The 54124-nt window shown below is 73.2% G+C and carries 55 protein-coding genes (2 of these 55 running past the window's edge); 23 read left to right on the top strand and 32 right to left on the bottom strand.

All coding sequences use genetic code 11. The features are described from left to right. Window positions 1-338: the 3' portion of a hypothetical protein gene (locus OIE69_RS34855; protein ID WP_326578607.1), read on the top strand. It extends 157 nt beyond the left edge of the window; the window shows 338 of its 495 coding nt (coding positions 158-495); its start codon lies beyond the left edge, outside the window; its stop codon occupies window positions 336-338. Window positions 339-429: 91 nt separating this feature from the next. Here OIE69_RS34855 and OIE69_RS34850 read toward each other — a convergent pair whose 3' ends face one another. From OIE69_RS34850 to OIE69_RS34825, 6 genes are all read right to left on the bottom strand, one after another. After that, window positions 430-2178 carry a glycoside hydrolase family 35 protein gene (locus OIE69_RS34850; RefSeq protein WP_326578606.1) on the bottom strand — a complete coding sequence of 583 codons (1749 nt, stop codon included), beginning with the start codon at window positions 2176-2178 and terminating at the stop codon, window positions 430-432. Between the two features lie 151 nt (window positions 2179-2329). After that, on the bottom strand, window positions 2330-3403 hold the full coding sequence (locus tag OIE69_RS34845) for a LacI family DNA-binding transcriptional regulator (protein ID WP_392567694.1): 1074 nt from the start codon (window positions 3401-3403) through the stop codon (window positions 2330-2332). 137 nt (window positions 3404-3540) lie between these two features. Further along, window positions 3541-4884, bottom strand: coding sequence for an ABC transporter substrate-binding protein (locus OIE69_RS34840; protein ID WP_326578604.1), 1344 nt, complete (start codon window positions 4882-4884; stop codon window positions 3541-3543). Between the two features lie 116 nt (window positions 4885-5000). Further along, a complete protein-coding gene (locus OIE69_RS34835; RefSeq protein WP_326578603.1) occupies window positions 5001-5981 on the bottom strand; it encodes a carbohydrate ABC transporter permease in 981 nt (326 codons plus the stop codon). A 2-nt stretch (window positions 5982-5983) separates the two neighbouring features. Next, window positions 5984-6904, bottom strand: coding sequence for a carbohydrate ABC transporter permease (locus OIE69_RS34830; RefSeq protein ID WP_326578602.1), 921 nt, complete (start codon window positions 6902-6904; stop codon window positions 5984-5986). Window positions 6905-7173: 269 nt separating this feature from the next. Next, window positions 7174-9594, bottom strand: coding sequence for an FtsX-like permease family protein (locus OIE69_RS34825; RefSeq protein ID WP_326578601.1), 2421 nt, complete (start codon window positions 9592-9594; stop codon window positions 7174-7176). Window positions 9595-10313: 719 nt separating this feature from the next. Between OIE69_RS34825 and OIE69_RS34820 the strand changes: the two genes are divergently transcribed. After that, entirely contained in the window at window positions 10314-11066 is a 753-nt protein-coding gene (locus OIE69_RS34820; protein ID WP_326578600.1) for a DUF4328 domain-containing protein, read from the top strand. Between the two features lie 492 nt (window positions 11067-11558). Here OIE69_RS34820 and opcA read toward each other — a convergent pair whose 3' ends face one another. The 3 genes from opcA to OIE69_RS34800 are packed head-to-tail and all read right to left on the bottom strand — an operon-like array spanning window position 11559 to window position 14549. Next, on the bottom strand, window positions 11559-12554 hold the full coding sequence (opcA, locus tag OIE69_RS34810; RefSeq protein ID WP_326578599.1) for a glucose-6-phosphate dehydrogenase assembly protein OpcA: 996 nt from the start codon (window positions 12552-12554) through the stop codon (window positions 11559-11561). Further along, a complete protein-coding gene (gene zwf, locus OIE69_RS34805; protein ID WP_326578598.1) occupies window positions 12551-14086 on the bottom strand; it encodes a glucose-6-phosphate dehydrogenase in 1536 nt (511 codons plus the stop codon). The genes opcA and zwf overlap by 4 nt, the downstream gene beginning before the upstream one ends. Before the next feature lie 49 nt (window positions 14087-14135). Further along, window positions 14136-14549 (bottom strand): ankyrin repeat domain-containing protein, encoded by a 414-nt coding sequence (locus OIE69_RS34800; RefSeq protein WP_326578597.1) that lies wholly within the window; start codon window positions 14547-14549, stop codon window positions 14136-14138. A gap of 381 nt (window positions 14550-14930) precedes the next feature. Here OIE69_RS34800 and OIE69_RS34795 point away from each other — a divergent pair, with 381 nt between their 5' ends. Then, entirely contained in the window at window positions 14931-15125 is a 195-nt protein-coding gene (locus tag OIE69_RS34795; RefSeq protein ID WP_018534760.1) for a hypothetical protein, read from the top strand. Between the two features lie 175 nt (window positions 15126-15300). Beyond that, a complete protein-coding gene (locus OIE69_RS34790) occupies window positions 15301-16923 on the top strand; it encodes an ATP-binding protein (protein WP_326578596.1) in 1623 nt (540 codons plus the stop codon). A gap of 39 nt (window positions 16924-16962) precedes the next feature. On the opposite strand, the gene OIE69_RS34785 is transcribed toward OIE69_RS34790, so the two are convergent. Beyond that, window positions 16963-17463: a metallophosphoesterase family protein gene (locus tag OIE69_RS34785; protein ID WP_326578595.1), complete on the bottom strand. Its 501-nt coding sequence runs from the start codon at window positions 17461-17463 to the stop codon at window positions 16963-16965. 156 nt (window positions 17464-17619) lie between these two features. On the opposite strand from OIE69_RS34785, the gene OIE69_RS34780 reads away from it, so the two are divergent. Both OIE69_RS34780 and OIE69_RS34775 read left to right on the top strand, forming a co-directional pair. Beyond that, the gene (locus OIE69_RS34780; RefSeq protein ID WP_326578594.1) at window positions 17620-18066 is read left to right on the top strand and encodes an ATP-binding protein; all 447 of its coding nucleotides are present in this window, start codon (window positions 17620-17622) and stop codon (window positions 18064-18066) included. Between the two features lie 126 nt (window positions 18067-18192). Beyond that, complete coding sequence (locus OIE69_RS34775) at window positions 18193-19221, top strand: GlxA family transcriptional regulator (protein WP_326578593.1); 1029 nt, start codon at window positions 18193-18195, stop codon at window positions 19219-19221. A gap of 31 nt (window positions 19222-19252) precedes the next feature. On the opposite strand, the gene OIE69_RS34770 is transcribed toward OIE69_RS34775, so the two are convergent. Together OIE69_RS34770 and OIE69_RS34765 are read right to left on the bottom strand one after the other, a co-directional pair. Next, window positions 19253-19891 (bottom strand): HD domain-containing protein, encoded by a 639-nt coding sequence (locus OIE69_RS34770; RefSeq protein ID WP_326578592.1) that lies wholly within the window; start codon window positions 19889-19891, stop codon window positions 19253-19255. A gap of 188 nt (window positions 19892-20079) precedes the next feature. Continuing rightward, a complete protein-coding gene (locus OIE69_RS34765) occupies window positions 20080-21129 on the bottom strand; it encodes a CobW family GTP-binding protein (protein WP_326578591.1) in 1050 nt (349 codons plus the stop codon). Between the two features lie 161 nt (window positions 21130-21290). On the opposite strand from OIE69_RS34765, the gene OIE69_RS34760 reads away from it, so the two are divergent. Beyond that, the gene (locus tag OIE69_RS34760) at window positions 21291-21485 is read left to right on the top strand and encodes a hypothetical protein (protein WP_018561578.1); all 195 of its coding nucleotides are present in this window, start codon (window positions 21291-21293) and stop codon (window positions 21483-21485) included. 55 nt (window positions 21486-21540) lie between these two features. Here the strand turns inward: OIE69_RS34760 and OIE69_RS34755 are convergent, their stop codons facing one another. Continuing rightward, a complete protein-coding gene (locus OIE69_RS34755) occupies window positions 21541-21765 on the bottom strand; it encodes a DUF397 domain-containing protein (protein ID WP_326578590.1) in 225 nt (74 codons plus the stop codon). 225 nt (window positions 21766-21990) lie between these two features. After that, window positions 21991-22215: a DUF397 domain-containing protein gene (locus tag OIE69_RS34750; RefSeq protein WP_326578589.1), complete on the bottom strand. Its 225-nt coding sequence runs from the start codon at window positions 22213-22215 to the stop codon at window positions 21991-21993. Between the two features lie 203 nt (window positions 22216-22418). On the opposite strand from OIE69_RS34750, the gene OIE69_RS34745 reads away from it, so the two are divergent. Beyond that, complete coding sequence (locus OIE69_RS34745; RefSeq protein ID WP_326578588.1) at window positions 22419-22631, top strand: hypothetical protein; 213 nt, start codon at window positions 22419-22421, stop codon at window positions 22629-22631. Here the strand turns inward: OIE69_RS34745 and OIE69_RS34740 are convergent. Beyond that, window positions 22604-23608, bottom strand: coding sequence for a DNA polymerase Y family protein (locus tag OIE69_RS34740; protein WP_326578587.1), 1005 nt, complete (start codon window positions 23606-23608; stop codon window positions 22604-22606). The two genes, OIE69_RS34745 and OIE69_RS34740, sit on opposite strands and share 28 nt — an antisense overlap. Before the next feature lie 91 nt (window positions 23609-23699). Between OIE69_RS34740 and OIE69_RS34735 the strand changes: the two genes are divergently transcribed. Beyond that, window positions 23700-24395 carry a hypothetical protein gene (locus OIE69_RS34735; protein WP_326578585.1) on the top strand — a complete coding sequence of 232 codons (696 nt, stop codon included), beginning with the start codon at window positions 23700-23702 and terminating at the stop codon, window positions 24393-24395. A 38-nt stretch (window positions 24396-24433) separates the two neighbouring features. Beyond that, window positions 24434-24613 carry a hypothetical protein gene (locus OIE69_RS34730; protein WP_326578583.1) on the top strand — a complete coding sequence of 60 codons (180 nt, stop codon included), beginning with the start codon at window positions 24434-24436 and terminating at the stop codon, window positions 24611-24613. 51 nt (window positions 24614-24664) lie between these two features. Here OIE69_RS34730 and OIE69_RS34725 read toward each other — a convergent pair whose 3' ends face one another. After that, entirely contained in the window at window positions 24665-25630 is a 966-nt protein-coding gene (locus OIE69_RS34725) for a DMT family transporter (protein ID WP_326578581.1), read from the bottom strand. 187 nt (window positions 25631-25817) lie between these two features. Between OIE69_RS34725 and ltaE the strand changes: the two genes are divergently transcribed. From ltaE to OIE69_RS34705, 4 genes are all read left to right on the top strand, one after another. After that, entirely contained in the window at window positions 25818-26891 is a 1074-nt protein-coding gene (gene ltaE, locus OIE69_RS34720) for a low-specificity L-threonine aldolase (RefSeq protein WP_326578580.1), read from the top strand. 168 nt (window positions 26892-27059) lie between these two features. After that, entirely contained in the window at window positions 27060-27704 is a 645-nt protein-coding gene (locus OIE69_RS34715; protein ID WP_326578579.1) for a L,D-transpeptidase family protein, read from the top strand. Window positions 27705-27961: 257 nt separating this feature from the next. Then, on the top strand, window positions 27962-29257 hold the full coding sequence (locus tag OIE69_RS34710; RefSeq protein ID WP_326578577.1) for a ricin-type beta-trefoil lectin domain protein: 1296 nt from the start codon (window positions 27962-27964) through the stop codon (window positions 29255-29257). A gap of 96 nt (window positions 29258-29353) precedes the next feature. Then, on the top strand, window positions 29354-30250 hold the full coding sequence (locus OIE69_RS34705; RefSeq protein WP_326578575.1) for an SDR family oxidoreductase: 897 nt from the start codon (window positions 29354-29356) through the stop codon (window positions 30248-30250). A gap of 11 nt (window positions 30251-30261) precedes the next feature. Here the strand turns inward: OIE69_RS34705 and OIE69_RS34700 are convergent, their stop codons facing one another. The 5 genes from OIE69_RS34700 to OIE69_RS34680 form a co-directional block, all read right to left on the bottom strand. After that, window positions 30262-30852 (bottom strand): lytic polysaccharide monooxygenase auxiliary activity family 9 protein, encoded by a 591-nt coding sequence (locus OIE69_RS34700; RefSeq protein WP_326578573.1) that lies wholly within the window; start codon window positions 30850-30852, stop codon window positions 30262-30264. A gap of 252 nt (window positions 30853-31104) precedes the next feature. Beyond that, window positions 31105-32124 carry a GNAT family N-acetyltransferase gene (locus OIE69_RS34695; protein ID WP_326578571.1) on the bottom strand — a complete coding sequence of 340 codons (1020 nt, stop codon included), beginning with the start codon at window positions 32122-32124 and terminating at the stop codon, window positions 31105-31107. 52 nt (window positions 32125-32176) lie between these two features. Then, window positions 32177-32818 carry a nucleoside/nucleotide kinase family protein gene (locus OIE69_RS34690; RefSeq protein WP_392567605.1) on the bottom strand — a complete coding sequence of 214 codons (642 nt, stop codon included), beginning with the start codon at window positions 32816-32818 and terminating at the stop codon, window positions 32177-32179. Between the two features lie 40 nt (window positions 32819-32858). Next, window positions 32859-33944, bottom strand: a complete 1086-nt coding sequence (locus OIE69_RS34685; protein WP_326578567.1) for a sensor histidine kinase — start codon at window positions 33942-33944, stop codon at window positions 32859-32861. Next, on the bottom strand, window positions 33941-34615 hold the full coding sequence (locus OIE69_RS34680; protein WP_089224697.1) for a response regulator: 675 nt from the start codon (window positions 34613-34615) through the stop codon (window positions 33941-33943). The genes OIE69_RS34685 and OIE69_RS34680 overlap by 4 nt, the downstream gene beginning before the upstream one ends. Window positions 34616-34819: 204 nt before the next feature. Here OIE69_RS34680 and OIE69_RS34675 point away from each other — a divergent pair, with 204 nt between their 5' ends. Then, window positions 34820-36436: an ATP-binding SpoIIE family protein phosphatase gene (locus OIE69_RS34675; protein ID WP_326578564.1), complete on the top strand. Its 1617-nt coding sequence runs from the start codon at window positions 34820-34822 to the stop codon at window positions 36434-36436. Window positions 36437-36470: 34 nt separating this feature from the next. Here OIE69_RS34675 and gndA read toward each other — a convergent pair whose 3' ends face one another. The 6 genes from gndA to OIE69_RS34645 form a co-directional block, all read right to left on the bottom strand. After that, entirely contained in the window at window positions 36471-37910 is a 1440-nt protein-coding gene (gene gndA, locus OIE69_RS34670; protein ID WP_326578562.1) for an NADP-dependent phosphogluconate dehydrogenase, read from the bottom strand. A gap of 94 nt (window positions 37911-38004) precedes the next feature. Further along, window positions 38005-38637 (bottom strand): SRPBCC family protein, encoded by a 633-nt coding sequence (locus tag OIE69_RS34665; protein WP_326578560.1) that lies wholly within the window; start codon window positions 38635-38637, stop codon window positions 38005-38007. 166 nt (window positions 38638-38803) lie between these two features. Continuing rightward, window positions 38804-40921 (bottom strand): ATP-binding SpoIIE family protein phosphatase, encoded by a 2118-nt coding sequence (locus OIE69_RS34660; protein WP_326578558.1) that lies wholly within the window; start codon window positions 40919-40921, stop codon window positions 38804-38806. A gap of 173 nt (window positions 40922-41094) precedes the next feature. Beyond that, the gene (locus OIE69_RS34655) at window positions 41095-41640 is read right to left on the bottom strand and encodes a winged helix-turn-helix domain-containing protein (RefSeq protein ID WP_326578557.1); all 546 of its coding nucleotides are present in this window, start codon (window positions 41638-41640) and stop codon (window positions 41095-41097) included. A 94-nt stretch (window positions 41641-41734) separates the two neighbouring features. Beyond that, window positions 41735-41863 (bottom strand): hypothetical protein, encoded by a 129-nt coding sequence (locus OIE69_RS34650; RefSeq protein WP_326581585.1) that lies wholly within the window; start codon window positions 41861-41863, stop codon window positions 41735-41737. 69 nt (window positions 41864-41932) lie between these two features. Continuing rightward, a complete protein-coding gene (locus OIE69_RS34645) occupies window positions 41933-42094 on the bottom strand; it encodes a hypothetical protein (protein WP_326578555.1) in 162 nt (53 codons plus the stop codon). A gap of 88 nt (window positions 42095-42182) precedes the next feature. On the opposite strand from OIE69_RS34645, the gene OIE69_RS34640 reads away from it, so the two are divergent. After that, window positions 42183-44261: an FUSC family protein gene (locus OIE69_RS34640; protein ID WP_326578553.1), complete on the top strand. Its 2079-nt coding sequence runs from the start codon at window positions 42183-42185 to the stop codon at window positions 44259-44261. 69 nt (window positions 44262-44330) lie between these two features. Here the strand turns inward: OIE69_RS34640 and OIE69_RS34635 are convergent, their stop codons facing one another. After that, window positions 44331-45554: an acyl-CoA dehydrogenase family protein gene (locus OIE69_RS34635; protein ID WP_326578551.1), complete on the bottom strand. Its 1224-nt coding sequence runs from the start codon at window positions 45552-45554 to the stop codon at window positions 44331-44333. Window positions 45555-45682: 128 nt separating this feature from the next. Here OIE69_RS34635 and OIE69_RS34630 point away from each other — a divergent pair, with 128 nt between their 5' ends. After that, window positions 45683-46333: a TetR family transcriptional regulator gene (locus tag OIE69_RS34630; RefSeq protein ID WP_326578549.1), complete on the top strand. Its 651-nt coding sequence runs from the start codon at window positions 45683-45685 to the stop codon at window positions 46331-46333. Here OIE69_RS34630 and def read toward each other — a convergent pair. Beyond that, entirely contained in the window at window positions 46330-46887 is a 558-nt protein-coding gene (gene def, locus OIE69_RS34625) for a peptide deformylase (RefSeq protein ID WP_326578547.1), read from the bottom strand. The genes OIE69_RS34630 and def overlap by 4 nt on opposite strands. Before the next feature lie 162 nt (window positions 46888-47049). Between def and OIE69_RS34620 the strand changes: the two genes are divergently transcribed. The 6 genes from OIE69_RS34620 to OIE69_RS34595 all read left to right on the top strand — a co-directional run bounded on the left by OIE69_RS34620 (window position 47050) and on the right by OIE69_RS34595 (window position 52681). After that, complete coding sequence (locus OIE69_RS34620; RefSeq protein WP_326578545.1) at window positions 47050-48288, top strand: MurT ligase domain-containing protein; 1239 nt, start codon at window positions 47050-47052, stop codon at window positions 48286-48288. 32 nt (window positions 48289-48320) lie between these two features. Next, window positions 48321-49049 (top strand): type 1 glutamine amidotransferase, encoded by a 729-nt coding sequence (locus OIE69_RS34615; protein WP_018561605.1) that lies wholly within the window; start codon window positions 48321-48323, stop codon window positions 49047-49049. 188 nt (window positions 49050-49237) lie between these two features. Then, the gene (locus OIE69_RS34610) at window positions 49238-50263 is read left to right on the top strand and encodes a 6-phosphofructokinase (RefSeq protein ID WP_326578543.1); all 1026 of its coding nucleotides are present in this window, start codon (window positions 49238-49240) and stop codon (window positions 50261-50263) included. 147 nt (window positions 50264-50410) lie between these two features. Further along, window positions 50411-51364: a cytochrome c oxidase assembly protein gene (locus OIE69_RS34605; RefSeq protein WP_326578541.1), complete on the top strand. Its 954-nt coding sequence runs from the start codon at window positions 50411-50413 to the stop codon at window positions 51362-51364. Between the two features lie 31 nt (window positions 51365-51395). Then, a complete protein-coding gene (locus OIE69_RS34600) occupies window positions 51396-52448 on the top strand; it encodes a hypothetical protein (RefSeq protein ID WP_326578539.1) in 1053 nt (350 codons plus the stop codon). Window positions 52449-52519: 71 nt separating this feature from the next. Then, entirely contained in the window at window positions 52520-52681 is a 162-nt protein-coding gene (locus tag OIE69_RS34595) for a hypothetical protein (RefSeq protein WP_018561609.1), read from the top strand. Window positions 52682-52804: 123 nt separating this feature from the next. On the opposite strand, the gene OIE69_RS34590 is transcribed toward OIE69_RS34595, so the two are convergent. The 3 genes in view from OIE69_RS34590 to OIE69_RS34580 are tightly spaced (at most 34 nt apart) and all read right to left on the bottom strand, a layout consistent with a single transcriptional unit that may run on beyond the window. Then, complete coding sequence (locus tag OIE69_RS34590; RefSeq protein ID WP_326578536.1) at window positions 52805-53341, bottom strand: SRPBCC family protein; 537 nt, start codon at window positions 53339-53341, stop codon at window positions 52805-52807. 34 nt (window positions 53342-53375) lie between these two features. Then, window positions 53376-54008, bottom strand: coding sequence for a TetR/AcrR family transcriptional regulator (locus OIE69_RS34585; RefSeq protein ID WP_326578534.1), 633 nt, complete (start codon window positions 54006-54008; stop codon window positions 53376-53378). Next, window positions 54008-54124, bottom strand: the 3' portion of a protein-coding gene (locus OIE69_RS34580; RefSeq protein WP_326578532.1) for a hemerythrin domain-containing protein. The gene runs 573 nt beyond the window's last position; only the last 117 of its 690 coding nucleotides appear in the window; its start codon lies off the right edge, out of view; it ends in the stop codon at window positions 54008-54010. The genes OIE69_RS34585 and OIE69_RS34580 overlap by 1 nt, the downstream gene beginning before the upstream one ends.

Here is a 54124-nt window from a genome sequence, read left to right as displayed (position 1 = left end):
TGTGGATCGTGACCGTCCACGTCGTCGTGCAGATCCCGGTCGGGGCGATGGCCTCGCGCTGGGCGGCCCGAGGCCGTGCGCGCTGCGCGGGCATCGTCGCCGCCGCCGCCGCGGGAGCACTCACCTGGGTGCTCAGCCTGCTCGCCGGCTCCGGCTCCGGGATCGCGCCGCCGTTCCTGTGGTGGCAGACCTGGGCGGGTCTGTGCGTGTCCCTGGGTGCCTACGTCTGGCTCTGCACCCTGCGCCGTTCCACCGTCCGCCGCTTCGCCGGCCGCATCAGGTCGTGTGCCGAGTCCGCCGATCTGTGGATCGCGCTGCGTCTGCACCGCGGCAGATGAACACCGCCGCACCGCACCGCCGCCCGGGGTGCCGGGTCGGCGGGGCGGTGCCCGCGTTCAGGCCCTGGTCACCGCCTGGTCATCCGCCCGGTCATTCCTCGGTGGGCCCCAGGTCGGCGGTGTCGCGCAGGTCGACCGTCGCGCGGGCGGTCGCGTGGAGTTCGAGGACGACGAGTTCGTTCGTGCCGGGCCGCAGGACCGGGCCGGGGACGTAGAGGCGGCGCTGGGGGCCGCGCGACCAGTGGCGGCCGAGAGCGAAGCCGTTGATCCAGGCGTTGCCCTTGGTCCAGCCGGTCAGGTCCAGGTACGTGTCGGCGGGCCGCTCGACCTGGAACTCCCCGCGGTGGAACGTGGGCCCCACGGGCTGCGGGCCGCCGGTGGTGAAGGTGAGGCCCGACAGGTCGTCCAGGGGCAGGGGCGTGCTGCTCCAGCCGGTCAGTTCGGTGCCGCCCGCGGTGACGGCGCCGGTGAGGCCCTTGCGGTCGTGGATGCCCTGCCCGTAGTTGACGCGGCCCTGGTTCTCGACGAGGACGGCCAGGGTCGCCCCGCCGTCGGGCACGGTGACGGCCAGGGCGGCCTCGTGCTGTTCGCGTTCGAGGACTCCGGCGGCGGCGCCGTCGAGGAAGACCTGCGCCCGGTCCGCGATCCCGGCGAAGTGCAGCAGGGTGGGGCCGGGTTCGCTCAGCGCGGTCTCGTACAGCACAAAGCCGAAGTCCTGGCCGAGTTCCTCCATGGTCAGCGGGCGCGGCCCGGTGACCGCCTCGCCGAGACGGCCGGCGGAGCCGAGCAGCGGGGTGTTCCCGGTGAGCCGGACGCCGAGCAGGTTGAGCTTCTTGGACGGCTCGGGCAGGGGTTCGTCGGGGACGGTGGTGTGCCGGGCGAGGACGTCGCGGAAGGCGAGGTACTTGGGGGTGATGTCGCCGGCCTCGTCCAGGGGCGCGTCGTAGTCGTAGGAGGTGATGGTGGGGCGGTAGGTGTGCTTGTCGTTGGCGCCGTTGGTGAAGCCGAAGTTGGTCCCGCCGTGGAACATGTAGAGGTTGACGCCGGCGCCGGCCGACAGCATCTCGTCGAGGTCGGCGGCGGCCGACCCCGCGTCGCGGACGACGTGCACACCGCCCCAGCGGTCGAACCAGCCGTTCCAGAACTCGGTGCACATCAGCGGCCCGTCGCCCTGGTGCTCGCGCAGCGCGGCCAGGCCCTGCGCGGGGCGGCTGCCGAAGTTGACGGTGGAGAGGACGCCGGGGATGCTGCCGCGGGCCAGGTCGGCGGGCTGGTCGCAGGTGAACAGGGGGACGTCCACGCCGCCCTGCCGCAGCCGGTCCTGAAGGTGCGTCAGATAGACGGGGTCCTCGCCGTAGGCGCCGTACTCGTTCTCGACCTGCACCGCCAGGACGGGGCCTCCGTTGGTGGCCAGGTAGGGGACGACCAGCGGCAGCAGCCGGTCCAGGTAGTCGTCGACCGCCTCCAGGTAGCGGGGGTCTGCGGTGCGCAGCCGGATTCCGGGCGTCGCGAGCAGCCAGGACGGCAGTCCGCCGCCCTCCCACTCGGCGCAGATGTAGGGGCCGGGGCGCAGCAGTACGTGCAGGCCCTCCTCCTGCGCCAGTTCCAGGAAGGCGGGCAGGTCCAGGCCTTCGTCGCCGCGGAAGGTCCGCGGCCGCGGCTGGTGGAGGTTCCACGGCACGTAGGTGTCGACGGTGTTGAGTCCGAGCAGTCGTGCCTTGCGCAGCCGGTCGCGCCACTGGCCGGGGTGGACGCGGAAGTAGTGCAGACCACCGGAGATGATGCGGAACGGCTCGCCGCCGAGGCGGAATTCGTTCCCTTCGATCCGCAGTGCGGGCATGGGCCGTGCTCCTCCAGTGGAGTTGGTTTCTGGTGCGTGCGGTGCGGTCACGGGGCGAGCGCCGGGTGTGGGGCGGGGCATCCCGTGACGGGATGTTTGCGTTGCCATGGCGGGGTGCGCGATGGCGGGAGGTCGGGCCGGGGGGGTGCCGTCAGCGGCTCCGCGGCGGAGGGGCCGCGGTGCTGCCGCGCACGACCAGACTGGTGGGCACCAGCGTGGTGCCCTGCTCCGCCTCGTCGTTGCGGATCTGCCGCAGCACCCCGTCGACGCAGCGCCGGCCGACCTCGGCGAAGTCCTGGTGGATCGTCGTCAGCGGCGGCATGTACGAGGCGGCCTCGGGGATGTCGTCGAAGCCCACGACGCTGACGTCCTCCGGCACCCGCCGGCCGTGCTCGCTCAGCGCGCGCAGCAACCCGAGGGCCATCTGGTCGTTGGCGACGAACACCGCCGTGCAGCCGGGGTCCGCGGCGATCCGCAGCCCGGCCGCGTAGCCGGACTCCGCGGACCAGTCGCCGCGCAGCAGAGGCGGCACCTCACGCCCGGCCGCCTCCAGCGCCGCCCGCCACGCACCCACCCGGCGCTCGGCGGCGAACGACTCCTTCGGCCCCGCGATGTGCCGCACCGTGCCGTGACCGAGGCCCAGCAGGTGCTCCACGGCCGCCCCGGCACCGCTGGCCTGGTCGGTGTCGACCACGCAGTACCGGTCGCCGGCGTCGGAGTCCACCACGACCACGGGCGCGGTCGGCGGCAGGGCCACCGTCATCGCGTCCAGCAGATGGACCTCCATGATCATGACGACGCCGTCCACGGCCAGCTCACCGAGCCGGGTGAACGCCCCCTGGACGCCGTCCCGCGTGGGCGCGGTCACCGGCAGCAGCGTCGTGGCGTAGCCCTCGCGGGCCGCGGAGGAGGCCACGGCTTCCAGGGTGCGCATGTTGCCGGTGCTGGAGAGGCTGAACAGGATGACGCCGATGGTACGGAACTCGCCCCGCTTGAGGGCGCGGGCCGCGCTGTTGGGCCGGTAGCCGAGTTCCTTCATCGCGACCAGCACCTGCTGCCGGGTCTCCTCCAGCACCCCGGGGAAACCGTTGGAGACCCGGGAGACGGTCTGCGCCGAGACGCCCGCCAGCTTGGCCACGTCGGCCATCGACGCACCGCGCCGCCGCCGCTGCGCGCCCGCCGCCGAGCTCTGTCCGGTCCCGTCCACGTGCGTCGTACACCTCATACGTTTCACAGCCGTTGATGGTCAGAAGTCTAGGGGGCCAAGCCTCGCGGACCGGCGGTCCGCGGGCCCCCCGGGCCGGCGCCGCCGCCCCCACCGAGGGGGACCCGCGGGCGCCGGCCTAAGGTCGCGACGGGCCGTCAGCCGCCGACGCTGAAGCCCTGGTCCTTGCCGTACTTGACCGAGGCGTCCCGCCAGGTGCCGAGGGCGTCGGACAGCGGCGTGGAGGACACGTAGGCCTTGCCCACGGTGTCGTTGAAGACCGAGTTGGCGTACACCTGGTACGGCAGGTACGACCAGCCCTTGACGACGTTCCCGGCCGACTTCGCGAAGATCTCGTTGGCCTTCTGACCGCCGAAGTAGGGGAACTCGGTGTCCAGGAACGCCTGGGAGTTCAGGTCCGCGGTCGTGGCCGGGAAGGCGCCGCCCTTGATGCGGGCCTGCACACCGGCGTCCTTGTTCGCGTACTTCACGAAGGCGTAGGCCAGCGGCTTGTCCTTGGCCGCCTCCATCACCGCCAGCGAGCTGCCGCCGTTCTCCGCGCTGGCGCTCTGGCCCGCCTGCCACTGCGGCAGCGCCGCCGCACGCCAGTCACCGGACGCCGAGGGGACGCCGGAGACGAAGTTGGCGGGCATCCAGGCACCCGTCGACAGGGTGGCGATCGTGCCGTCGGCGAGGCCCTTGTACCACTGGTCGCTCCAGGACGCGATCGGCGCGAGGAGCTTCTCGGAGATCAGCTTCTGCCAGACCTCGGTGAACTTCTTCGTGCCCGCGTCGCCGAAGTCGACGTTCACCTTCGTGCCGTCCACCGTGTACGGGTGTCCGCCGGCCTGCCAGATCAAGCTGGTGACGAAGCCGGCGTCACCGGTGTCGTTGGTGATGTACGCCTTCGGGTCGGCCTTGTGCAGCGCGCGGGCCGCGGTCAGGTACTCGTCCCAGGTCGTGGGAACCGCGATCTTGTGCTTGTCGAGGACCTTCTTGTTGAAGAACATCGCCATCGGCCCCGAGTCCATCGGCAGCGCGTACACCCCGCCGTTGACGGCGACGGAGTTCCACGGGCCCGGCGAGTACGCCTTGGACAGGTCCTTGGCACCGTACGCGCTCAGATCCGTGACGGACTTGCCGAGCGCGAACTGGCTCAGCGCGTAGTACTCGATCTGCGCCACGTCCGGCGCCCCGGAACCGGCCTGCACCGCGTTCTGCAACGCCGTGTACTGGTCGTTGCCCGTGCCCGCGTTGACCAGCTTCACCTTGACCTTGGGGTACTTCGCCTGGAAGTCGGTCACCACCTGCTTCAGCGTCGGCTCCCACGCCCACACCGTCACCGTGCCGCCCTTCTTCAGCGCCGCCTCGACGCTGCCCGCGTCCGCGGCCTTGGCGCCCGAGCCGGAGTCGTCGGAGGAACCGCAGGCGGTCAGGGACAGCGCCGCCGCGCAGAGCACGGCGATCGCCTGCGCCGAACGGCGCAGTGGCTTGTTCGTCATCGCATCTCACTTCGTTGTGGTGATGGTCTGCGGCACCGCCCGTCGCCGCGGCACTGCTGTGCCGGGCGGCGGACCGCAGGGGGAGGATGGGTACGGCACCGCGGCGGCGCCGGTGATCATTCCTTGACGCTGCCCGCGGCGAGCCCGGTCTGCCAGAAGCGCTGCAGGAGGAGGAAGGCCGCGACCAGCGGCACGATGGTCAGCAGGGAGCCGGTGACCACCAGGTTGAACACCGGCTGCCCGCCCGCGGTGGCGGCCTGGGCGTTCCAGGCGTTGAGGCCCAGGGTGAGGGGGTACCAGTCCGGGTCCTTGATCATGATCAGTGGCAGGAAGTAGTTGTTCCACGTCGCGACCACGGTGAAGAGCAGCACGGTGACGATGCCGGGTCCCAGCAGCGGCAGGCCGATCCTGAAGAAGGTGCGGATCTCCCCCGAGCCGTCGACCCGGGCGGCCTCCAGCAGCTCGTCGGGGATCGCCTCGGAGGCGAAGACCCACATCAGGTAGAGGCCGAACGGCGAGATCAGCGAGGGCACGATCACCGCCCACGGGGTGTTCGTCAGGCCCATCTTGCTGAACATCAGGAACGTCGGCACGGCCAGCGCGGCACCCGGAACGGCGACCGCGCCGATCACCACCGCGAAGACCGCCCGCCTGCCCGGGAAGTCGAACTTCGCCAGGCCGTAGCCGCCCAGCACCGCGAGGAAGGTCGCGCCGCCCGCGCCCAGCGCCACGTACAGCAGGGTGTTGAGCAGCCAGCGGACGAAGATGTGGTCGTCGTAGGTGAGGGTCTGCTGGATGTTGTCCCACAGCGCGAAGTCACCGCTGAACCACAGCCCGAAGGAGTCCAGCAGGCTGTTCTGGGTCTTGGTCGCGCTGATCAGCAGCCAGGCCAGCGGGACCAGGGTGTAGACCGCGACCAGGGCGGTCAGGACGGTGAGCAGGACACTGCGCCGGGGCCGGTCGGAGGAGTGCCGCCGGCCCGCGGGGCGCTCGGACGGTGCGGCGCCGCGACGCCCGCGCCACGGGCCGGCGGTGCCCGCCCGGCCCTCCGCGCCGGTGCCCGCCCCGGTGTCTGCCTGCGTGCTCGCCTGGGCCATCGTCAGGCCTCCTTGCGCATGCCGCGCAGCTGCACGACGTAGGCGATGATCATCGTGACGACCCCCATGACGATCGCGACGGTCGCCGCGTAGTTGTGCTGCTGGCCGGAGAAGGACAGCGAGTAGGTGTAGAGGTTCGGTGTGAAGTACGTCGTGATGGCGTTGGGCGCCAACGGCTTGAGGATGCTCGGCTCGTTGAACAGCTGGAAGCTGCCGATGATCGAGAAGATCGTCGCGATGACCAGGGCCCCGCGGATCGCCGGGATCTTGATGGAGGTGACGATCCGCAGCTGGCTCGCGCCGTCGATCTCCGCCGCCTCGTACAGGGAGCGCGGCACGACGTGCAGCGCCGAGTAGAAGATCAGCATGTTGTAGCCGACGAACTCCCAGGTCACGATGTTGCCGATGCTCGCCAGCACCAGGCCGGGCGAGAGGGGGTTCGGCAGCGAGGCGCCGAAGGCGTCGTTGATGTCGGCGACCAGACCGAAGCGGTCCCCGTACATGAAGCCCCACATCAGCGTCGCCACGACGGCCGGGACCGCGTACGGCAGGAAGATCGTGATCCGGAAGAACTTCCGGCCGTGCAGCCGCCCGCTGTCCAGCGCGAGCGCGACCAGCAGCGCGATGCACAGCATGATCGGGACCTGCACGGCGAGGAACAGCGCGACGCGCCCCAGGCCGGACCAGAACTGGCCGTCCTGGAAGGCCTGGACGTAGTTGTCCAGCCCGACGAAGGAGGTCCCGCCGATCAGGCGGTCACGGAACAGGCTCAGGTAGATCGAGTAGCCGATCGGCGCCAGGAAGACCAGCGCGAAGACGATCATGAACGGCGCCACGAAGCCCCAGCCCAGCCAGCGCCGGCCCCGGCGTCCTCGGGGAGGAGCGGCCCGGCCGGTACCCGGTGGCGGCGGTATGGCAGCCATGTTCCCATCCTTCACATCGTCGTGCGGGATCCCGCCACAGAGGGTGGGGTCGGGATGGTTGCGTAAACATCTACGAACGCAGTCGGCGCACGTTTACGCAAACATTTGATGGACGCGATGGTGACACCGGCCATCGCGACACGTCAAGGGCCCTCACGCGGTTCCTCCCCGACACGGCCCCGCGAGACCGTTCCCGCACGTCAACAGCCCTTTGTCCACGGCGAGTCGGCCGCCGCCGGCCCGCGCAACGGACCGGCGGCAGCCGGCAGTCACTCCGTACGCAGCCCGTCCGCCCGCATCATCCGCCACAACGCCGGAAGACTCAGCAACGTCACCACCAGCACCGCCGCCGCACCGATCCCCGCGTACGGCAGGAACACCCACCAGTCCCGCACCGGCTTCACCACGATGCCCAGCATCACCCTGCCCAGCACCAGCCCACCCGCGATCGCCACGACCGTACCCGCCAGCACCGGCACCGCCGTCTGCCACAGCACCGACCACGCCAGCGTCCTGCGCCGCGTACCGAAGGCCACCAGCACCGACAGCAGCCGCCGGCGCTCCCTCAACTGCTCGATCAACGCCACCAGCATCCCCGCCGCGATCAGCACCACCGTCAGCGTCCCGCCGATCCGCAGACCGGTCTGCACACTCGAGTACTGCCGGTCACGCTCCACGTTCACCAGCCCGTACACCCGCAACGCCGGATCCAGCCGCGCCGCGGCATTGCGCAGACGCTCCGCAGCGTCCGCGACACCGTGGTCGATCGCCACGTACGCGGACGTCGACGCCTGCGGCAACCGGTACCCGGACAGCGCCCCCGGAGTCGCCAGGATGCCGTCATGGACGTCCCCCACCGGGTCCGGCACCGCCACCACCGCACGGGCCGACTCCGGCAACGTCCACGACTCACCCTTCGCGACACCGTCGGACATACCGCCGAGATCGAACTCCCGGCCCGGCCGGGCGACCTCGTCCGTCCGGAGATTCGCCTCCCGCGCCCGGCCCGACGACCCCCGCTGATGGGCCACGAAGGTGTCACCGTCACGGCACGAGGGCAACGACGCCAGCGACCGCAACGTCGCACAACTCGCCACCGTGAGCGTGGTGACCGACCCCGGCCCCGAACCGGCGTCCACACGGTTCACATACGACTGGACCGTGGCGACCACCCGCCGCACACCCCCGACCCGCCCGAACTCCTCGGCCATCCGCTCCGCCAGCGCCGGCGCACCCGCACTCCCCGAAGCGGTCGCCACACTGAAGTCCGCACGCACGACATCCGCACGACCGGACGACGTACCGGCCGCCGGCGGAGCGGACGACGACGACGCGAAGTCCTCCTGCATACCGCCGAACACCATCTGCAGCGCGATCGCCCCGGCCACCGCCACGGTGATACCACTGACCGCCCGCGACGCCGTCCCACTGCTCAACTGCAGCCGGCGCACCGCGAGCTGCCACGCCACCGGCCCCCCGCGCAACCGCCGCACCACCGCCTCCACCAGCCACGGCAACAGCCCGGTCAACCCCACCAGGACCAGCACCGCGCCCAGCACGATCGGATACACACCACCCGACCCCAACTCCTCCTCCGCCGAACCCGTCCACGCCAGCACACCGACCCCGACCACAGGAGCCACCAGCCGCCACCACAACCGGCGCGGACGCAACGCGGCATGCCGCACGACCCCCAACGGCTCGATCACCACCGAACGCAGCGCCGACTGCGTGACCAGCACCGCCCCCACCAGGATCGCCACCACGACCAGACCCGCCGGCAACGCATCAGGGGCGACGTCAGCCGGAAAGGCACTCACACCCCACAACCGCACCGATCCCGCCAGCCGGCTCGCCCCCAGGAACAACCCGGTACCGACCAGCAGCCCCAGCGCGGCGCCGAACAGCGCCTCACCCGCCGCGATACGGCGCGTCATGGCGACGTCCGCACCCACCAGCCGCAGCGCGGCCAGCCTTCGGTCCCTGCGGTCCCCGCCGAAACGGACGGCCGTGGCGACGAAGACACCCACCGGCACCAGCAGGACGACACAGATCAAGGCGACCAGGACCACCAGCCTCGGGTCGAAACGCCCGGAGCCCGGATCATGGCCGTACCCCGCCGACCTGATCGCACCCTGGCTCCTGGAGAGCGTGCCGCTGCCGGCGTAGAAGCGCAGCTCACCGGGCTCGAGCAGACCCCGGTCCGCGATGGTCCCGATGATCCGGTAACCGAGCCGCTCCTTGAGCAGGGCGCCGGACGGCGAGCCCAGCAGCCCGCGCAGGGCGGGCGAGACCACCATCTCCCCCGGCCCGGGGACGCGCGCGACACCCGGCGGCGGCGGAGCCCCGGGACCGTCCGGGCGCAGCAACTGCCCGCCCACGGCATCACCACGGAACTCGGTGGCGGCGTCGAGCCAGAGGAACGTCGTGTCCCCGCGCCGTACCGACACCTCGCTCTCGAAGTTCGGCGTCTCGCGCGCGTGACCGCGCCCTTCGCGGGCGTCGAGGACGTTCGGCACCGCGGCGGCGAGGAACAGCAGGGCCACACCGAGTCCGACGCCCACCGCGGTGAGCGCCGTGCGGATCCACCCCTCACGGCCTCCGGAGCCCGCCAGCCGCATGCCGAGTCCCAGATCTCCGAGCGCCGAGCGGAGCCGCCCCCGCTCACCGCGGGCACCTTGACGGCTCATGCGGGACCTCCCGGGCAGGGCATGCCGTCGTGCGTCACGGTTCGGCGGGAACGGGAGCGGGACGCGGCCTCGGGCGGCGCGAGGGAATGGAGGAACGGCTGCGGGTCGAAGAACATGCGGTGAATATACACGCTGTCTATACACTCGATGTCTACCCACAGTGTGTCATTACAGTGTGCTCGCGGTTCCGGCTCAACGCCTCCACCTGTGAGGCATCTTCCCTGTTCAGGGCGGTACGGCGTGACGTATGGGAGACACGCGGAGAGGACGAGCCGGACAGTGGCAGGAGTGTCGACATTGGTGACGGTGGGGCGGATCGCGCCGACTCGCGGGCGCATCCCGGGCAGGCCCGGACGCGGCGGGTCCCCCGGTGCCATGCGTTCTCGACCCTCGCATTACTCGCTGGCAGAGGCTGCGGCGACGCGGTGGACCGCCGAGGTCGGCCGTGGCCTGAGACAGCCGTGTCCGGCGGGAGCGGGCCGGGGCCTCGATGGGCCTGCTCGTGGACCCTGCCGCCGGCCGGACCCTGCCGGCGCCCGCCGTTTCCCTGGTCGAAACCGGCAGGTGGGACGCCCGTTCACCCGTGCGGCCATCGCGACCGGGCCGAAGGCGGCGAACACCGCTCAATGATGTGGACTCGCCAAGATCTGCTGCCGTAATGTCCTCCTGCCCGCCGCTCGGCGTGCACGTCTCCATGCTGTGTCCCTGGGGGGGATTCCATGTCGTTCAGCCCTGCCGGGCCGCCGCCCGGCGCCCAGTACCCCGCCCCGTACCCCGTACCCGTCGGACCCCCGGCGACCACCGCCGTGCTCCGATCGCCGCTCGGCCTCGCGACCGCGGTGGTGGTGCTCCTGTCGCTGGTCATCGCGGCCGATGTCCTCGACATCGTCGCGGAGGCCGGCCGCTACGCCCTGATGGACACGGCGGTCGGGGACGTACTCGCCACCGTCGACCAGTCCGCCCTGAACCGCTCGGACCTGTGGATCGGGGTCGCGGCGGCACTGCAGTTCCTCACGCTGGTGGGGGCGGCCGTCCTCTTCGTCATCTGGTTCCACCGGGTGCGCACCAACGGCGAGGTGTTCGCCCCCAACGGATTCGAGAAGGGCCGCGGGTGGGCGATCGGCGGCTGGTTCATCCCGATCGGCAACCTCTGGATCCCCTCCAGGATCGCCCGGGAGACCTGGGTCGCGAGCTCCCAGACGACGCAGGACGGCCGCCTGCGTCCCGCCGACTCGGGCCCCGTCGCGTACTGGTGGGCGGCCTGGGTGGCTTCCGAACTGCTGAGCTGGCTCTCGGTGCTCGTCACCAACGGCGGCTCTCAGTACGCCGACGACCTCCGCGACGCCGCCGGCTTCGCCATCGCCGCGGACGCCGTGGACATCCTGGCCGCGGTCCTCGCCATCCTGTTCGTCCGCAAGCTGACGGCCATGCAGCACCGCAAGGCCACGGAAGGCCCGTTCGCCCTGTCCTGACCCGGACTCGGCCGCACGTCGGTCACCTGTCGGCGGGACGTCGGTCGCGTGCGGGGGCGTGTCAGCGCGCGGTCAGCGGCCTGTCAGCGGGAGTGGGCAGTGTGCGGGCATGGACACCGTCACCGCGGAGAGATCCGCCCCGCCCGCTCCCGCCCGCCGGCCCCGCACCGCGGACTCCGCGCGATCCGCGCCGGCCGCGTTCGCGCGCTTCGCCGTGTGCGGCGGCGGGGTCGGACTGGCGTCCTGCGCGGTGCTGTCGGTGCTGTCGGGGCCGGTGCCGTTCGCCCTGGCGAACGCAGGTGTGACGGTGGCCTCGACGGTTCTGGCCACCGAGCTGCACGCGCGTTTCACCTTCGGCGGGGGCCGCGCCGGGTGGCGGGCGCACCTGGAGTCGGCGCTGACGGTCGCGGTCTGCTACCTGTTCACCACGGCCGCGATGCTGCTCCTGCAGGCGGTGTGCGCCGCCCCCGGCGTACTGCTCCGGCAATCGGTCTACTTGGCGGCCTCCGCGCTGGCCGGCTTGGGCCGCTTCTTGGTGCTCCGCGCGGTGGTCTTCGCCCGGCGGGGCGGCTCCGCGTCATCGGCGTGGCGCAGCGACGCGGCGTACATCTCGTCGGGGTCGAGCCGGCGCAGTTCCTCGGCGATGAGGTCGGCGGTGGGCCGGACCTTCAGCGCGAGGTGCCGACTGGGCTGCCCGGGGATGGTGAGGGTGGCCAGCGGGCCCTCGGGGCGGTCGATGTTGATGTCGCCGTCCGGGGTGCGCAGCCGTACCGCGGTGACGACCGGGCCGGCGGTGACGACGCGGTCGACGGGGACGCGGAGGCGGTTGCCGAGCCAGCGGGCGAGAAGTTCGGCGCTGGGGTTGTCGGCCTCGCTCTCGACGGCGGCCGAGGTGACGGTGGCCCGGGCCTGGTCGAGCGCTGCGGCGAGCATGGACCGCCAGGGCGTGAGCCGGGTCCAGGAGAGGTCGGTGTCGCCGGGGGTGTAGCCGGCGGCGCGGGCCTCCAGTTCCTCCATGGGCCGCTCGACGGCGTACGCGTCGGTGATCCGGCGCTGCGCCAGCGCGCCGAGGGGGTCGGCGGCGGGGTTCGCGGGGGCGTCGACGGGCCACCAGACGACCACGGGGGCGTCGGGCAGCAGCAGCGGCAGCACGACGCTGTGGGCGTGGTCGGCGAGTTCGCCGTGCAGGCGGAGCAGGACGATCTCGCCGGTGCCGGACTCGCCGCCGACGCGCACTTCGGCGTCGAGGCGGGCGTTGCGCCGGTCGCGGGGGGAGCGGCCGGGCCGCTTGATGACGACCAGGATGCGCGAGGGGTGCTCGCGCGAGGCGTCGGAGGCGGCCTTGAGGGCGTCGTAGTGGTTGCCCTCGTCGGTGACGATGACGAGGGTGAGCACCATGCCGACCGCCGGGCTGCCGATCGACCTCCGCGCCTTGATCAGCGCCGAGTTGATCTTGCTTGAGGTGGTCTCGGTCAGATCGATGTTCATGGCCGGCGCCAGCTCCTGCCGTCTCGTGCGAGCATCTCGTCCGCCGCCTTCGGACCCCATGTACCGGCGGTGTACTGCTCGGGTTTGCCGTGGCGGTCCCAGTACTCCTCGATCGGATCGAGGATCCGCCAGGACTCCTCCACCTCCTGGTGCCGGGGGAAGAGGTTGGCGTCGCCGAGCAGGACGTCCAGGATCAGCCGCTCGTAGGCCTCCGGGCTGGACTCGGTGAAGGACTCGCCGTAGGCGAAGTCCATCGTCACGTCCCGGATCTCCATCGACGTCCCGGGCACCTTCGAGCCGAAGCGCACGGTGACACCTTCGTCCGGCTGAACGCGGATGACCAGGGCGTTCTGCCCCAGCTCCTGGGTGTCGGTGTGGCTGAAGGGCAGGTGGGGGGCGCGCTGGAAGACGACCGCGATCTCGGTGACGCGGCGGCCCAGGCGCTTGCCGGTGCGCAGGTAGAAGGGGACCCCCGCCCAGCGGCGGTTGTCGATCGCCAGCTTGATCGCGGCGTAGGTGTCGGTCCTGGACTTGGCGTCGATGCCCTCCTCCTCCAGGTAGCCGAGCACCTCCTCCCCGCCCTGCCAGCCGTGCGCGTACTGGCCGCGCACGGTGTGGGCGCCGAGGTCGTCGGGGTGCCGGACGGCCTGGAGGACCTTGAGCTTCTCCTGCACGAGGGACTTGGCGTCGAAGCCCGACGGTTCCTCCATCGCGGTCAGCGCGAGGAGTTGGAGGAGGTGGTTCTGGATGACGTCGCGTGCGGCGCCGATGCCGTCGTAGTAGCCGGCGCGGCCGCCGATGCCGATGTCCTCGGCCATCGTGATCTGCACGTGGTCGACGTAGGAGCGGTTCCACAGCGGCTCGAACATCGTGTTGGCGAAGCGCAGCGCCAGGATGTTCTGGACCGTCTCCTTGCCCAGGTAGTGGTCGATCCGGAAGACCTCGGCGGGCGGGAAGACCTGGTGGACGACCTGGTTGAGCTCCTGGGCGCTGGCCAGGTCGTGGCCGAAGGGCTTCTCGATCACGGCCCGTCGCCAGGAGCCTGAGGGCGGGTCGGACAGCCCGTGCTTCTTCAACTGCTGTGCGACCAGGGGGAAGAACTTGGGCGGCACCGAGAGGTAGAAGGCGAAGTTGCCGCTGGTGCCCCGGGCCTTGTCGAGTTCCTCCACGGTCGCGCGCAGTTTCTCGAAGGCGTCGTCGTCGCCGAAGTCGCCGGGCACGAAGCGCATTCCGGCGGCCAGCTCCGTCCAGACCTCCTCGCGGAAGGGGGTGCGCGCGTGCTCCTTGACGGAGTCGTGGACGACCTGCGCGAAGTCCTGGTCGGCCCAGTCGCGGCGGGCGAAGCCGACGAGGGAGAAGCCCGGCGGCAGCAGCCCGCGGTTGGCCAGGTCGTACACGGCGGGCATCAGCTTCTTACGGGACAGGTCGCCCGTCACACCGAAGATCACCAGGCCGGACGGGCCCGCGATGCGCGGCAGCCGCCGGTCGGATGGATCGCGCAGCGGATTGTTCCAGCTGTCGGTTTCCGTCATGGGTCCACTTCTCTTCATGGTGGGTGCGGCGTAGTGGCGCGTCCGGGGGTCATACGGCGCCGAAGAGTTCCAGGAGTGCGTCCTTGCCGAACATGCGGGCGGTGTCGATGGCCGAGGGGGTGCCCGCGGCGGGGTCGGCGCCGCCGTCGATCAGCACGCGGACCACCTCGTCCTCGCCCTTGAAGACGGCACCGGCCAGCGGCGTCTGGCCGCGGTCGTTGGCACGGTCGGGGTCGGCGCCGTGCCTCAGGAGGGCGGCCACGGTGGCGGCGTGGCCGTGGTAGGCGGCGAGCATGACGAGGGTGTCGCCCTTGTCGTTGGTGAGGTCGGCCGGCACGCCCGCGTCCACGTAGGCCGCCAGGGTCTCCGTGCCGCCGCGGCGGGCGAGGTCGAACATCTCGGCGGCGAGTCGCAGGACGCCGGGGTCCTGGGCCGGATCGTTCTGCGGGGTCGGCTCGCTCATCGTTCCTCACTGGAAGTGGCTGGTCGCCGTGCGCGGAAGCGACCGCTCTCGTGATCCACCCTAAGCGGCCTCAACCGCCCTGGCCTCGCCGGGCGGGCTCCCGGATAGTGCCACAGCCGGGGTGTGGACCGAACGAGAAGCCATGGCCGAAGCTTAACGATTTTGATCACTCGAACGGGCGACTTCGCTGCTCCGTCGGCGGGGCCTGCCACATGACACGCCGGACGACCGGCGAGGATCGCGCCGGAAGAAACAGTTCAGCAGAGCCTAAAGGGTGAACTTCCCTACGAATCACCCATTCGCCTCTTTTCAGAACATATTACTAAATGTAATTCTGGAACAACTCATGGTGACAGTCCCCATCACACAGGAGTAGCCCCCATGATCCTGTCCATCTCAGGCGTCGTCCTGCTCGGCATCATCGTCTTCCTGTTCTTCCGGAAGGACGGACTCAAGGCGTCCCACGCGCTCGTCTGCGCCCTCTTCGGTTTCTACCTCGCGGGCACCGCCATCGCCCCGAGCATCAAGGCCGGCGGGGCGAGCCTGGCGAGCCTGCTGGGCGGGATCAAGTTCTAGCGCGGGCCGTTCCGCACGGCCGATCCACCGGGCCCGGCGCCGCTCCGCACCGGGCCCTTCCCGTCCCGTCCCCTCTTCCGGGTCCCGTCCCCCCTCTTCCGGTCCCGTCTCCCACTTCCGGTGCCCTCTTCCCGTCCCGTCGTACCGTCCCCGCAACGACCCTCTGGAGCTCCCCGTGGTCCGGCGCCCCCTCTCCGCCCTCCTGAGCAGCCGCCCCTCGCTCACTCGCGGCCGTGAGCTCGCGCGGGCCGCCGTCGACAGCACCACGGACGTCCTCCACCCGCTCTTCGTCATCGCGCGCGGGCTGCGCCGCCAGGCGGGCTGGGCACGCGACTGGTGGGGCAGCACGCCCAAGGACCGGCGCGGACCGGCACTGCTGGCCTCCGTGGGAGCCGGGTTCCTCGTCCTGGTCCTGCTGCCCTACGGCGCCTACCTGATGTTCGCCGCCTGGATGGGTTCCGCCGGCTGGATGGGACGGGACCGCACCCCCGCCCCGAGCGGACCGAGCGGCGCCGAGAGCGACCGGCTGACCGCGCTGTACGAGGCCCTGGTGCCGTATCTGTCCGTCGCCGACGACCCCAGCCCGATCTACGCCCACGACGGCAGCTGGGAGAACGCCTTCGGCGACCACGCCTTCGAGGACGGGCGGCTGGTCCGCCTGCACCTGAAGTACCCGGCCTACTTCACCGACGGCGAGGCCGCCGCCAGGGCCCGCGTCGAGCACGTGCTGCACGCCAAGGTGGGCCGGGGCCGCGAGTACCGCTTCGAGTGGAACGAGGAGGAGAACCACCTCACCCTCACCGCGCTCCCCCCGCTGCCCACGGACATCGCCGCCCAGCGCTTCGTCACCTCCCCCGGAGAGACGGTGCTCGGCTTCACCGACCCCGGGTCGGTGCAGCGCACCGTCCCCGTCCAGGACGGCAAGGAGGTCAGGGACGCTCCCCCGGTGGTGTGGCGCACCGGCCCGCGTTCCACCGAGCCGCACCTGCTCGCCCTCGGCCACCCCGGCACGGGCACCACCACGCTGCTGCGTTCCATCGCGCTCCAGGCCCTGCCGGAGGGCGACGTCGTGGTCGTCGACGGCAGCGGGACCGGCGAGTACGCCTTCCTGTCCGGCCGGCCCGGTGTGATGGCCGTCGAGAGCGGGCTCGCCGGAACGCTGGCCACCCTGGAGTGGGCGGCGCACGAGACCGAGCGGCGCCTGATCGCCGTCAACCGCGCCCGGCAGGCGGGCCGCACCGCGCCCGACGACGTACGGCGGCCGCTGTGGATCCTCGTCGACCGGCCGACGGTGCTCAGCCAGCTCGCGCACGCCGAGAGCCGTCCCGACCCGCAGGAACTGCTGGACATCCCGCTGCGGCACGGCCGCGCGGCCGGGGTGACCGTCGCCATCGCCGACCACCTCGACGGCGCCGAGGCGCTCTCCCAGGTGGTCGTCGCCCAGACCAGGGCGCGGGTGCTGCTGGGCGCGGTCACCGCGGAGCAGACCCAGGCGGTGCTCGGCGCGCCGCAGTGCTCGACGTCCGCCGCGCAGGTGCCGCCGGGCCGCGGCTATGTGCGTCTGGGCACGGGGCCGGTGCTCCGGGTACAGGTGCCCGCGACCCCGGACCCCTTCGACGAGGACGCCGGCGACGCGCACCGCCAGGCCGTCATGGCGCTGCTGCCGCCCGCGGACGGCGCCCACGGGACGGAACCCCGGGAGCGGGAGGCGGAGACCGCCGAGGCCCCCGGCGCCGTCATGGTCTCCGAGCCCTCGGGCGCGGTCCGGCCGGCCGGCGACCCGGCGCTCGAACACTGAGCCGGAGCGCCCCCCGGCACGGCGGCTCGCCCGTGCGCGTCAGCGGCGCGGCAGTTCGTGCAGCCGCACCTCGCTCAGCACGCCTGCGGCCGCCACGGCGGTGAGGTAGGTGCCGTACGGCTGACGCCTGCGGTCGGTCGGGGAACCGGGGTTGAGCAGCCGCAGCCCGCCCGGCGCCGTGCTGTCCCAGGGGATGTGGCTGTGCCCGAAGACCAGGACGTCCAGGTCCGGGAAGCGCTCCTCGCAGCGGCGTTCGCGTCCCTGTGCCGCACCGCTGTCGTGCACCACGCCGAAGCGCAGCCCGCCCAGCTCGGCGAGGGCGACCTCCGGCAGCCGCGCGCGCAGGCCGGGACCGTCGTTGTTGCCGTACACGCCGATCACCCGGCGGGACCTCGCCTCCAGCAGGTCGAGGGTCGCGTCGTCGACCCAGTCGCCGGCGTGGATGACGGCGTCGGCCTCGGGAATCCGGTCCAGTAGTTCGGCCGGAAGCTCCTTGGCACGTTTGGGCAGGTGTGTATCGGACATCACAAGAAGACGCACACGTCCACGCTATCCGCGCGGGGGGACGGGAGCGGTGCCGGGCACGGCGGCCGGAAGGCAGGCCGACGTCACGGCGTGCCGCGCGGCGGCGTGGCCGGTGGGGCGACCCCGCGGTCGCCGGGACCGCGGGCCTCATCGATGAAGGGCCCACACGTCATGTGCGGTGACAGCACCCCCACTCGTTCGGCGGAACTCGTGCAGCCCGCGGAGGCCGCCTACGTGGGCGCCGCGCGGCACTTCACGTCCGAGCTGCTGGGGCTCTGGGGACTGGCCTCGGAGGACCGCATCGCCGCCGAGCTGATCGTCGACGAGCTCGCCGCGAACGCCGCGCGCCACGGCCGGGCCCAGATGTCGATCCGGCTGTGCATGCACGACGACGGCCTGGTCATCACCGTCACCGACAGCGGCGAGGCCCGGCACCACGACGGGGCATCGCCCGACAGCACCCCGCCGGACGAGCACGGCCGCGGGCTGGAGATCGTGCGCCGGCTGGCCGGGTCCACCTGCATCCACGACGACGAGCGCGGCCGCCGCGTGGTGACCACGCGCCGCCTCGCCCCGCTCCAGCGGTCCGTCGCCGGGGTCACCAGCCCGGCGTCGTAAGGCGCCGGCGGCATGGGCGAGAATGGCGGACCGGACGGGGATCCGCGGACCCAACGTCCGCGGGACGCGGGCCACATGGGCTTGCGCGGCGGTCCCCCGGACCGGCCCGCGCCCGGAGGAACGACAGTGACGTCCCGTGTGAACCCGCGCCGGCCCTCCGCGGCCGCGTCGGACGTGCCGCCGCACCGGGTGGTGGTGTTGTTGTTCGAGGGGCTGCAGTTGATGGACGTGACGGGTCCGCTCGATGTGTACACGGCGGCGAACGAGTACGGCGCGCACTATGTGACGAGCACCGTCTCGCCGGACGGTGGGCCGGTGACGACCACCGCGGGGCTGCGGCTGGTGCCGGACCTGTCGCTGGACGAGGTCGACTTCCCGGTCGACACCCTGGTCATCCCCGGGCGCCCCGACTGGTGGGCAGCGGTCGCCGACACCGCGCTGGTGGCGGGCATCACCCGCCTCGCGGACCGATCCCGCACGGTCGCCTCGGTCTGCGCGGGCGCGTTCCCGCTGGCCGCGACCGGACTGCTGGACGGACGGCGGGCCGCCACCCACTGGCGCCTGGCCGACGAACTCGCCGCCCGCTACCCCAAGGTCGAAGTCGACAGCGACGCGATCTTCGTACGGGACGGCCGCTTCATCACCTCCGCGGGCATCAGCGCCGGAATCGACCTGACCCTGTCCCTGGTCGAGTCCGACCTCGGCCCGGACATCGCCCGCAAGGCGGCCAAGTTCCTCGTCGTCTTCATGGCCCGCCCCGGCGGCCAGTCGCAGTTCAGCGTCCGGCAGAGCCCCCGGCACCCCGCGCACTCGGTACTGCGCCAGGTCCTCGACCAGGTGGCCGCCGACCCCGCCGCGGACCACAGCCTGCCCGCGCTCGCCGCACGGGCCGGGGTCAGCTCACGGCATCTGACCCGGCTGTTCCGCACCGAGACCGGCGGCACCGCCGCGCAGTACGTCGAACGCATCCGCGTCGAGGCCGCCCAGGCCCTGCTCGAAGCGGGCAACGACGCCCTCGACACGGTCGCCCGGCGCAGCGGCTTCGGGTCCGAGGAGACGCTGCGCCGGGCCTTCCGGCGCCGGCTCGGCGTCAGCCCCGGCGTCTACCGCGACCGCTTCCGCACCACCCGGCCCCACGGCACCCACGAGGACTGACCACAACGCCCCGGCAACCCCGGCGCCGCGGTCACTCCGCCCAGGGGGACTGGAGGATGGTGTCCACGAAGTTCCCGCGGACGAAGCCGGGCACGAAGCGCTCCAGGACGTCGGCCTTGACGTTGCCGAACGTCGTGCCGGGGCGCGGTGCGATCCCGTGGGTGAACTCCTTGAGGATGTTGTTCTTGAAGTCGGGCCGCGGGTGGGCGGCGACGACCGCCTCGCGCTCCTCCCCCGTGATCTCGTCGTACCCGATGCCGAGGACGTCGACCTCGACGCCCGAGGTGACCAGGGCGATCTCGGGCGCCATGTGCCACGGGATCTCCGGGGTGGTGTGCAGGGCGATCGCCTCCCACACCAGCCGCGCACGCTCCTCGGGGACGTCGTGCTGCAGCAGGAAGCGGCGGGCCTCGTCGGCGCCGTCGATCTCGAAGCGCTGGTCGGTACGGGCGTAGGCGTCGGTCAGCCCCAGGTCGTGGAAGAGGGCGCCGACGTACAGCAGCTCGGGGTCGAAGTCCCACCCGCGGTTGCGGCCGCGCATCGACGCCCAGAAGTACACCCGGCGGGAGTGGTGGTAGACCACCGGGTCGGCGGACTTCCGCACCAGTTCGGTCGCCTCCGTCACGAGCCGGGTATCGGGCACCTCGATGTCCGCGATGATTTCAGCCACGTCGAATCTCCTGACAGGTCTCCGGGTTCCGCCGGCGGCCGGGCAGGCCGCCCGGTGCCGGTGGATCCATCGTCCGACGCGGCGGCCCGCCCCGCCGGATGCCGGTGGGACGCGCGACCCTCGGATCGGGACACGTCCCCGCCCGCGCCGGGGGACGGCCGCCGGCCGCCTCCGCGGAGCGGGGCGCGTCAGGGACGGACGTAGCGCAGGACGCCGAGCATGGCGTCCTCGGGGAGTTCATCGCCCGGCTCGGCCACGCAGGCGTCGAGGCCCTTGCGCAGGGCGTCCGCGTCGAGCCCCGAACCGATCATCACCAGGCGGGTGGCGCGGGACTCGCCCCGGGACCAGGAGGACGGCACGAAGCGAAGGAAGCCCCCGACGGCGTGCAGGGTGTACTTCCGGCGGTGGGCGGGCGCGGCGAAGCGCACGAAACCCTTCATCCGGTAGAGCCCCGCGGGCCTGTCGTCGAGGAACTCCATCAGCCGGCGCGGGTGCAGCGGCGCCTCGGAGGTGAACTCCACGCTGTCGTAAGCCGCGTGGAGATGGCCGGTGTGGTCGCCGTCCGCGTGGTGCCCGTGGCCGTCGCCGGCTGACAGTTCGTCGAACGACAGCTGGCGGGCGGCCGTGTCGACCGCCGTACGCGACCGCGGTTCGAAGAGCAGGGCGGGGTCCACTCGGCCGTGGGCGGCCTCGACGAGCGGCGTCCCGGGGGCCACGGCCGCCAGCGCGTCGCGGACCCGTTCGCGGCCGGCGGCGTCGACGCGGTCGGTCTTGTTGAGGACGACGAGGTCGGCGGCCCGCACATGGCGGTCGAGTTCGGGGTGCCGCGCGCGCACCGCCTCGAACTCGGCGGCGTCGACGACCTCGACCAGCCCGCCGTAGGTGATGGCGGTGTCGGTGCTCGCGAGCAGCAGCCGGATCATGCCCTGGGGCTCGGCCAGACCGCTGGCCTCGATGACGATGACGTCGATGCGGGCCTGCGGACGGGAGAGCCGGGCGAGCATGTCGTCCATCTCGGTGGCGTCGACGGCGCAGCACAGGCAGCCGTTGTCGAGGGCGACCATGGAGTCCACCTGGCCGGCGACGGAGAGCGCGTCGATGTTGATGCTGCCGAAGTCGTTGACGACGGCGCCGATGCGGGTGCCGCCGCTGTTGCGCAGGAGGTGGTTGAGGAGCGTGGTCTTTCCCGAGCCCAGGAATCCCGCGATGACGACCACCGGAATCCGTTGCTTGGCCAAGGCTTCCTCTCCGGGTACGTGCTGCCGGTGCCCCATCGTAAGCCCCGCGCACCCCGTGGTGCTTCGTGCGGGTGAACCGGCGCCGGGCGCAGAACCGCGGCGGGAGCGGCGGGGTCTTCCGACGCGTCCACGGGGATGGCCGAACGACGGAGGAGGCGCCCATGGCGGAGCAGGAGGCGGACCGCGGCACGGTGCTGGTGTGCATCGCGGCGGAGGACGAGGAGACGGCGTACCGCATCGTGGACCTGATCTCCGGGCGCCACCCGGCGACGGAACCGCAACTGCGGCACACCCGCGAGGGCGTGGTGGCGTGCGCGCTGCGGGCCCAGACGCTCCGGGTGCTGGGCGACGCATGACGCGCTGGGCGGGCCGGTCCCACCGGCCCGCCCAGCGCGGGGGACGTCACGGGTGCTAACCGAACTCGCCCTCGCGCACACCTTCCCTGAACGCCGTCCACTCCTGCGCGGTGAACCGCAGGGGCGGCAGGTCCTTGTTCTCGGAATCCCGGATGGCGACGGCTCCGCCGCCGAGGTACGCCACCTCGACGCACTCCGGCAGGTAACCGCTCTTGCTGCTCTTGACCCAGCGCGCATCCCTCAGGTCCCGCGCGTAGAGGTCGGCCTTTCTCGCCCGCATGGGGAACCTCCGTTCGAGGTTCGGTCTTGCGTTCCCAAACCACCCTGACCCCGATCCCTCCCGCAGCGCAACCGTCGAGGCAATCAGGTTGCCCCAGGCAACCATAAGGCCGGCGAAACGCCGGGGAACACCCGCGGGTGACGGGGCTTGGCGGGCCCGCTCACCGAAGCGGTCGATCGGCCTCGGCGGACCGGCCCGCCAAACGGGGGTGATGCGCGGTGGGCCCTAACCGAACTCGCCGTCGCGCACACCCTCCCGGAACGCCGTCCATTCCTCGGCGGTGAACCGCAGCGGTGGCAGCTCCGTGTTGTTCGAGTCGCGGATCGCGACGGCTCCGCCGGCGAGTTCCGCGACCTCGACGCAGGTTTCCCGGTAGGGGCTCTTGCTGCTCTTCACCCAGCGCGCTTCGGTCAGGTCACGCGCGTACAGGTCGGCCTTTGTCCCTTGCATGAGAAGCTCCGTTCGACGCTCGATCGGACATTCCCCCTCCCCACCCTTGTCCCGTCCCGGCCACCTCGCAACCGGCGCCGCGCCCGGGATCGGCGCGAAGCCCGCGGCCGGGTCAAGTTCCTGGAAAGGAAGGCTTTCTGACGGGGCGTCGAGCACCGGTCGCGCTCTGTCGCGAAACACCGGAACCAGGCAGTATCGAACACATGGCGGCATCATCGGGATGCGACGTCTGCGGGCGGGAGGACGACACCGTCCGCGACTGCGGCATCCGTCATCTCCCGCTCGCCGTGTGCGACGGGTGCTTCGGGGACATGGCGCGGGCCCGGCGTGCACCGCTGCCCCGCCCGCTGGACGCGGCGGAGGTGATGGCCGCCGTGCTGGAGGCGCTTCACGAGGACAGCCGGCGCTCCTCCTGAGCGGGGCCGGGCGCGGGCGGATCCGCGAAGGTCGACGGCAGCACGGCCCGTCCGCGGCCCGCGCCGACCGGTACGGAACGGGCCCGGCGGGGGTCGGCCGCGGACAGCCCTTCGGCGCGCAGGGCCACGGCCCGCACGGGGGCGCCGTGCGAGCCGAGGGCCTCGTGCATGGCGTAGGCGGCCTCGGCGAGTTCCCCGGGGTCGGAGGTGGGCTCCGGCAGGGTGCGGCTGCGGCTGACGGACGAGCCGCCGGCGAGCCGGACGGTCAGGGTGAGCCCGGTGGCGGTGCGGCCCGTGCTGCGCAGCCGGTCGCCGAGGCCGAGCCCGAGTTCGAGGACGGCCCGGCTCAGCGCACCCCGGTCGGTGGGGTCGGTGGCGTCCGCGGTGAAGAGCCGGTCGGCGGCGAGCGAGCCGGGCGGGTGCTCGGCGGTGATCGGGGCGGGGTCGAGGCCGTGGGCGCGTTCCCACACACCGCGCCCGGGAGCCGCGCCGAGGACCGCCTGGATCTCGGGCAGCGGCGCGGCGGCGACCTCCCCGACGGTGTACAGGCCGGCCGCGGCCAGCGTCCGGACGGCCTCCGCGGTGATTCCGGGAAGGGCCGCAACCGGCTTGGCGCGCAGGAAGTCGGCGACGGCCCGCGGGTCGGAGTCGACGGCCCGGATCCGGCCGACGAGGACGTCGCAGGCGGCCATGGCGGCGACCGTACGGCTTCCGGCGACGCCGATCGTGAGGCTCACGTCGTACAGGGCCGAGGCCCGGGTGCTGATCATGAGGGCGAGCTGCTCGGGAAGCAGCCCGTAGAAGCTCACCGCGGAGCGCACGTCGGCCACGACCGCGTCCGGCGGTTCGGCGCGGACGACGGGGGTGAACCGGCCGACGAGCCCGGCCAGCGCGGCGAGCGTCGCCGGATCGGTCCCGCCGCAGCGGATGTACAGCACGCAGGGCCCGGGGTCCTGGTGCGGCTCGGCTTCGACCATGGTGTGTCCGCCTCCACCTCTTTCGAACAACTGCTCGATTTTGAGTGTAGGGCATTCCGGCTCCCCGCGTCCGGCTCATAGGGTGCCTCGCATGACCCTGACCGCCGTCCAGCGCCGAGCCCTGCTGGAGTCCGACGCCGACACCGGCCAGCTGAGCGCGCGCGAACCGACCTGCGCCGCGCTGGCCAGGCAGGGCCTCGCCGTGCGCTACGGGCGCACCGGCGGCTACTACCTCACCCAGGAGGGCCGCCGGGTCCGCACCGAACTGGCCCGCGTGGAACTCCCCGCCCCGGAATCCGCGGCGGCGCCCGCCATCGCTCCCGGCCCGGAACCGGCGGCGGCTCCCGAGCGCGGCTTCGCGGCCGACGACGGGCACGGCACGGGCACCGCCGCCCCCCGCCGCGCCGCCGAGGTCGCGTCGGCCTGGTCGGGGCTGCTGGAGATCCGCCGCGTGCTGCAGGACGGCGACACCACGCGCCCCGCGCCCTGGGAGCGCGAACGCCTCGTCCACGCCGTCGCCCTGGCGCTGGAGGCGGCCGGCCGGCCCCCGTCCGGGCGCGACGCCGCCGGGCGGCCCTCGGCCACCGGATACGCCGTCGCGCCCTCCGCCCAGAGCGGGGTCGCCGAGGTGTCCTGGCACTCCCCCGTCGAGGACGCCGCCGCCGGCACCGCCGAGTCCGAGCTGGCCCGGTGCCAGGACGTCCTGGAGGCGTACGGCTGGCAGTGCACGCTCCACCACGACCGCCGGCGGAGGGCGTTCCTGCTGGTCTCGCCCCGCAGGGCCTGAGGGAGCAGGATGGAGGCAGCGACCGTAGGAGGTCCGCCATGAAGTCCACGTCCTCGGACGCCGATCCGTACCTCTACGCCGAGACCCCGTCCCAGGCGGAGGGTGAGCGGATCTACGACGAAGCCGAGCGCAGCACGATGGAGATCCACCCGGACGTGCCCCGGACGACGCCCTCCCAGGCGGAGGGCGAGCGCATGGACGACATCCCGCCCCAGTGACCCGGGGCGGGACCAGGCCGGCAGGCCGTCCGTCCGTCCGTCGGTGATCCGTCAGCGGTCCCTGCGGGAGAGCACCGCCAGGGCGAGGAGGAGTACGGCCAGTCCCGCCCAGGACAGCGGCGTCGGCCGCTCCGCGAGCACGGCGACCCCGAGCAGGGCGGCCACGGCGGGCTCCGCGAGGGTGAGCGTGGTGGCGACCGGGGCCGGTGTGTGCCGCAGCCCGTGCCCGAAGAGCCGGTAGGCCAGGAAGGTCGTCAGCACGGCGAGGTGCAGCACCACCCCGGCGCCGCGCGGTGTGGCGAGCCAGAGCACGCCCGCGGCGAGCACCACCGGCAGGGTGAGCAGTCCGGCGGAGCCGAAGAGCACCCCCATCACGGCGCCCGGCGCCTGCCCGCTTCCGATGAAGTGCCCGCCGACCAGGGAGTACACCGCGTACGAGAGTCCGGCCAGCGCCGCCAGTGCCACCCCCGCGGCGTCCGTGCGCGCCGCGGGACCCGCGTCCGCGCCGCCGAGCACCAGCAGCCCGCAGCCGAGCACGGCCACGGCCGTCGCGGCGGCCCACCGGCGGCCGGGGCGGTGCAGGCCCGCCGCCCAGGCCAGCAGACCGGTGAAGACCGGCGCGCTCCCCAGGGCGATGACGGTGGCCACGGCGACCCCGGTACGGGAGACCGCCGGGTAGAAGGAGAGCGGGTAGCCGGCGACGGCGAGGGCGCCGCCGGCGAGCAGCGCGAAGCCTCGGCGGCCCGCGCCGCGCAGCAGGTTCCGTGCTCCCCGCGCGCCGGCCAGGAGCAGGACCCCGCCGACGGTGAGTCCGGCGCCGCCGACCGCTGCGGGCGGGGCGCCGGCGGGCGCGAAGGACGCGGCGGTGCCGGTGGTGCCCCACAGCAGGGCGGCGGCGAGGATCGGCAGCGCGCCGTGGACGAACCGCGGCCGGCCGGCGGCGGCACCGGGTGCGAGCGGGCGTGCGGGGGCGAGGGAGGGGGGTGCTGTCCGGCACGGGAGGTGGCCTTTCGTCACGAATCGATGGAAGCGGATCCGGAACGGGCGCACCTCAACTGCCCCTGGCGGCCGGATGGCCTGCCGGGGCGCGGGTCTGAGCCGTCAGTGAGTGCGCCCGGTCAGGCGCACAGCGGCGGAAGGACGACGTGCCAGTAGGAATTCACCCGACGATCCTACCGAAGGGCGGGCATGGCAGGGTGAACGCATGCCGATCACTGATGTCACCGATGAGCAGCCCGGACGGGTCATCGACCTGCGCAGCGACACCGTCACGCGGCCCGGCTCGGACATGCGCCGCGCCATGGCGGAGGCCGAGGTCGGTGACGACGTCTTCGCCGACGACCCCACGGTCAACGCCCTCCAGGACCGGATCGCGGAGCGGCTCGGCTTCGAGGCGGCGCTGTTCGTCTCGTCCGGGACGCAGAGCAACCTGTGCGCGCTGCTGACGCACTGCGGCCGCGGTGACGAGTACATCGCCGGGCAGTCGGCACATGTGTACCGCTGGGAGGGCGGCGGCGGTGCCGTGCTCGGCGGGATCCAGCCGCAGCCGCTGCCTCACCGGGCGGACGGCACGCTGGACCCGGCCGACATCGCGGCCGCGGTGAAGCCGGACGATCCGCACTTCCCGCGCACCCGGCTGCTGTGCCTGGAGGACACCATCGGCGGCCGGGTCGTCCCCCTGGACTACCTGCGGACCGCGACCGGGCTGGCGCGTGAGCACGGGCTGGCCACGCACCTCGACGGGGCCCGGCTGTTCAACGCGGCGGTGGCCGCGGGCGGCGACCCGTACGAGCAGGCGCGGCTGATCGCCGGCCACTTCGACAGCGTCTCGGTCTGCTTCAGCAAGGGCCTGGGCGCCCCGGTCGGCTCCGCGCTGCTGGGCAGCCGGGAGTTCGTGGCGCGGGCGCTGCGCTGGCGCAAGGCGCTCGGCGGCGGGATGCGGCAGGCGGGCATCCTGGCGGCGGGCGCGCTGTACGCGCTGGAGCACCAGGTGGCGCGGCTCGCCGAGGACCACGCGAACGCGGTGCTGTTCGCGGAGGGGATCAAGGGCGTGCCGGGTCTGGTGGTGGGCGACGCCCAGACCAACATGGTCTTCGCCGAGCCGGCGCCCGGGCTGTCCGCCGAGGAGGCGCAGGAGCGTCTCGCACGGCGCGGGCTGCGCTGCGCCGGCTATCCCGGGCGGCTGCGCTTCGTCTTCCACCTGGACGTCTCGCGCGCCGACACGGAAGAGGCCGTGCGCATCGTCCGCGACGCCCTGGACGGGGCCCCGCGCGGCTGACGACCCGCCGGTTCCGCTTCCCGCACCGGTCGTTCCGCAACCTCCGGTGGCTCCCGGTTGTCCTAGGGGGTGAGGCCGTCGCGCGACGGCCTCACCGGGGAAGGGGAAGCGATGAGAGCGGGAGCGTCAGCGGGACGACGGGCGGGGGCCGCCCTCGCGGTGGCGGTGATGGCCGTGACACCGGTCGTGGCGGGGGGCGGCACGGCGCAGGCCGCATCGTGCACGACGAGCAAGGGGCCGTACCAGAAGCAAGTGGAGAAGTTCCTGGGGCGGCCGGTGGACGGGAAGCAGTCGGCGGCCGACTGCAAGGCGATACGCGCCTTCCAGACGAAGTACGGGATATCCCCGACCATCGGCTACGCGGGGCCGGTGACCTGGGGCGTCATGAAGATCATGAACGCCCAGAAGGCGGCGGGCAGTAATCCCAACAAGGCCGGCAAGTGCCCCACGAACAAGGGGCGGATCGCGTGCGTGGACCTCACGCGACAGCTGAGCTGGATACAGGACGGCAAGAAGCTGAAGTACGGGCCGGTCCCGGTGCGCACGGGCCGCAACGGCTACGAGACCCGCACCGGCGCCAAGAAGGTCTACTGGCGGAACATCGACCACTGGTCGACGCTGTACAACGTCGCCATGCCGTACAGCCAGTTCTTCGACGGGGGGCAGGCGTTCCACTCGATCGCGGGGAGCGTGTGGTCGCCGCCCGGGTCGCACGGCTGCGTGAACATGCGCAAGGCGGACGCCAAGAAGTACTGGGGCCTGCTGAAGAACGGTGACGACGTGTACGTCTACGGGCGCAAGCCCGGTACGTGACGGGGCGCGACGCCGGTGGGCGGGCGGGACCGGGCGGGGGCTTCCGCTCGGGACCGCCCGCCCTTCTTGGTCCAGACCTCTTGACGGGGTCTGGGGGCGGCAGTTCAATCACGGCGTGAACTAAGCCTTGAACAAAGACGGACGGGAATCCTGTGCCCCCACGCACAAGGTTCCAAGAAATGTCAGGTGCATGACTTACATGCCCTCACCCTCGTCCGTCACCCCCCCCCACGACCGCCCCGAAAGGCAGCGCCCCTGTGAAGGCACTCCCCCCACGCCCCCGTCCGCGCCGACTCCCGCGCACCCGCGGCCTGTTCGCCGCCGGCGTCGCCGGGCTCCTCGCCCTCGCCGCCCTCACCACCACCGGCCCCGGCGACCGCCCCCTCCCCGCGGCCCCCGCAGCCACCGCCGCCGTCACCACCTTTGCCGACGAGTTCGACGGGCCGGCCGGCAGCGCCGTGGACGGCGGCAAGTGGCAGATCGAGACCGGCGACAACGTCAACAACCACGAGCGGCAGTTCTACACCGCCGGCAACCGCAACGCGGCCCTCGACGGCCAGGGCCATCTCGTCATCACCGCCCGCAAGGAGAACCCCGCCGGCTACCAGTGCTGGTACGGCAGTTGCCAGTACACCTCCGCCCGGCTCAACACCGCGGGCCGGTTCACCACCACCTACGGCCACGTCGAGACCCGGATGAAGGTCCCGCGCGGCCAGGGCATGTGGCCCGCGTTCTGGATGCTGGGCAACGACATCGGCGACGTCGGCTGGCCCGCGAGCGGCGAGATCGACATCATGGAGAACGTCGGCTTCGAGCCCGGCACCGTGCACGGCACGATCCACGGCCCCGACTACTTCGGCTCGGGCGGCATCGGCGCCGGCTACTCCCTGCCGGGCGGTCAGGCCTTCGCCGACGCGTTCCACACCTTCGCCGTCGACTGGAACCCGGACTCCATCAGCTGGTCCGTCGACGGCACCGTCTACCAGCGGCGCACCCCCGCCGACCTCGGCGGCCGCCAGTGGGTGTTCAACAAGCCGTTCTTCGTCATCCTCAACCTCGCCGTGGGCGGCTACTGGCCGGGCGACCCCGACGGCAGCACCGCCTTCCCGCAGCAGCTGGTCGTCGACTACGTCCGCGTCACCACCTCCGACGGCGGGGGCGGGGGCGGCACCACCGGCCGCATCACGGGCCTGGCCGGCAAGTGCGTCGACGTCGCCGGGGCCAACCCGGCCAACGGCACGCCCGTCCAGCTCTACGACTGCAACGGCACCGCCGCCCAGCGGTGGACCGCGGCCTCCGACGGCACCCTGCGCGCCCTGGGCAAGTGCCTGGACGTCAAGGACTTCGGCACCGCCGACGGATCCCAGCTGCAGCTGTGGGACTGCGCCGGCGGCACCAACCAGAAGTGGGCCCTCTCCGGGGCGCGCGACATCGTCAATCCGCAGGCGAACAAGTGCCTGGACGTCGCCGGCAACAACTCCGCCAACGGCACCAGGCTCCAGCTGTGGACCTGCACCGGTGGCGCCAACCAGAAGTGGACACTGACCCCCTGACCCCCTGACCCCCTGATCCCCTCGGTCCCCCGCCCCCCCCGATCCCGGGGCGGGGGAACCCTGGAAACTGACGGCTCGTCATGACATGGTCACCCCATGACGGATCCCCTCCCCCTCGCCGGACGCGCGGCGCTGGTCACCGGCGCGTCCGGCGGGATCGGTCTGGCCGTCGCCGCGGAACTGGCCGCCGCGGGCGCCCGCACCCTGCTCACGGCCCGCGACCCGGTCCGGCTGGAGGCGGCGGCCGGGCGGCTGCGCGCGGCCGGTCACACCGTGGCCACCCTGGCCGGGACGGTGGCCGACCCCGGCCACCTCTCGCAGTGCGCGGCGCTGGCGGTGCGCGAGCTCGGCGGCCTGGACGTCCTCGTCAACAACGCCGCCACCAATCTCCCGTACGGGCCGCTCGCGGAAGCCGACCCGGACCTGTGGCGGACCGCGTTCACGGTCAACGTCGAGGCACCCCTGCGGCTGACCCAGCTGGCGTGGCGGGCCTGGATGCGCGAGCACGGCGGCGCGGTGGTCAACGTCTGCACCGAGGGCGCCGGGCACGTCGGGCCCAACGTCGGGGCCTACGGCACCAGCAAGGCGGCGCTGCTGCACCTGACGATGCAGCTCGCGGGCGAACTCGGCCCGGCCGTACGGGTCAACGCGGTCTCCCCCGGCCTGGTGCGCACCGAGACGGCGCGCTTCGTCTGGCAGGACGCCGAGGCCGCGATCGCCGCCGGGCTGCCGATGGGACGCATCGGCGAACCCGGCGACGTGGCCCGGGCCGTGCGCTGGCTGGTCTCGGACGAGGCGGCCTGGATCACGGGCACCGAGCTGGTGGTGGACGGCGGGACACGCGTCCGTGCCGCCCGCACCGGCGGCGCGGCAGGCACGGAGGGCACTGCCGGCACGGTGGGATCGGGCACCGGCTTCGGCGGAGACACCCCCGCCGAAGCCGACGCCGTACGGGAGCGGCTGCTCGGCCGCCGGCCCGCTCCGGACGCCTAGGCCGTGTCGCCCTAGAACTGCACGTCGGAGCAGGCGTAGAAGGCGTTGCCGGTGTCCGCGACGGACCAGACGGCCAGGATGATGTGCTTCCCGGTCCGGCTGGGCATGGTGCCCTGGTGGGTGACGGTGGCGGGCGGCCTGGCACCGTTGTAGTTGACGGTCAGGAACGGCGTCAGGGTCAGCGCGGAACGGGTGAGCGGCCGGCTGGGGTCGAAGCCCTGCTTGGTGATGTAGTACGTGAAGTCGCTCGTCGCGTGCGACGCGGTGAACTGCCAGCGGAAGCTGTAGTTCTGGTTGGCCGTCACCTTCGTGGTGGGCCAGCCGGTGCCGCCGCGCGGGTTGTCGAGCTGGGCGAACCGGCTGTTGCCGCCGGCGCAGAGGGTACCGTCGGAGGGGCCGAGGGACGGGAAGCCCTTGGGGCCCTCGACGCTCTGCGGCTCCCACTGGATGTCGCCGCAGTTGGTCACGGTGCCGTTGGCGCAGAGCTTCTGACGGCTGATCGGGGCGTCGGTGTAGCCGTGGCTCCAGGCGCTGCCGGTGCCGAGCACGGACAGCACCGCGAGGCCCAGACCGACGACGGCGGGGCCGAATTTCCTGTGCATGCTTCGCTCCTCGGAGAACGTGGGGGAGTTCTGAGAGCAGTGCGCAGCCCGCAGGCACTAGGTCTAGACCAACAGCGAAGGTACTCCCATGAATTAGTCATGTCCAGGCCAAGAACAAGGGAAAGCCCCGGCCAGGACGGGGGGATCTGGCCGGGGCAGCTGGGGAGTTCGCCGCGGACGCTCCTGGGTCCGCCGGGCGATCTGATATTAGTTTAACAGTGAAGGAGGAGTGCTTCGCACCACTCAAACCTGTCAACGTTGCGGTGTGACGCACATGCGCGGGTCCAGCACCCGCTGCAGTCGGTACGCCACCGGCCGGAAGCCCACCGCCGGCCAGTGCCCCGCCGACACCGGCGAACCCGCCGGCCAGCTGGCCGTGACGTGCCGGTAACCACTGTCGTACGCCCACGCCAGCGCCGTCGCGAGCAGCACCCGGCTGATGCCCTCGCCCCGCGCGGCATGGGTCACGTACGCCTCGACCAGTTCCACGCACCCGTCGGGCACGACCGGGCCCGGGGCCGCCGGCGTCAGCACCACCATGCCGACCTCCTCGCCCCTGCGGGCCGCGACCCACGCCCCGCAGCGCGCGTCGGCCAGGGTGTCCGCGTAGTGCGTCCGCAACGTCGCCAACGCCCCCTCGGGTTGGGGCCGGAACACCGCCGTGCCGCGGTCCGCGCGTGCCGCCTCCACCGCCATCCGCCCGATCCGGTCCAGGTCTCCGGGCCCCGCGCGGCGCACCGACAGCGCGTCCACCCCGCGCGGCTGCCGCCCGCGCGGACGCACCGCCATCAGCCCCCGCACCCGCTCCAGGCCGAAGCCGGTGCGGAACCAGGCGGAGGCCACCGCCTCGTCGGCCGGCAGGTCCACGTAGTGCACGTGCCGGCGCTCCGCGACCAGGCGCGCCGCCACCGCCGCGTACAGCCCGCGCAGCACGTCCTCCGGCACCCCGTCCCGGCCGCCGCGCAGCGCGTGCCCGCCGTAGGAGACCAGCGCGGAACGCGGATGGGCGCGCAGCACCGCCCGGTCGCCGTCCCCGAGGTCGAGCGGGGTCGCGGCGAGGTAGCCGGTGACCGTCCCGTCGCCGCCCCGGGCGAGGACGGCCTCCACGCCCGGCCCGGCGAGGAGCTTGCCGAGCAGTTCCTCCCCCGGCGGCGCGCCGGTCCGGCCCGACTGGTGGGGCAGCGCCTTGCGGGTCCTGGCGTACCAGCGGTCGAGGAGGGCCGCTGCCTCGGGGACGTGCTCGGTGGTCAGCGGGGCGATGGCGACAGTCATGGTGGACCGCGACGCTAACGGTCGCGGAGGGGCGGCGGCAAGGGCCGCCGCGTCACCCGGTCCAGGCCGGATGGCGCGGATCGTCGGTGTGCACCACGACGTCCGCGGTCGCGGCGGGTGCGGCCTCCTGCTCGTAACGGGCGTACGCCGGGAGCGTCCAGCGCTCGTCCTCCGGCGTGCGCCGGGCCAGGGCCGCGCCCGACATCCTCAGGTGGACGCAGAGGTCGAAGGGGAAGCCGTAGCCCTGCAGCAGCGCGCCCTCCAGCAACAGCACGCCTCCGGGCGGTAGTTCCTCGTACGCGGCGCGCGTCGCGCGGTCGGTCACCGGGTCCCACAACGAGGGCAGCACCCGCCCTGTGCCGCCCGGGGCGAGCGGGCCGAAGGCCTCCCGCCACAGCGCGCCCGTGTCCAGCCAGCGCTCGTAGAAGGCGTCGGGATCGTGGCGCCCCAACTCGTAGCGCTGCGAGGCGGGGCGCCAGTAGGTGTCCGCCCGCACCCGCACGACCGGCCGGCCCCGCAGCCGCAGTGCCTCCGTCAGCGCCTCCCCGAGCGCGTCCGGACGCGTGGCGGGTGCCCCGTCGATGGCGACCCGGGGGCGCTCGCCGCCGTCGTCCGGCTTCAGCTCCAGCACGCGGTCGGCGACGGCATCGGTCAGCCGTTCCCAGGTCACAGGCGTCAGTCGCACGCCCTCCATACTGCCGGTCGGGGTCCACGCCCGCGCAGGCGGCCCGTGTTCACCCCCCGCCGGAGGCCTCGCCCCGGAGCTCGCAGGGGGGCTCGCCCGGCCCCCACGGCACCCTCAGGTCGACGGTCGTGCCCTCGCCCGGGGCGCTGCGCACGGTGAGCCGGGCGTCGATGAGCTCCGCCCGCTCGCGCATCGCCGACAGGCCGATGCCCCGGGTCTGCGGCGAAGGCGGCTCGGCGGCGCGGGGGGCGGCGCGGCCCGCGGCGGTCGCCGCGGCCATGCCGTGCCCGTTGTCGGTGATCGCCACGTGCACGGAACGCTGGTCGCTCTCCAGGCTGACCACCACCCGGGTCGGCTCGGCGTGCTTCACGGCGTTGGTGATCGCCTCCTGGACGATCCGGTACATCTGCGCCTGCGTCTCGGCGGTGAGCCGGCCGCAGACGGTGTCCGCCTGCGGGCCGAGCCGCAACTCGGTGCGGATGCCGTACGTCTCGAAGGAGCGCCGGCACAGCGCCTGCAGGGCCGGCTGCAGGCCCAGCTCGTCCAGGACGACGGGGCGCAGGTCGACGATCAGGTGCCGCAGCGAGGCGATCTGGTTGCCGACCAGACCGCGCGCCTGGTCGATGGCCTCCCGCATGGCCTCGGGCCGCCCGTCCGCGGCGGCGGTGGACAACACCACCTGCACCGCCCCGAGTTCCTGCAGGGTGTCGTCGTGCAGCTCGCGCGCCCAGCGGCGGCGCTCGCGCTCCTCGCCGTCGTGCCGGGCCCTGACCCGCTCCCTGCGCAGCCTGCTCTCCCGGCGCGCCGAGGAACGGACGGCGAGCAGGGCGTAGGCGACCAGCAGCAGCGGCAGCACGTGCAGGACGTTCAGCGAGGGCTGCTGGGCGACACGTACCGTCCCGGCCACCGTCAGCATCAGCGCGAAGGCGATGGCGACGATCAGCCACATCCGCTGCCGCGGCGCCACCAGGGGCGTGAGCAGCAGATAGCAGACCGCGGCGGCCACGGCGAGGGCGAGCTCCCAGGCCTGCGAGCGGTCGGTGACCTCCATGACGGTCGCCGCCGCCAGGAGGCAGGTGCCCAGGCCCTCGAGGGCCAGGCGGGTCCCGGTCCTTCCAGGGCCGGACGGCGTCATGCCACCAGCCCGCGCTCTCTGGCCGCGGCGATCAGCTCGGCCCGGCTCTCCTTGCCGAGCTTGTCCCGCAGCCGCGACCGGTGGGTCTCCACGGTCCGTACGGAGACGAACAGGCGCCGGGCGATCTCCTGGTTGGTGTGCCCCAGCGCCAGCAGGGTCAGGACCTGCGCCTCCCGGTCGGTGAGCGGCTCCTCGTGGTGCCGCTCCGCCAGGTCCAGGTCCTCCACGGCCAGCCGTGCCCCGAGCGAGGGCTGGACGTAGGTGGCGCCGCCCGCGACCTGGTGGGCGGCGGCGATCAGTTCCTCGGCGGCGGCCTCCTTCAGCAGGTAGCCCGCGGCGCCCGTGCGCAGCGCCTCGCGGGCGAACGCCGGGTCCTCCTGCATGGTCAGCACCAGGATGCGCGTCCTGGGCGACTCGGTCAGCAGTGCCGGGATCGTCGGGAGGCTGGATCTGCCGGACATCGTCAGGTCCAGGACGAGCACCCGCGGATGGTGGCGCCGGACGGCCTCCAGCGTCTCGGGGACGGTGGACGTCTCGGCGACGATCTCGAAGGCGGGGTCGGCGGCCATGAGCAGCCGCATCCCCGCGCGGACCACCAGGTGGTCGTCGGCGAGTACGACCGTGATGGCCGGGTGCGGCTGCCTGCCGTCGGGGCGGCTGAGGACGTCCATAGCACACACGGTAGATCGGGCGCGCGCGCCGGGCAGCCCGCGCCGCCGGTGTTGCGGGAAACCCGCAGTCACATCTGCGGGAAATCCCCGATGACCTCTGCGGACGGGCAGGGATGCGTTCGCGCGGACGGAGAGGCAGTCTCGAAGTCAGTGCTTGAAAGGGCCACCAACCGCCGACCCCATACCTCACCCGAGGCGAACGTCATGCTCTGTGCCACCCTCCCGCCCCAGGCCGGCCCTGCGGACCGGCCGTGGTCCTACGACGCAGCCCAGCAGCTCGTGGATTCCGCCGTACCGACCGTGGCCGACTTCGCCGCCGTCGAGGTGTCGGACGCCACCGTCTCGGAGCAGGCGGCCATCTCGGGCCTGCCCGCCACCGGGCTCGCCTTCCGGCGGGGTGCCTTCCGGGCGGCCCGGGGCGCGGCGATCCCGCGCGCCTACGAGGTCGGCGAGGTCAGCAGCCTGCCGGCCAGGACGCCGTACCACGCGTCGCTGACCGACCTGCGGCCGCACCTGGTGATGAACCTCCGCCCGCAGACGGGATGGCTCACCCGCGACCCCGTGCGCGCCCCGCTTCTGCGGATCACCGGCACGCACTCCCTGCTCGTGATGCCCCTGGACGTCGGGGGTGTCGTCCTCGGCGTCGCGGCCTTCTACCGCACGACGGGCTCCCCCGCCTTCTCGCGCGCCGACCTGGTGATGGCCGGCACCCTGGCCCGCAAGGCCGCCCGGCTGCTGGACGGCGCCCGCCGGCGCCTGGTCCAGAACGCCGCCGGGCGCATCCTGCAGGAGGCACTGCTGGCACCGCAGGGACCGCGGGTCAGCGCGATCGAGGACCCGCGCGGGCATCTGCCGGCCTCCGCGGCCCCCGGTGCCTGGGTGGACGTCATCCCGCTGCCCAGTGCCCGGGTGGCCCTGGTGACGGGTTCGGTCCGCGGGCAGGGCGTCTCCGCGGCGACCGCGATGAGCCAGCTCAAGGCCGCGGTCCGGGCGCTGGTGCTGCTGGACATGAGTCCCGGCGAGGTCATCTCCCGGCTCCACCGGCCCGCCGCGACCCCCGTCGGCGACGAGGCCGACCAGTGCCTGATCGTCGTCTACGACCCCGTGGCCTGCCGCTGCACGGTGGCGTGCGGCGGCTACACGGCCGCGGCCCCGGCGCCGCCCCCGGGTGCGGCGGACGGGGACGGCCCGGCGCCCGGCGAGCCGGAGGTCACCGAGTGCGACGTGCCGCCCGGCAGCGTGCTGGTGCTCAGCTGCGGGACGGACGGGATCCCCGCCGGCGCGCAGGACGCCGGCCAGGTGACCGGGTTGCGTGTGCTGCCCGCCGACGACGCGGCGGCCGCGGACCCGGCGACGGTGCTCGACGGCGTCCTGCGCACAGCCGCGTCCGGCACGGACCCGGTGCTGCTCGCCGCCCGCACCCGCTGCCTGGACGCCGACGACGTCGCCACCCGCGAGGTGGCCAACGACCCCGCGGCGGTGGCGGACGCACGGGACTGGGCGGACCGGCTGCTGACCGAGTGGAAACTGCCGGAGCTGGCCTTCACCACCACCCTGGTCGTCAGCGAACTCGTCACCAACGCCATCCGGTACTCCACGGGGCCGATCCGGCTGCGCCTCATCCGCGACCGGGTCCTGGTCTGCGAGGTGTCGGACTCCTGCAGCGCGGCCCCGCACCCACGTCACGCGTTGCCCAGCGACCAGGACGGGCGGGGGCTGGCCATCGTGGCGCAGCTCACCGACGCGCAGGGCACCCGCTACACGGAGACGGGCAAGACGGTGTGGGCGGAGCAGCTCATCACCCCGCCGGTCGCCGCGTAGGCCCGGCCGCGCCGGGCCCACGCGGCGGCGGGCGTCAGTCGGCGGGGATCTCCGACCGGTCGCCGCCCCAGAGCGTGTGGAAGGAACCGGACTTGTCCACCCGCTTGTAGGTGTGCGCGCCGAAGAAGTCGCGCTGCCCCTGGATGAGCGCGGCCGGCAGCCGCTCCGCGCGCAGGGCGTCGTAGTACGCGAGCGCCGCGGAGAACCCCGGCGCGGGGACGCCGAGCTGGGCCGCGGTGGAGACGACCCGGCGCCAGGCGGCCTGCGCGGTGCCGAGGGCGTCGGCGAAGTGCGCGTCCGTCAGCAGCGTGGGACGGCCCGGCTCGGAGTCGAAGGCCTCCTTGATGCGGTTGAGGAAGCTCGCCCGGATGATGCAGCCGCCGCGCCAGATCGTCGCCATCGAACCCGCGTCGATGTCCCAGCCGAACTCCTTGCTGCCCGCCTGGATCAGGTTGAAGCCCTGGGCGTACGCGACGATCTTCGAGGCGTACAGCGCCTGCTCGACGTCGTCGGCGAAGCGGTCGCTCGCCGCGCTGTCCAGCCAGGTCTCGGCCGGCCCGGGCAGTCCGCGCGAGGCGGCGCGCAGCTCCGCGCTGCCCGACAGCGAGCGTGCGAAGACCGCCTCGGCGATGCCGGAGACGGGGACGCCGAACTCCAGGGCGTTCTGCACCGTCCAGCTGCCGGTGCCCTTCTGGCCGGCCTGGTCCAGCACCACGTCGACGAACGGCTTGCCGGTTTCGGCGTCCGTGTGGGCCAGCACCTCCGCGGTGATCTCGACGAGGTACGACTCGAGACGGCCGGAGTTCCAGGTGCGGAAGATCTCCGCGATCTCGCCCGGCCGCTTGCCCGCGGCGTGCCGCAGCAGGTCGTAGGCCTCGGCGATGAGCTGCATGTCGGAGTATTCGATGCCGTTGTGGACCATCTTGACGAAGTGTCCGGCACCGTCCGGTCCGACGTGGGTGCAGCAGGGCACCCCGTCGACCTTGGCGGCGATGTCCTCGAGGATCGGGCCCAGGGACTCGTACGACTCCGCCGAGCCGCCCGGCATGATCGAGGGGCCGTTGAGGGCGCCCTCCTCGCCGCCGGAGATCCCGGAGCCGACGAAGTGGAGACCCTGTTCGCGCAGCGCCTTCTCCCGGCGCCGGGTGTCGCGGTAGTCGGCGTTGCCGCCGTCGACGACCATGTCGCCGGGCTCCAGCAGCGGCACCAGCTCGTCGATCACGGCGTCGGTGGGGGCACCGGCCTTGACCATGATGATGATGCGCCGGGGCCGTTCGAGCGAGTCGACGAACTCCTTGAGGGACTCCGCCGGATGGAACTCGCCCTCGCTGCCGAACTCCTCCACCAGGGAGCGCGTCCTGGCCGGGGTGCGGTTGTACAAGGCCACGGGGTGGCCGTGCCGCGCGAGGTTCCGGGCCAGGTTGCGGCCCATGACCGCGAGTCCGGTGACGCCGATGCGGGCCTGCTCCGCCATCTGCGGTTCCTCTCTGTTGCTGTGGTGCGGGGGGCACGTACGACGTCCAGCCTGTCAGCCGACCGGCCGGGTGGCCGGGATTCCGGCGGATCCGTCAGCTGCCCGTGCCGATCCGGCCCTGACCTGCTACACGGGCCATCGCACGGCGCAGCCCCCTGGCCGGCGGCGCGGGGACGGCCCCCGCCGGTGCCGGTGCCGGTGCCGGTGCTCGGGCCTGGCCCGCGAGGAGCGCTCCGGTCGTCGCCGACGGTGGTGGCGGGGGCGGCATCGGGGGCTGCGGCATGATGCCGTGGTCGCCCAGGGCCTCGCGCAGCCGGCGCGCGTCCTCCGGGAGGTCGCGGCGCCAGGCCCAGCCGAGGAAGGGGCCCAGCAGCAGCATGCCGCCGCCGAGCTGGCAGGTGACCTGCAGCTGGACGAACGCGCCCCGCGAGTGCGGCAGCATCCGGAACGCGAACTCGGGCGTCTGGGTGCCCAGCGGGCTCCACATCCGCCGGCCTCGGTAGGTGATCCGCCGGCAGGGCTGGAAGACCGAGCAGACCAGCCGGTGCTCCCGGTGGCGGCCCGGATAGTGGTAGCGGTAGACGGCCCGCTCGCCGGGGGTGATGGCGTCGGCCGCCACGGCGGCGACACCGGAGTTCCACGACGCGAGGTTGCGGGCGTCGGCAAGGTAGTCGAAGACCTCTTCCACGGTACGGGTGACGATCACGCTCGTAGACACCGTCGGCATCGCAGACCTCCCCGGTGCCGGCGCGGCCAGCATGTGAGCAGAGTGGCTTCTTGGCTCCTCACCGACAGCCTGCGTCCAATCGGGCGGTGTGTCGTGGCGGGTGAGCCGTCCGGGTGAATCCGGGGCACGTGACCGGCGCGAACGGTGTGCGGCCGGACCCTCGCGGTCAGTGCCGGACGGGCTCCGTACCGCTCCTGCGGTCGCGGAATTCGCACCACACTGCCTTGCCCGAACCGTGCGGCTCCACACCCCACGCGTCCGCCAGGCGGTCGACCAGCAGCAGACCGCGTCCGGACACCTCGCGCTCGCCGGGCTGTCGGCGGCGCGGCCAGTTCGCCGCCAGGTCGTGCACCTCGATGCGCAGCCGCCGGGTGACGTCCGGCGTGGCGTGGGCCGGCGACGGGTCGGGGAGCATGCGCAGGGTGAGCAGGGCGCCGCCGTCGGTGTGCACCAGCGCGTTGGTGATCAGCTCTCCGGCGGCGAGTTCGGCCTCGTCGACCCGGTCGCGCAGGCCCCAGCCCGCCATGGCGTCGCGGACCAGTGCCCGGGCCTCGGAGAGCGCCTCGGGGTCGCCGGGGGCGATGTGCCGGTGCAGCCGGTGCGGCGGGTGCGGGGAGGCGTCGCTGTCGCGCCGGAGCAGCAGCAGGGCCATGTCGTCGTCGGTGGCCTGTTCGCCCATGACGGCGGTGAGGTGGTCGGCGAGGGCCGGGACCTCGCGGGGGCCCTCGCACAGCGCCGCGGACAGCCGCCGCACACCGACGTCGAGGTCGGCGCCGGGCCGCTCGACGAGTCCGTCACTGAACATCAGGAGGGTCTCGCCGGGGCCGAGTTCGGCGGGGGTGACGGGGTAGTCGGGCCTGCCGAACTGGGCGGACAGGCCGAGCGGCAGCCCGCCCGCGGTGGGCAGTACGCGGACGGTGCCGTCGGACAGCCGCACCAGCGGGTCGATGTGCCCGGCGCGCACCAGCAGGGCGGACCCGGTGGCCGGGTCGACCTGGGCGTACAGGCAGGTGGCGAAGCGGTCGGTGTCCAGCTCGTGCAGGAAGGCCGAGGCGCGCGCCATGACGCTGGCGGGCGGGTGGCCCTCGCCGGCGTAGGCGCGCAGCGCGATCCGCAACTGGCCCATGACGGCCGTCGCGTGGGTGTCGTGGCCCTGGACGTCGCCGATGATGACGGCGACCCGGCCGCCGGGCATCGCCACCACGTCGTACCAGTCGCCGCCGATGTCCCTGGCCAGCCGGGCGGAGCGGTAGCGCACCGCGATCTCGGTGCCGGGGATGCGCGGGATGGTGCGGGGCAGCATCGCGGTCTGCAGACCCTGCGCGATGTCGTGCTCCTGGTCGAAGAGGATGGCGCGCTGCAGGCTCTGCGCGATGCTGCCGCTCAGCGCGATCAGCAGATGGCGCTCCTGCGGCGAGAAACCCTGCTTGTGGCGGTACAGCAGGCCCAGGGCGCCGATGGGCTGGCCCTGGGCGATCAGCGGGAGGTAGGCGGCGGCGGAGGCGCCGAGCGGCTCGATGTGCGGCCACAGCTTGGGGTAGCGCCGGGCGAACTCCTCGCCGGAGGTGATGAAGCGCGGGACGAGGGTCCGTACGACCTCGCTCATCGGGAACTCGTCCTCGATCCGCGTGTACTGCAGCGACGGCACCCAGCTGTCGGCCTTGGCGTCGCTCACCACGTGGACCCGGCCGGCCTCGACCTGGCCGAGGAAGAGGCTGGCTATGCCGAGCCGGTCCATCCTGGGGTTCCCGGTGAGGGCCGCGGTCACGTCGCGCACGGTCACGGCCTGGGCCAGCGACGCGGTGACCTCCATGACCAGGTTGCTCTCGGCCGGGCGGTCCTCGTCCGCGCGCAGGCACTCCGCGGCCTGGGCGAGTTCGTCGGTGGCGTCGCTGACGAGGCCTATCACCCGGTTCGCCCGGCCGGTCTCGTCGCGGACGATGCGGCCCTGGAAGCGGACCCAGCCGCGGCGGCCGTCGCCACGGGTGAGCCGGCCGAAGGCGAGGAAGGAGGAGCGGCCCTCGCCGAGTGCCTGGGTGATCGCCGCGGTGACGTCGGTCGCCTCGTCGGGCGACAGCCGGGCGAACAGCGCCTTCGGGTCGCCGTCGAAGTCCTCCGGGCGCAGGTCCACCGTCCGCAGGGCGTGCTCGTCGAGGTGCAGGCGGTCGCGGTCGAGGTCCCAGTCAAAGCCGCCGACGTCGTTGAGCGACATCCGGGCGGCGGCGGGAGCCGGCCAGGCCACCGTCGCGGGCGCAGGGGGCGCCCACTCCCGAGACTCAGCCATCACGCCCTCCGGACCCGCTCCCCGCTGCGCCGACGCCGGAACGGGGAAAGCGTACCCATACTCCGGTGGGGGGCCATGTTACAGGCGTGACGTGTGGGAGAGCCGGGTTTCCGCCGGTTCCGGGGACGCCCCCCGGCGGCCGCCCGGCCCCCTCCTTCCGTCCGCCGGACGGCTCAGCGGACCGAAGACGGCGCGTACTTGTAGCCGACCCGGCGCACGGTGACGATGCTGGCGCGGTGTTCGGGGCCGAGCTTGCGCCGCAGCCGGGCGATGTGGACGTCCACGGTGCGCCCGTCGCCCACGTGGCCGTACCCCCAGACCGTGGTGACGAGCTGGTCGCGGGTGTGCACGCGGTGCGGGTGCGCCACCAGATGGGCGAGCAGCTCGAACTCCAGGTAGGTGAGGTCGAGCGCGCGCCCCTGTACCTGAGCGACACGGCGCTCGGCGTCGACGGTCACCGGCAGGCCGGCGGGTGCCGGGGGCTCGGGCGGCGCCTGCCCCTCGACGGGGACGAGGACGAGGTAGCCGACCATCGGCGGCCCGCCCGCGCCCGGGGGCATCAGGTGGCCGGGGGCGGGCAGCCAGGTCGAGCCGGGCGGGAGGAAGTCCGGAACCGGCGGGACGTCACCCGCGCGGGCGTCCCCGGTGCGGACGGCGCGCAGGTGCTGGCGGTTGGCGGCGGGCAGGGGCAGTGACTGGGTGCTGGTGCTGGAGGACATACGGGTCTCGGCTCTCGCGCGAAGGGTCGTCGGACGACGTGTTGCGCGGGACCGCCGGGAGGCCGGCAGCGGGCGGCGACCGGGAGGGACGGCGTCAGCTGTGGACCGGGGTCCGCGCGGGGACCGCGCGACAACACTCCCGGTCGAACTGGTACTCCTGCCTGGACGGCCAGAACGGCTCGAGGTCGCTGCGACCTGTCGCGGTGTCAATGAGGCTGGCCATGGCACCCATTGAACCAGACCTGGCGCCCACCGGGACAGGGAGAACCCGCCTCACGGCCCTGACCAGGCATTACAGCGGTTGCGGCTCGGGCTGTGGCTCGGGGCCGGGCTCCGGCTGCGGGGGCGGCGCGGGCACCGGATCGGGGGTCGGGCCGGGAACGGGATGCGGGGCGGGCGGCACGGGGTCGGGCGGGAAGGGCGGCACCGTGGCGCGGCGTGCTGGGACGGTCATGACGTTCTGCCTCCTCGGACTCGCCGGAACGGATCTTGCGCTGCGCTTACCCGGCCCTCCCCGTCCTACCCGTCCTATCCTCGGCCTCATGACCTGGTTGCGCGCCCTGCGCCGCAGCGCCCGCGAGGGGCTGCGGATCGAGCGCGCCGGGCTCGAACCGCTCGTCGCGCTGCGCGCCGCGGCGGGCGTCGCCATCGTCATCGGCCTGTCGCTGTGGCTGGCCGGCCCCCTGGTCGCCGCCTCCTCCGCGTTCGGCGCCTTCGCCTCCGGCATGGCCACCTTCCAGCGCAGCTGGCGGCCCCGGCCGGTGCTGGCGCTGGTCGCCGGTGGCGGGCTGGCCGTCAGCACCTTCCTGGGCTACCTGGCGGGGGCGCACTGGTGGGTGTTCGTGGCGCTGCTGGCGGTCTGGGCCTTCCTGGCGGGCATGGCCTGGGCGCTGGGGCCCACCGCGGGCATCGTCTCGTCGCTGACCGTCGCCGTCATGCTGGTCGTGATCACCCTGCCGACGTCCGCGCTGAGCGCCTTCGGCCACGCCCTGGTCATCGCGGCGGGCGGGGTCGTGCAGGCGGCGCTGATCATGCTGTTCCCGGTACGCCGCTGGGGCCGGCAGCGCGACGCGCTGGCCGACGCCTTCGCGGCGGAGGCCGACTACGCGCGGCGGCTGCGACACGACCCGTTCGCGCCGTTCGACCCCGAGCCGCTGATGACCGCGCGCAGCGCGGCCGTCATCACCGACCGGCAGGCGCGGCGGCGTCCGGCCGCGCTGCGCGGGAAGCGGGTGCTGGCCGAGCGCATCCGCCCCGTCCTGACCTCGCTCGCCGATCCGACGGTCGGCGCCGCCGCCGAGGGGCCGGAGCGCGACCGGGCCCGCGAACTGCTCGCCGCGGCGGCCTCGGTGCTGGACGCGGTGGCACGCGCGGTGCGCGAGGCCGAGCCGGTGCGCGTACCGCCGGAGGCGGAGTCCGTGGTGCTCGTCGAACCCGCACCGGAGGAGCAGTTGACCGGGCCCGCACGGCGCACCGCCCTGCGGCTCGTCGCGCTGCTCAGCGAGGCGGTCTCCTCCGCCACGGGCCGCGGCGGCTCGGTGAGCACCGACACCGCCCACCTGCGCCGCCCCAGCGTGCCCGAACTCCTGCCGCTCGCCGTGCGCACCGTGCGGCGCGAGGCCCGCTTCGACTCCCCCGTCTTCCGGCACGCCGTCCGGCTGGCCGCCGTCACCCCCGCGGGCTACGCCCTCGGCGCGGCCCTGCCGCTCGGTCACGGCTACTGGGCGCCGCTGACCTCGGTGCTGGTGATGCGGCCCGACTTCTCGCAGACGTACGGCCGCAGCGTGGCCCGCTTCGTCGGGACCCTCGCGGGCGTCACCGTGGCGACCGCGGTGATGCAGTCCTTCGCCCCGGGGCCGTACCCCTGCGCCGTGCTGGCGGTGGTGTCCGTCGCCCTGATGTACGGGCTGATGCGCACCGGTTATCTGGTCTCCCAGGTGGCCGCGTCGGCGTACGTGGTCTTCCTGCTCGGCATGGCCGGTTCCAGCTGGACGCAGACGGTGCCCGACCGCGTGCTGCTCACGATGCTCGGCGGGGTGCTGGCGATGGCCGCGTACGCGCTCTTCCCGGCGTGGGAGACCCCGCGGCTGCGGAACCGCCTGGCCGACCGCGTCAAGGCCACCGGGCGGTACGCCGCCGCCGCGATGGAGGCCCACGCCTCCCCCGCGCGGGGGAGGCGCGAGGCCGTGCGCGCGGCCCTGCTGGACGCCCGCGCGGCCGCGCTCGCCTGGGACCAGGCCGTCGCCCGCGCCGACGCCGAACCCGTGCGGGGCCGCGGCCTGTCCCGCCGCGCCGCCGACGGCGCCGACGCGGCCCTGTCGGCCATGGGCCGCGTCCCCATGCTCATGGAGGCCCACCTCCCGGCCCCCGACGCCGCCCCGGTCCCGGACGCCGCGCCCTTCGCCCGGCACCTGCGCACGGCCACGGCGGACGCCGCCACCGCGGTCCGCGAACGACGCCCCCCGGACTTCGCCCCGGTGCGCGCCACCCTGGAGGCCTGGCCGCGCTCGGACGCCGACCGCATCGTCCGGCGCAGCGCCGAACTCCTCATGGAGACCCTGGACGACCTCGAAGCCGCCCTGCGCCCCCGCCCCCGCGCGCGGACCGCCCGCCGCCGCTGACACCTCCCGGCGGGGGCACGGGGCCCCGGACGGCCGCGAACAGTGCGCCCGGCGGACAGGAGTCAGGCGTCAGCGGATGGGCATGCCCGACAGGGTGCGGGCGATCACGAGGCGCTGGATCTCGCTCGTGCCCTCGAAGATCGTGTAGATGGCGGCATCCCGGTGCATGCGTTCCACCGGGTACTCACGGGTGAAGCCGTTGCCGCCGAGGATCTGGATGGCCTGGGCGGTGACCTTCTTCGCCGTCTCGCTCGCGTACAGCTTGGACATCGAGCCCTCGGCCGAGGTGAAGGGCTTGCCCGAGATCGCCATCCAGGAGGCGCGCCAGACCAGCAGACGGGCCGCGTCGACCTGGGTGCGCATGTCGGCCAACTGGAAGGCGACGCCCTGGTTGTCGATGATGGGGCGGCCGAACTGGGTGCGGGTCATGGCGTAGTCGAGGGCGACCTCGTACGCGGCGCGGGCCGTGCCCACCGCCATCGCGCCGACGGCCGGACGGGAGGCCTCGAAGGTGGCCATGGCGGCGTTCTTCACGCGCTCGCCGCCCCCGGCCCGCTCGCGGGCCCGCGCGAGGCGCTCGTCCAGTTTCTCCTTGCCGCCGAGCAGGCAGCTCCCCGGGACACGGGCGCCGTCCAGTACCACCTCGGCGGTGTGCGAGGCGCGGATGCCGTGCTTCTTGAACTTCTGCCCCTGGGAGAGCCCGGGGGTGTTCGGCGGCACGATGAAGGAGGCGTGGCCCTTGGATCCGAGCTCCGGGTCGACGACGGCGACGACGACGTGGACGTTGGCTATGCCGCCGTTGGTCGCCCAGGTCTTGGTGCCGTTCAGGACCCACTCGTCCTTGGCCTCGTCGTACACGGCGGTGGTGCGCATCGAGCCGACGTCGGAGCCCGCGTCGGGCTCGGAGGAGCAGAAGGCGGCGACCTTCACGTCGTTGACGTCGCCGTACATCTGGGGGATCCAGGTGCCGATCTGCTCCTCGGTGCCGTTCGCCAGCACGCCGACGGCGGCCAGCCCGGTGCCGACGATGGACAGGCCGATGCCCGCGTCGCCCCAGAAGAGCTCCTCCATGGCGATCGGGATGCCGAGGCCGGTCGGGTCGAAGTACTGCTGGGCGTAGAAGTCGAGCGAGTAGAGTCCGATCTTCGCGGCCTCCTGGATCACCGGCCAGGGGGTCTCCTCGCGCTCGTCCCACTCCGCCGCAGCCGGGCGCATGACGTCGGCCGCGAAGCCGTGGATCCAGTCGCGCACCGATTTCTGGTCGTCGTCGAGCTCGAGCGAGAAGTCGCCCATGGTCCCCTCCACGTGCTTGTTACTTGCGGTAACGCCCAGTGTGTTACCGGCTGGTAAGGGATGTCAACCGGACTTGGGGTGTTACGTTGCGCAGGCGCGAGGAAATTCGAACGGGCGGGGAGGCTCGGGTGGACACCAGCCAGCGGCGGGAGCAGCGAACGGCATCCGCGGCGGAGGAGCGGCGCAGGGAGCTCCTCGAGGCCGCGGACCGCGTCGTGCTGCGGGACGGCCCCGAGGCGTCCATGAACGCCATCGCCGCCGAGGCGGGCATCACCAAGCCCATTCTGTACCGCCACTTCGGCGACAAGAGCGGACTTTACCGAGCCCTGGCAAAGCGCCACACCGACGCGCTGCTGGCCAACCTGCGGGCCGCCCTCGACGCGCCCAACGAGCGCCGCGACCGGGTGGAGGCCACGCTCGACGCGTACCTGTCGGCCATCGAGGCCCGTCCGCAGGTCTACCGCTTCCTGATGCACCCCGCCGAGAACGCCGCCGACTCCGATCGCGGATTCGACATCGGCCGCCACTCCGCCCCCGTGCTGCGCCGCATGGGCGAGGAACTGGCCGGCTTCATCGCCGAGCGGCTCGACCTCGGCCCGGAGGGCCAGGTCGCGGCACGGGTGTGGGGGCACGGCATCGTCGGCATGATGCACGCGGCCGGGGACTGGTGGCTGGGCGAACGCCCCGTCGCCCGCGACGTCCTCGTCCGCCACCTCGCGGACCTGCTGTGGGGCCGCCTCGCCGCCGTCGGCGACCGCCCGGGCGCGGCGCGCCTCTAGGCCTGAGCGCCCTCGCCGAGCGCCCAGGGGGCCCGGCGGGCCGCGCGCAGCGCGCGGTGGCGGCGCAGGCCGGTGAGCCGGTCGACGAACAGGCCGCCCTCGAGGTGGTCGCACTCGTGCTGGAGGCAGCGGGCGAAGAAGCCGGTGCCCTCCACGCGCAGCGGTGCGCCGTCCTTGTCGACGCCCTCGATGACGGTCTCGTCGTGCCGCGCGGTGCCCGCGTGCACGCCCGGCAGCGACAGGCAGCCCTCGTCGCCGGTCACCACGACCCCGTCGTTGTGCACGAGCCGGGGGTTGACCACATGTCCGAGGTGTCGGACGTCCTCGTCGTCCGGGCAGTCGAAGACGAACACCCGCAGTGGTACGCCGATCTGGTTCGCGGCCAGCCCCACTCCGTCGTGCGCGTACATCGTGGCGAACAAGTCCTCCACGAGAGAGGCGAGTTCGGCATCGAAGAGGGTCACGTCGCGGCAAGGTTCCCGGAGCCCGGGATCACCCAGCAGCCGCATCGGGCGGACGGTCCCGGAGCTGCCGGGGATGGGGGCGTGTCGCATGCCGGTCAGCGTACGGGGGCGGCTCGTTTCAGCCCCGGTGGGGGAAGTGGATAGGCTGATCGGCGACCGATGCCTTCCGGCCGGTGCAACGGCCCGGTGCGCACACCGCGGCCGACCGCCGGGAAGGTGAGCGGGGCCGGACGCGAGGAGGATGTGGAGACGATGGCAGGCAACGCGGAGCCACTGTCGCCGCGGGCGAAGCTGGCCGTGACGGCGGGCAAGGCCGCAGCGGCAGTGTCGCGGGCGGCGGGGCGCGGCAGCGGATCGGTGATCGGCGGCCGGGTGGCGCTGAAACTCGACCCTGATCTACTGGCCCGGCTGGCGACCCATCTCGACGTCGTGCTCGTTTCGGCCACCAACGGCAAGACCACCACGACGCGGCTCCTCGCCGAGGCGCTGCGCGCCAACGGCGAGGTCGTCTCCAACGCCCTGGGCGCCAACATGCCGGCCGGCATCACCTCGGCGCTCGCCGGCGGCTCCGAGGCGCGCTACGGCGTGATCGAGGTGGACGAGAAGTACCTGGCCGGCGTGGCCCGTGACGTCAAGCCCAAGGCCATCGCCCTGCTCAACCTCTCCCGGGACCAGCTGGACCGCGCCGCCGAGACCCGCATGCTCGCCGAGAAGTGGCGCGAGGGCCTGGCGGGCTCGGACGCCATCATCATCGCCAACGCCGACGACCCGCTGATCACCTGGGCCGCCTCCTCGTGCCCGACCGTCGTCTGGGTCGCCGCCGGCCAGGAGTGGAAGGACGACGCCTGGTCCTGCCCCTCGTGCGGCGGTGTCCTGCAGCGGCCTGCCGAGGACTGGTTCTGCGGCGAGTGCGGTTTCCGCCGCCCGACGGCGACCTGGGCGCTCTCCGGCGACCACGTGATCGACCCGTACGGGTCCGCGTGGCCGATCCAGCTCCAGCTGCCCGGCCGCGCCAACAAGTCCAACGCCGCCGTGTCCGCCGCCGCGGCGGCCGCCTTCGGGGTGGACCCCAAGGTCGCCCTGGAGCGGATGTACAAGGTGCAGGCCGTCGCCGGCCGCTACGACGTGGTGCAGTTCCACGACCGCGACGTCCGGCTGCTGCTCGCGAAGAACCCCGCCGGCTGGCTGGAGACCTTCTCGCTGATCGACGGCCCGCCGACCCCGGTGATCCTCTCGGTGAACGCCCGCGGGGCCGACGGCACGGACACCTCCTGGCTGTGGGACGTGGACTACACCCGTCTGGCCGGGCATCCGATCCGGGTCATCGGCGACCGGAAGCTGGACCTCGCGGTCCGCCTGGAGGTCGCGGGCCTGGACTTCCAGGTGTGCCAGGACTTCGACGAGGCGGTGCGCACCTCGCCGGCCGGCCGGATCGAGGCCATCGCCAACTACACCGCCTTCCAGGACCTCCGCCGCCGCGTCGGCAACTGACCGAAGACCCGTTTCGACAGGAGAAACACGCTGTGAGCGACTCCAGCCTGCGTCTGGTGTGGGTCTACCCCGACCTGCTGAGCACCTACGGTGACCAGGGCAACGTCCTGGTCACCGAGCGCCGGGCCCGCCAGCGGCGGGTGCCGGTCACCCGGATCGACGTACGGTCCGACCAGCCGATCCCGACCTCCGGTGACATCTACCTCATCGGCGGCGGCGAGGACCGCCCGCAGCGGTTGGCCGCCGAGCGGCTGCGCCGCGACGGCGGGCTGAACCGCGCGGTCGACAACGGCGCCATCGTCTTCTCGGTGTGCGCCGGCTACCAGATCATCGGCCACGAGTTCGTCAACGACCTCGGCCGCCCCGAGCCGGGCCTCGGCCTGCTGGACGTGGTGAGCGTCCGCGGCGAGGGCGAGCGCTGCGTCGGCGACGTGCTGGCCGACATCGACCCCGCGCTCGGCCTGCCGCCGCTGACCGGCTTCGAGAACCACCAGGGCGTCACCCATGTCGGCAAGAACGCCCGCCCCCTGGCGCGGACCCGCTTCGGCAACGGCAACGGCACCGGCGACGGCACCGAGGGCGCGTACAACGAGACCGTCTTCGGCACCTACATGCACGGCCCCGTCATGGCCCGCAACCCGCAGATCGCGGACATGCTGATCAAGCTGGCGATGGACGTCAGGGCGCTGCCGCCGGTCGACGACCAGTGGTACGAGGCGCTGCGCGCCGAGCGCATCGCGGCGGCGAGCCAGCCCGCCTGAGGCCCGCACCGTCGCGGGCCGGACCGGGGGACAACGGGGCCGGGGCCGGGTGGTGTCCGCACTGCGGGCGGCGTTTCCGCCGCCCGGACCCGGCTCGATAACCTAGGCGGCAGCGGTGCGCGTCGCCGCGGGTCCATCCGGACGACGAGGTCCGGCGCCCGGATCGATCTTTCAGGAGTAACCAGCAAATGCGTATTGGTGTGCTGACGAGCGGCGGCGACTGCCCCGGCCTCAACGCCGTCATCCGGTCGGTCGTGCACCGCGCGGTCGTCGACCACGGGGACGAGGTCATAGGCTTCCACGACGGGTGGAAGGGCCTCCTCGAGTGCGACTACCGCAAGCTCGACCTCGACGCCGTGGGCGGCATCCTGGCCCGTGGCGGCACCATCCTCGGCTCCTCCCGGGTCCGCCCCGAGCACCTGCGGGACGGTGTCGAGCGGGCCAAGGGCCACGTCGCCGACCTGGGCCTGGACGCGATCATCCCGATCGGCGGCGAGGGCACCCTCAAGGCCGCCCGGCTGCTGTCCGACAACGGCCTGCCGATCGTGGGCGTGCCCAAGACGATCGACAACGACATCGCCTCCACCGACGTCACCTTCGGCTTCGACACCGCCGTGACGGTGGCCACCGAGGCGCTGGACCGTCTGAAGACCACCGCCGAGTCGCACCAGCGCGTGCTGATCGTCGAGGTCATGGGCCGGCACACCGGCTGGATCGCCCTGCACTCCGGCATGGCCGCCGGCGCGCACGCGATCGTCGTGCCGGAGCGCCCCTTCGACGTCGACGAGCTGACCCAGCGGGTCGGCGAGCGCTTCTCCGCGGGCAAGAAGTTCGCGATCGTCGTGGTCTCGGAGGGCGCGAAGCCGCGCGAGGGCACGATGGACTTCGCGTCGGGCGTCAAGGACGTCTACGGCCACGAGCGCTTCACCGGCATCGCCACCCGGCTCTCGATCGAGCTGGAGGAGCGGCTGGGCAAGGAGGCCCGCCCGGTCATCCTCGGCCACGTGCAGCGCGGCGGCACCCCCACCGCCTACGACCGGGTGCTGGCCACCCGCTTCGGCTGGCACGCGGTCGAGGCCGCGCACAACGGCGACTTCGGCATGATGACGGCGCTGCGCGGCACCGACATCACGCTGGTACCGCTGGCCGAGGCCGTCGAGCACCTCAAGACCGTCCCGGCCGAGCGGTACGTCGAGGCCGAGTGCGTGCTGTGACGCGCTGATCGCCCTCCCAGGCCCTGTCGCCGCCCCCGGTCGCAAGCGCGGCCGGGGGCGGCTCTAGTCTGGTGCGGGCGCACCCGCCCCAACCGGCACATTGCCGACGGCGCGGTGCGTGCGGCAGGCGCGACAGGAGAGTGACGGATGGACCACGGCGGACACGGGATGACGACGGAGCTCCCGCCGTTCACCCTCGGCCGGGGGCTCGAGTTCAGCGGGGATCCGGTCTTCCTGGCCGGCTGTGTGCTCGCGCTCGTGCTCTACGGCTGGGGGGTCGTACGGCTGCTGCGGCGCGGCGACCGCTGGCCCGCCGGCCGGATCGTCGCCTTCGTCGCCGGAGTGCTCTCCATCGCCCTGGTGATGTGCACCGCGCTGAACGAGTACGGCATGGTCATGTTCAGCGTCCACATGGTGCAGCACATGGTCGTCAGCATGGTCTCCCCCATCCTGCTGCTGCTGGGCGCCCCGGTGACCCTGACCCTGCGGGCGCTGCCGGCGGCGGGACGCGGCCGCAAGGGCCCGCGGGAGCTGCTGGTGGCGCTGCTGCACAGCCGCTACATGCGGGTGATCACGCATCCGGCGTTCACCATCCCGCTGTTCATCGCCAGCCTGTACGGGCTCTACTTCACCCCGCTGTTCGACACCCTCATGGGCAGCCGGACCGGGCACATCGCGATGATGGTCCACTTCCTCGCCGTGGGCCTGGTGTTCTTCTGGCCGATCATGGGCGTGGACCCGGGACCGAACCGGCCGAGCCATGTGATGCGCATCCTGGAGCTGTTCGCCGGGATGCCGTTCCACGCCTTCTTCGGCATCGCCCTGATGATGGCGAGCGAGCCGATGATCGGCGCCTTCCGGCACCCGCCCGCCTCGCTGGGGATCGACGCGCTGGACGACCAGACCGCGGCCGGCGGCATCGCGTGGGCGTTCAGCGAGATCCCGTCGGTGATCGTCCTCGTGGCGCTGCTGATCCAGTGGTACACCTCGGACCAGCGCCAGGCGCGTCGCAAGGACCGCGCCGCGGACCGTGACGGCGACGCGGAACTGGCAGCCTACAACGCGTACTTGGCATCCTTGGAGGCACGGGGTCGCGGCTGACGGGGCCGCCCGCCGCGAAGGGAGGCCCGCGATGGGCGACCAGGTACGGATATCGGGCGACGCGCTGCAGTTGCCGGGCGGCGTGACGGTGCGCTTCATGCGCACCCTGCGGCTGCCGGAGACGGGGACGCATCCGCTCCCACCCGGGATCGGGACCTTCCCGCTGCGCCGGGTCTCGGACCATCCCGACACCGCGCCCCAGGAGTGGCTCGCGCGGGGCGGGGTCATGCTGCCCGTCTACCAGCGCGAGGCCATGTGGCTCAGCTTCTCGGCCTCCGCGCCGGCCGCGCTCCAGGTGGGCGTCGGCAAGGTGTGCGCGGTGTCGGGACGGCCGTGGAGCGACCGGCTGTCGCAGGACCCGCAGAACTACGTGGTGCTGCCGCGTCAGCCGTGGCTGGACGGCATCAACTCCGGCTCCGGGACGATCCGGCAGTTCGTGGCCGTGCCGCTGGGCCTGGGCGCGACCGTCGAGGGCCAGGTCACCGGCGAGGAGGTCTGGGGCGGGGTGCAGTTGCAGGTGTCCGAACTCGGCGAGGAGCAACTGGCCGCGTGGCGGGCCGAGCAGCGGCGCCGGGAGAGCACCCGTCGCGCGGCCTTCGGCGGCTACGGCGGCGCTCCGGGGGCGATGCCGATGGCCGCCCCGGCGGCCGCACCGCCGCCGGCCCCGGGGGGCGCACCGCGCCCGGCGGGGGGTGCGACACGGTCCCCGGTCTCCATGGGCCTGGGCGCGGGCGGCCGGATGCGGCAGGAGGTCTACCGCGACGACCGCAAGCCGTCCGACTGGCGCGACAGGCCCTCGGGCCGGGTCTTCGTCCACCTCACGACGGTGCCGGAATGGCGCCGCATCACCGGCGAGCCGGCTCCTCCCTCCCCGGTGAACCGCGCGGCGTACACCGCCGCCGGACTGCCCTGGTTCGACTACTACGACGCCGACGCGGAGGACCTGGCGGCCCCCGGCACGCTCGGCCGCGTGAAGCCGGTCGGCGACTGGCTCGGCGAGGACGAGTCGCCGTGGGTGGCACCGCACCCGGGTCAGGTGACGCAACTGGGGGACGGGAACCAGGTCACCGACGGCGACTGGTAGCGCACGGCGGGCGGCGGCGGGACCATGGAGTCCGGGCCGCCTCCCCGCGGCCCCCGGGGAGGAGGCCAGGAATGCACACACCTGCGAAGGCGATGATCACGTGCACGGTGGCGTGTCTGGTCGCCGTGACCGCGTACACGGTCGCGCTCGGCCCCAACGGCTGGGTGTGGTTCGCCTGGGTCGTCCTCATGCTGGCCACGATCGGGGTGTTCGCGATCCGCACCCCGCGCTGAGGGTTCCGCGTAAGGCCCCGTACCGTGACCCGGCGGTCGGGCGAGGCGACAGGGCGGCGGGGCCGGCCCCGCCGCGCATCGGGCGGGTAGCCGGAGTGGGCCCCGGCGACCGGCGTCCCGCCGTCAGGGCCTCGTCGGGGCGGCGTGCGCGTCCCGGGCGGCGATCGCCCCGAGGCGGCGCAGGTCGTCGGTGAGGTCACCGCTGCGGTCGAGGTGGGCCGGGACCAGCCTGCCCACGAGCCACCGGAACCAGCGGGGCGTGTTCCGCATCCGGTAGGTCTGCACCACCCGGGTCCCCGTACCGGACCGCTCCAGTGCGATGGTCCAGTCGGTGCTGTCGGGGAACAGCGGGGTGGCGACGGTGCGCCAGGTGATCCGGTGCGGCGGCTCGAACTCCACGATCTCGCAGACCCGGCTCCAGCGCAGCCGGCCCGATCGGTTGTACCCGCGGAAGCGGGCGCCCGGCGCCGCCGACGTCGCCCCGCGCAGCCATCCGACCCGGTGGCACTCGTGGCTCCACTCGCTGGTCCGGGTCACGTCCGCGACGACGCGCCACACGGCCTCGGCCGGCGCGTCGACGACCACCTCGGTGCGGCACGCGCGGGCGACGCCCCGCTCCGTCCCGTCGCCGTTCCCCTTGCTTTCGCCGTTGTCCCTCATCGCTTCCTCCCCCTCGATCCCCTGTGCTCCGGTGTCACGTGTCGAGCAGCCGGTCGACGACACCGGCCACCCAGTGCTCGTACTGCTGCGGCGTCCAGCCGGAGAGCCCGGTCAGCAGGTGGTAGACCTCGACGCCGAGGACGGCCCACACCCCGTCCAGCTCCTCCTGGGTCACCGCACGCCCCGTGACGCGTGTCATGCCCTGCCCGACGCTGATGCGGCGGCGCCGCTGGTTGTCCCGGAGCCTCTCCGCGAGGTCCGCGTTGGAGGCGGCCGCCTCGCGCAGCGCGAGGTGCACACCGGCGGTGCGCCGGTGGATCACGGTGACCAGCCGTGCGGCGGCGGCGATCCGCTGCTGCCGGGTGCCGGACCCGAGCCCGGCGAACTCCGGGCGTTCGGCGAGCGTTTCGGGCCGCGCGTCGCCGACCACCGCTACGTCGAGCGCGGCCATCAGCAGTTCGCCCTTGGACCGGAAACCCGCGTACACCGTCTCGACCGACACCCCGGCCTCGCGGGCGACGTCCCGCATCCCGGTCGCCGCCCAGCCGTGCTCGCCGAACAGCCGGACGGCCGCGGCCAGCACCACGGCCCGTGTCTCCCCGGCCTGTTGCTCGCGTCGCGGTGAGCGGTACGGGCGCCGTGCCCGGGGCGCTTCCTCCGTCGCCATCAGCGCGCCGTTCCGTTCCGCGCGCGGTCCTGCGCGGGCCACCATTCCGCGCGGCGGCGCCGGTAGGCGCGGGCGAAGCCGTACAGCAGGACGAAGCGCGGGACCGGGGGCACCAG

The organism is Actinacidiphila glaucinigra, assembly GCF_035918135.1.
GTDB lineage: Bacteria > Actinomycetota > Actinomycetes > Streptomycetales > Streptomycetaceae > Actinacidiphila > Actinacidiphila glaucinigra.
This window is presented reverse-complemented; position numbering and strand designations above follow the sequence as displayed.

What these genes read in the sequence shown, in the direction of transcription:
- OIE69_RS34750 (WP_326578589.1), bottom strand. Translation starts at nt 22,215, where the DNA reads ATGCAAGGGACAAAGGCCGACCTGTACGCGCGTGACCTGACCGAAGCG.
- OIE69_RS34830 (WP_326578602.1), bottom strand. Translation starts at nt 6,904, where the DNA reads ATGGCTGCCATACCGCCGCCACCGGGTACCGGCCGGGCCGCTCCTCCC.
- ltaE (WP_326578580.1), top strand. Translation starts at nt 25,818, where the DNA reads ATGCCGATCACTGATGTCACCGATGAGCAGCCCGGACGGGTCATCGAC.
- OIE69_RS34735 (WP_326578585.1), top strand. Translation starts at nt 23,700, where the DNA reads ATGACCCTGACCGCCGTCCAGCGCCGAGCCCTGCTGGAGTCCGACGCC.
- OIE69_RS34620 (WP_326578545.1), top strand. Translation starts at nt 47,050, where the DNA reads ATGGCAGGCAACGCGGAGCCACTGTCGCCGCGGGCGAAGCTGGCCGTG.
- OIE69_RS34835 (WP_326578603.1), bottom strand. Translation starts at nt 5,981, where the DNA reads ATGGCCCAGGCGAGCACGCAGGCAGACACCGGGGCGGGCACCGGCGCG.
- OIE69_RS34690 (WP_392567605.1), bottom strand. Translation starts at nt 32,818, where the DNA reads ATGGAGGGCGTGCGACTGACGCCTGTGACCTGGGAACGGCTGACCGAT.
- OIE69_RS34585 (WP_326578534.1), bottom strand. Translation starts at nt 54,008, where the DNA reads ATGGCGACGGAGGAAGCGCCCCGGGCACGGCGCCCGTACCGCTCACCG.
- def (WP_326578547.1), bottom strand. Translation starts at nt 46,887, where the DNA reads ATGCGACACGCCCCCATCCCCGGCAGCTCCGGGACCGTCCGCCCGATG.
- OIE69_RS34685 (WP_326578567.1), bottom strand. Translation starts at nt 33,944, where the DNA reads ATGACGCCGTCCGGCCCTGGAAGGACCGGGACCCGCCTGGCCCTCGAG.
- OIE69_RS34795 (WP_018534760.1), top strand. Translation starts at nt 14,931, where the DNA reads ATGATCCTGTCCATCTCAGGCGTCGTCCTGCTCGGCATCATCGTCTTC.
- OIE69_RS34800 (WP_326578597.1), bottom strand. Translation starts at nt 14,549, where the DNA reads ATGAGCGAGCCGACCCCGCAGAACGATCCGGCCCAGGACCCCGGCGTC.
- opcA (WP_326578599.1), bottom strand. Translation starts at nt 12,554, where the DNA reads ATGAACATCGATCTGACCGAGACCACCTCAAGCAAGATCAACTCGGCG.
- OIE69_RS34600 (WP_326578539.1), top strand. Translation starts at nt 51,396, where the DNA reads ATGGGCGACCAGGTACGGATATCGGGCGACGCGCTGCAGTTGCCGGGC.
- OIE69_RS34760 (WP_018561578.1), top strand. Translation starts at nt 21,291, where the DNA reads ATGGCGGAGCAGGAGGCGGACCGCGGCACGGTGCTGGTGTGCATCGCG.
- OIE69_RS34730 (WP_326578583.1), top strand. Translation starts at nt 24,434, where the DNA reads ATGAAGTCCACGTCCTCGGACGCCGATCCGTACCTCTACGCCGAGACC.
- OIE69_RS34780 (WP_326578594.1), top strand. Translation starts at nt 17,620, where the DNA reads ATGTGCGGTGACAGCACCCCCACTCGTTCGGCGGAACTCGTGCAGCCC.
- OIE69_RS34635 (WP_326578551.1), bottom strand. Translation starts at nt 45,554, where the DNA reads ATGGGCGACTTCTCGCTCGAGCTCGACGACGACCAGAAATCGGTGCGC.
- OIE69_RS34715 (WP_326578579.1), top strand. Translation starts at nt 27,060, where the DNA reads ATGGCCGTGACACCGGTCGTGGCGGGGGGCGGCACGGCGCAGGCCGCA.
- OIE69_RS34610 (WP_326578543.1), top strand. Translation starts at nt 49,238, where the DNA reads ATGCGTATTGGTGTGCTGACGAGCGGCGGCGACTGCCCCGGCCTCAAC.
- OIE69_RS34705 (WP_326578575.1), top strand. Translation starts at nt 29,354, where the DNA reads ATGACGGATCCCCTCCCCCTCGCCGGACGCGCGGCGCTGGTCACCGGC.
- OIE69_RS34645 (WP_326578555.1), bottom strand. Translation starts at nt 42,094, where the DNA reads ATGACCGTCCCAGCACGCCGCGCCACGGTGCCGCCCTTCCCGCCCGAC.
- OIE69_RS34655 (WP_326578557.1), bottom strand. Translation starts at nt 41,640, where the DNA reads ATGTCCTCCAGCACCAGCACCCAGTCACTGCCCCTGCCCGCCGCCAAC.
- OIE69_RS34590 (WP_326578536.1), bottom strand. Translation starts at nt 53,341, where the DNA reads ATGAGGGACAACGGCGAAAGCAAGGGGAACGGCGACGGGACGGAGCGG.
- OIE69_RS34740 (WP_326578587.1), bottom strand. Translation starts at nt 23,608, where the DNA reads ATGGTCGAAGCCGAGCCGCACCAGGACCCCGGGCCCTGCGTGCTGTAC.
- OIE69_RS34660 (WP_326578558.1), bottom strand. Translation starts at nt 40,921, where the DNA reads ATGGCTGAGTCTCGGGAGTGGGCGCCCCCTGCGCCCGCGACGGTGGCC.
- OIE69_RS34595 (WP_018561609.1), top strand. Translation starts at nt 52,520, where the DNA reads ATGCACACACCTGCGAAGGCGATGATCACGTGCACGGTGGCGTGTCTG.
- OIE69_RS34675 (WP_326578564.1), top strand. Translation starts at nt 34,820, where the DNA reads ATGCTCTGTGCCACCCTCCCGCCCCAGGCCGGCCCTGCGGACCGGCCG.
- OIE69_RS34820 (WP_326578600.1), top strand. Translation starts at nt 10,314, where the DNA reads ATGTCGTTCAGCCCTGCCGGGCCGCCGCCCGGCGCCCAGTACCCCGCC.
- OIE69_RS34640 (WP_326578553.1), top strand. Translation starts at nt 42,183, where the DNA reads ATGACCTGGTTGCGCGCCCTGCGCCGCAGCGCCCGCGAGGGGCTGCGG.
- OIE69_RS34680 (WP_089224697.1), bottom strand. Translation starts at nt 34,615, where the DNA reads ATGGACGTCCTCAGCCGCCCCGACGGCAGGCAGCCGCACCCGGCCATC.
- OIE69_RS34755 (WP_326578590.1), bottom strand. Translation starts at nt 21,765, where the DNA reads ATGCGGGCGAGAAAGGCCGACCTCTACGCGCGGGACCTGAGGGATGCG.
- OIE69_RS34665 (WP_326578560.1), bottom strand. Translation starts at nt 38,637, where the DNA reads ATGCCGACGGTGTCTACGAGCGTGATCGTCACCCGTACCGTGGAAGAG.
- gndA (WP_326578562.1), bottom strand. Translation starts at nt 37,910, where the DNA reads ATGGCGGAGCAGGCCCGCATCGGCGTCACCGGACTCGCGGTCATGGGC.
- OIE69_RS34845 (WP_392567694.1), bottom strand. Translation starts at nt 3,403, where the DNA reads ATGAGGTGTACGACGCACGTGGACGGGACCGGACAGAGCTCGGCGGCG.
- OIE69_RS34605 (WP_326578541.1), top strand. Translation starts at nt 50,411, where the DNA reads ATGGACCACGGCGGACACGGGATGACGACGGAGCTCCCGCCGTTCACC.
- OIE69_RS34700 (WP_326578573.1), bottom strand. Translation starts at nt 30,852, where the DNA reads ATGCACAGGAAATTCGGCCCCGCCGTCGTCGGTCTGGGCCTCGCGGTG.
- OIE69_RS34850 (WP_326578606.1), bottom strand. Translation starts at nt 2,178, where the DNA reads ATGCCCGCACTGCGGATCGAAGGGAACGAATTCCGCCTCGGCGGCGAG.
- OIE69_RS34745 (WP_326578588.1), top strand. Translation starts at nt 22,419, where the DNA reads ATGGCGGCATCATCGGGATGCGACGTCTGCGGGCGGGAGGACGACACC.
- OIE69_RS34825 (WP_326578601.1), bottom strand. Translation starts at nt 9,594, where the DNA reads ATGAGCCGTCAAGGTGCCCGCGGTGAGCGGGGGCGGCTCCGCTCGGCG.
- OIE69_RS34650 (WP_326581585.1), bottom strand. Translation starts at nt 41,863, where the DNA reads ATGGCCAGCCTCATTGACACCGCGACAGGTCGCAGCGACCTCGAGCCG.
- zwf (WP_326578598.1), bottom strand. Translation starts at nt 14,086, where the DNA reads ATGACGGAAACCGACAGCTGGAACAATCCGCTGCGCGATCCATCCGAC.
- OIE69_RS34840 (WP_326578604.1), bottom strand. Translation starts at nt 4,884, where the DNA reads ATGACGAACAAGCCACTGCGCCGTTCGGCGCAGGCGATCGCCGTGCTC.
- OIE69_RS34695 (WP_326578571.1), bottom strand. Translation starts at nt 32,124, where the DNA reads ATGACTGTCGCCATCGCCCCGCTGACCACCGAGCACGTCCCCGAGGCA.